This window comes from Aquisphaera insulae (genome assembly GCF_011064615.1).
Lineage (GTDB): Bacteria > Planctomycetota > Planctomycetia > Isosphaerales > Isosphaeraceae > Aquisphaera > Aquisphaera insulae.
Genome location: NZ_JAALJH010000049.1, coordinates 1 through 57,479 on the forward strand (window position 1 = coordinate 1; position 57,479 = coordinate 57,479).

Genomic DNA, 57,479 nt, shown 5'->3' on the forward strand with positions numbered 1-57,479 from the left:
GGCCCTGCCAGTACGGCTGCGTCATGAAGTGCAACTTCTGCGACGTGCCCAACGTCAAGTTCCGCGGAAACGCCAGCTTCCACGACCTGAAGGCCCAACTCTATAACGCCCTGAGCCTTTTCCCCGGTGTTCATTACACGGAGCGTCTGAACCTGCACTTCGCTCGAATGGGCGATCCCATTTTCAACGAGAGCGTGCTGGAGTTTTCCCGGTGGGCGATCCGCAACAAGCGGCAGATCCACACTGACACGGGCGTTCGGATCGAGGTTCTGCACCCGGTGCTGACCACATCGCTTCCCCGGAAGTTCGCTCCGCTTGAGGAGCGGCTTCAGGAATGGTGCCGGATCAAGAACGAGGACTACAACGGCCAGGCCGGGCTCCAATTCAGCATCAACTCGACGGACGAGGCCCAGCGCGAGCAGATGTTCGGCGGTATGTCGCTGACGCTGGAGGAGTTTGCAAGGATCGCCGAGCGTCTTCCCGACCCGGTGAGCCGGAAATACTGCTTGAACTTCGCCTACTCGACGGACTTCGTGATCGACGCGAAGAAGGTCGCGGTCCTCTTCGACACTGACAAGTTCATGGTCAAGATCACGCCGATCCACAACAACACGGCCTGCCGGGAGAATGGTATCGAGACGGTGGGCGGCTACGACTCCTACCTTCCGTACCGGAAGCCGGAGGACGACCTCAAGGCCGCAGGGTTCGACGTCCTGGTCTTCGTCCCTTCCATCGACGAGGAGGACGGCCTCGTGACCTGCGGGAACGCCGTCCTCGGTGGCAGCCAGCTCAAAACGGACGAGAGCGTCATCAAGATTCGCGGTATCGCAGCATGACCAGTCTTTGCGGGAGATACACCAAGACCTTCTCTGATGCGTCGCACGCCCTGCCAGATGGCATGCACATGAACGCCGACTACCCCTTCATGCTCCCTCGAATCGTGAAGCTGGAAGGCAACGAAGTAGTGCTGGAAGGCCGGGACGGTGAGGGGCGGTTCAAGATCACCAGGGGCAAGGATGGGCGGGAGTATTGCGTCATCGCCCAAAGCAGCAGCTTCGAGAAGATGTTCAGAAGGCCGCCTACCAAGTTCAAGGCGTACCCCTTCAAAGACGAGCACACTCCGGCGTTATCCGAGAGGGGAGTAGCATGAAAACCCTCTCCGTCCGCCAGCCATGGGCATGGCTCATCGCCCATGGGTTCAAGCCGGTCGAGAATCGCACCTGGGACACGAAGGTTCGCGGCCCGATCCTGATCCACGCAGGCAAGTCGTTCGACCGTGAGGGATACGAATGGATACGCTACACCTTCCCGGAGATTGACCTTCCGCATCCTGCCCAGTTCGAGCGGGGCGGCATCGTCGGTGTTGCCGACCTCTACGCGGTGGCGACCGTCAGCACCTCGCCGTGGTTCTGCGGGCCGGTTGGATTCTGCTTTCGGGACGCCAAGCCGCTGCCGTTCGTCCCAACGCCGGGGCGTCTCGGGTTCTTCGAGGCGGAGCATCCGGAGGTGTCGGCATGAGCCGCGTCCGCTTCAAGTCATGGGACTGCCTCGTCCAGAAACGCCAGTACGGCAATGGCCGCCCGGCGCTCCAACTGATTGACGCCGATGACGGCTCGCCGATCGCCACCGCCACCGTGAACCTGCCGGACGTTCCGCTGGGCAAGAACCAGGTCGCCATCAAGGACTACGGGGAAAATGCGGGAATGTTGAAGGCTCTGGCCGAGGCGGGCATCGTGAAGCCGACCGGGCAGACGATCCCCTCCGGCTACGTCGAGGTTCCGATCTGCGAGCTCCAGCCGCCGTTCCGGGATGCGACCCAGGTCGATAAGCTGGCCGAGCGGTGTTCAGGCCGGGGCAAAGGACGCGCGAGGTAGACATGGCTGTCGGTTCAGGCATCCAGACCATCATCGGCCTCATCCGAAGCGCGAAGATCGACCTGTCCAGCGAGAAACGGGCACAGGCCGACGTCGAGCAGGTCCTGACTCAGACCGGGATCGCCTTCGAGCGCGAGCTTCCTCTGACGGACTCGGACATCATCGACTTCATGGTCGAAGACATCGGGATCGAGCTGAAGCTCAAGGGCGCCCGGAAGAAGGAGGTCTACCGGCAGCTCTGCCGCTACGCCCGCCATCCCCGCGTCGGTTCCCTGATCCTGGCTTCCAATCTCAGCATGGGCCTCCCCGCCCAGATCGAGGGCAAGGACGCCTATTTCGTCCGGCTGGGGGAGGCGTGGCTATGAGCAGAACCTACGGCAGCCTTTCGCTCTCCCCCGACCAGTCTCAGTGGATCATCGGCCGCGCCGAGCCGCACGTCTCGATCCGCCTCAAGCAGATCTTCCCCAGCATCCCCAAAGCCGCTGTGCCCCCGTACCGGTTGCCCCACAACCTCGTGACGGACACCGACCTCGACTGGTTCATGCAGCGTTACCCGCTGGACGTGTCCGAGGTCGACCGGGCCGCCCTCTCCAGCGGTCACCAGGAGTTCCTCCAGCGTCAGGCCGAGATGGAACGCATCCTGATGCCGGACTATGCCCCCAACGGCGGAGCCCAGCTCCGCGAGGGGCAGCAGCTCAGGCTCTACCAGTGGCAGGCCATCGAGGTTCTGCGCCGGAGACACCGGCTCCTGCTCGGCGACGAGGGCGGGCTCGGGAAGACCTACACGGCCGCCGGCTTCATGGTGGCCGAGCCGGGCGCATTGCCCGCCGCCGTGGTCTGCGACGCCCACATGCAGCGGCAATGGAAGGAGAAGATCGAGGCGTTCACCCATCTCCGCGTCCACCTGATCAAAAAGGGCAGCCCCTACGCCTTGCCTCCGGCGGATGTCTACGTCTACCGCATCAGCCAGGTCGCCGGGTGGTCGGACATCTTCGCCACGGGGTTCTTCAAGTCCGTCACCTACGACGAGCCGCAATCGCTCCGGACGGGGGCGAGCACGGCCAAGGGGGCGGCCTGCAAGGTGCTCTCGGCAAACACGACCTACCACCTCGGGCTGACCGCCACGCCGATCTACAACTACGGCGACGAGATGTGGCACATCATGCAGTTCATCGACGACGCGGCGCTCGGCCAGTGGCCGGAGTTCGAGCGGGAATGGTGCGACGCCATCGGGAACGGGAAATACCGGATCAAGGACCCGAAGGCGCTCGGCACCTACCTCCGCGAGCAGTACGTCATGCTCCGTCGCCTCAAGTCGGACGTCGGGCAGCAGTTGCCGAAGGTCTCCCGCATCGTCGAGCACATCGACTACGACGAGAAGACGGTCTCGGCCGTCGAGGATCTGGCACGAGCCCTCGCCATCAAGGCGACCACGGCCAGCTTCGTCGAGCGCGGGAACGCCGCCCGCGAGCTGGACATCATGATGCGGCAGACGACCGGCGTGGCCAAGGCTAGGACGGTGGCCGCGTTCGCCCGGATGATGGTCGAGGCGGGCGAGTCCGTCGTGCTCTGGGGCTGGCACCGGGAGGTCTACGAGATCTGGAATCGGGAGTTGGCCGACCTGAAGCCCGCGATGTACACGGGCAGCGAGACCGCCGGGAAGAAGGAGGCGGCGAAGTCCCGGTTCCTGAACGGCGAGACGGACATCCTCATCATGTCGCTCAGGAGCGGGGCGGGCGTCGACGGCCTCCAGCACCGCTGCTGCACCGGCATCTTCGGGGAGCTCGACTGGTCGCCGGGCATCCACCAGCAGTGCATCTGGAGGCTTGACCGCGAGGGTCAGACCAGCCCGGTGACGGCGTTCTTCCTCGTGACGGACGACGGCAGCGACCCGCCGATCATGGACGTCCTGGGCATCAAGGCGTCCGAGGCCCAGAGCATCGTCGACCCGTATCTCGGCGTCGAGGTCAAGGAGAACGACACCAGCCACCTGCGGAGGCTCGTCGAGCGGTATCTCGACCGGAAAAAGGGGGCCGCCTGATGCTTCCCGGCAAACCGCCAACCCCTCTGGCTCGCTCCACCTCCTGAACGTAAAATCACTACATTCAACCCGATACCACCGGAGCCATCGCCATGGCCTCGATCCGCAAGCAGAGCCGGGACAAGGGCCAGAAGAACAAGCCCTACTACATCCAGTACGTCGATCATGAGGGCAAGCGGGTCACGGTCAAGGGGTTCACCGACAAGGCCCTGACCGAGCAGCTCGCCGCGAAGCTGGAGCACGAGGTCATGCTCCGCAAGCGGGGGATGATCGACCCGGCGCAGGAGCGGCTCCTGGCGATCAAGAAGTCGCCGATCGAGGACCACCTTGCCGCCTTCGACCGGTCGATGGCCAATAACACCCAGAAGCACCGCAAGCTGACCATGACGCGCGTCCGGCGGGTGGTTGAGGGCTGCGGATTCAAGACCCTCGCGGAGATGGACGGCGAGAAGGTCGTCGAGTGGCTGAACGAGGCCCGGGAGGAGGACGACCTCGGTGCCCGCACTTACAACCACTACCTGCAGGCGGCCGACGCGTTCGGCAAGTGGCTGGTCGCCACGAAGCGGCTACCCGTCAACCCGCTGGCCGGGATGGAGAGGCTCAACGCCGAGACCGACGTCCGGCACAAGCGGCGGGCGCTCTCCAACGACGAGGTCCGCCGGCTGATCGAGGCGGCCCGAGGGTCGGGGGTGGAGGTGCAGGGCTACGACGGCGAGACCCGGGCCCGCATCTACCAGATCAGCTACCTCACCGGGCTCAGGAGGGGAGAGCTGGCGAGCCTGACCCCGGCCTCCTTCATGCTGGACGCTGCCCAGCCGACGCTGACGGTCGAGGCCAGGTCGTCCAAGCACCGGCGGAAGGACACGCTGCCGATGCACCCGGAACTGGTTGAATTGGTGCGTGAATGGACGGATGGTCTTGGTCTGGATGAGCCGCTCTTCCCGAAGCTCGCCCGGCGGAAGACGTACACCATGGTCCAGAAGGATCTGGAGCGGGCAGGCATCCCCTATGAGACACACGAGGGGCTGGCCGACTTCCACGCGGCGGGGCGGCACTCCCACATCACCGGGCTCGTCCGGTCGGGGGCGTCGATCATGGAGGCGAAGGAACTCGCCCGCCATGCCGACATTCGGCAGACGGCCAGGTACACCCACATCGGCATCGAAGACCAGGCGGAGGCGCTGGCCAGCCTGCCTCGCACCAATGCATCGGCGAACGTCGATAGACTGCACATTGCCTGCATTCGGGGCGACGTCGGGAGTCGCGAGGCGTCGCCGGATGGCAGCGAGCCCGTGGGCGAGGCCGGGCCGGAAAACGAAAAAACCCCTTCCGGGGAAGGGGTTTCGTCGTCTGGTGTCACTGACTTTCAGGAGTTGTCAGTTGACGTAAGTAGTGGAGGCGGCGGGAATTGCACCCGCGTCCCGAGAAGCGTTAGTGAGGGCCTCTACGTGCGTAGCCGATGATTTGATTGTCGGCCGCGGGGCTCCCATCGGCAGGATCCCTTTTGGCTTATCTCATCATGAGTTTAACCCTGGCCGCAACGAGAGGTTAGGCCCGGGCGATCCCGAATTGGCGTCCCCGGCCGTGCCTCTCGGGAGAAGGCTCGGCGCGAGGCCGTCGCTGTTTTTCAGGCAGCGAGACGGAGACCAACAGTGTTGTTGGCAGTTAAGTTTTAGTCGGCTTTTTACGAGGCCTGCTGACCAACCTCGGCACGCCACCGCACACCTCTGACATCCGGTCGATCCTGGTTCGCCCCCTGGGTGAAGGTCGCGACGAACGGCCCTGATACCGCCCTCGCAAAAGGCATTATGACCCGACCTCCGCCGGAATCAAGCGGATTTGAAATCCGTTTCCTCACCTCACCTCCTCACTCACCAAGGCCCGCTCACCAGGCCTCGCCCGCTCATCGACGCCGGAGTGCCCGATCCATGTCGCGCTTGGCGTCCTGCTTCTTGATCGCCTCGCGCTTGTCGTAGGACTTCCGGCCCTTGGCGATGAATAGCTCCACCTTGGCCATCCCCTTCTTGAAATAGATCGCCAGGGGGATGATCGTCAGCCCCCGCTCGCTCGTCCGGGCGCCGAGCTTGTCGATCTCGCGGCGATGGAGGAGCAGCTTCCGCTTCCGCTTGGGGACGTGGTTCATCCGGTTGGCCTGGAGGTACTCCGGGATGTCGCAGCCGAGGAGCCAGACCTCGTCGCGGTCAACCTCGGCGTACGCATCCTCGAGGTTCGCCTTGCCGTTGCGAAGGCTCTTCACCTCGGTCCCCGTGAGGACGATGCCCGCCTCGATCTTCTCGATCAGGTCGTACTCGTGCCTCGCCCTGCGATTCCGGGCGACGACCTTGATCCCGTCGTCGGCGGCGGGGGGCTTCCCCTTCGCCGCCGACTTCCCGCCCTCTTTCTTGGCCATGACGCGACCACCGTCCGTCTGACTGGGACCCGATCGGCCTAGCCGATCTCGACCTCATCCTCTCCACGGTATCTTAACACGGGGTAAACCCCGGGCGGATCGATGTTCGGCGCGTCCATTCGCGTGGCCTTGCAGGCGTCGATCATCGTCTCCGCCAGCGCCTCGGCCCGTTCCGACGCCAGCAGGAGCGTCGGGACGCCGCCGTTCCCGATCCCCGGCTGTCCCGGCGAGCTCGCGGAGGTCGGCGGCCGGCGGACGACGATCGTGGGGCGGACGCTCGCGCGGTCGCCGGCCGTCCGCCTCCAGGACGGCCAGCCCGTCACGTCCGTCTCCGAATCGTCGGCGAACTCGTCGGGCGCGAAGTCGGCGACGATCCAGCGATCGCCGTGGGGCTTCCGGGAGTCCATCAGCCGGGCGAGCTTCCGCCAGTCGATCTCCGGGCCCCGGCTGGCGGACCTGGAGGCGGAGACGTCCTCGAGCCGGAGGGCGTGAGCGTGCAGGGTCCGGACCACGGACTCGAACGCGGCGGTCCAGGAGGGGAGGCGGTCCCGCCAGCAACCTCGCAGGCAGAGGACGCTCGGCCGGCGGTCGAGGTGGTTCAGCAGGTCGCGGATCGAGGTCTCGGTGACCGGGTCCACGCCATCCGGGGCGATCTCGGCGAGCGGCGCCAGGACGAAGCGGCGGACGGCCATCCAGGGGTGGGGGATGGAGAGCGTCGGGGTATCGAGGATCATCGATCCGAAGAGGAGCAGGTCCAGGTCCAGGGTCCGCTCGCCCCAGCGCTCGACCCGGATCCGGCCGGCGTTCGCCTCGATCGCCTGGAGGCCGGCCAGGAGCGGGATGGGGTCGAGCGTGGTCTCGACCGCGGCGGCGGCGTTGAGGAACCGGCCCTGGCCCGAGGGCCCGCCCACGGGCGTGGTCTCATGATAGCGGCTGAGGGACGCCAGCCGGGTGCCGGGGAGCTGAGCCAGCGACTGGGCCGCCGCGTCGAGGATCGCGCGGCGGTCGCCCAGGTTCGATCCCAGACCGATGTAGGCGAGAGTGGCCATTCGGGCCTCGGAATCGGCCGTTCAACCGGTGAGAAGGCAGGCTCAGAGCGAGAGCTTGCCGATCCGGTCCACGGCCTCGAGCAGCCGGGGCGTCTCCACCGTGAGTGCGGCCCGGATGTAGCCGTCGGCGGTGCGGCCGAAGCCGAGGCCGGGGGTCGTGACCACGTTGGCCTCATCCAGCAGGCGGCTGCAGAGCTCGGTGGAGGTGTAGCCGGCGGGGCAGGGGATCCAGACGTAGAACGTGGCCTCGGGCGTCGGCACGTCCCAGCCGAGCTTCTTGAACGCCCCGACGAAGGCGTCCCGACGCTCCTTGTAGAGGGCCCGGATGGGCGGGGTGAGCGTCGCGTACTCGTCGAGCGCGGTCTTGGCGGCGAACTGGATCGCGGTGAAGATGCCGGAGTCGGTGTTGGCCTTCACCTGCCCGAGGGCGGCGATCAGGGGAGCCCCGCCGATGGCGAAGCCGACCCGCCAGCCGGTCATGTTGAAGGTCTTGGAGAGGCTGTGGAACTCGATCGCGACGTCCTTCGCCCCGGGCACCTGGAGGATGCTCGGCGCGGGGGTGTCGAAGTACATCTCGTTGTAGGCGGCGTCCTGCGCGATGACGAAGTTGTGGGCCCGCGCCAGGTCCACGACGGATTCGAAGTACGGCAGGTCGGCGGTGCCGCCGGTCGGATTGTTGGGGAAGTTGAGGAACATCAACCGGGCCAGCCGCAGGACGTCGGCGGGGATGGCCGCCAGGTCGGGGCGGAAGCCGTGGGAGCGCTCCAGGGGCATCGTGTAAACGTCGGCGCCCGCGAACATGCTGCTGGACCGATAGACCGGATAGCACGGGTCGGGGACCAGGCTGATTTCCTGGGGGTTCAGCACCGCCAGGGGGAGGTGGGCGATCCCCTCCTTGGACCCGATCAGGGGGAGGATCTCCGAGGCCGGATCGAGGTCGATGCCGTACCGCGACTTGCAGAAGGCGGCGATCGATTCCCGGAGCTCCGGCGCCCCCTGGTCGAGGGCGTACTGGTGGAAGGCCGGGTTCTCGACGTGCTGCTGGAGGCTCCGGATGATGGGCGTCGGGGTGGGCCGGTCCGGGTCGCCGACGCCGAGGTTGATCACGTCGCGGCCGGCGGCGATGGCGGCCTTCTTCTTGCGGTCGATCTCCGCGAAGAGGTAGGGAGGCAGCTTCTGGAGTCGTTCCGATTTCACGAAGGGAGTAGTCGACATCGAGCCGTTCGTCCTTCCACCGGGCCAATGCTTGCAGGTCGGGTCGTGGAGCCGATCGAGGCCGGGCGGCGATCAGCCGGCCATGACCTCCTCGGGGAGGTTGTCGTTCGCGTAGACGTTCTGGATGTCGTCGTTCTCGTCGAGGACGTCGCGGAGCTTGAGCATCTTCTTCCCGGCCTCGACGTCCAGGTCCACGTAGGTGGTCGGGATGTAGCTGGTCTCCGCGCTCTCGGTCGGGATCTTGGCGTCCTCGAGGGCCTTGCGGACGGCCTCGACCTGCTTCGGGTCGCAGGTGACCTCGAACAGGCCCTCGACCAGCTCGATGTTGTCGGCGCCGGCCTCGAGGGCGACCTCCATCAACTGGTCCTCGGTGGTGTGCTTCGGGTCGACGACGAACAGGCCCTTGAAGTTGAACAGGTAGCTCACGCAGCCGCTGCCGCCGAGGTTGCCGCCGGCCAGCTCGAAGGCGCGGCGGAGCTCGCCGGCGGTCCGGTTGCGGTTGTCGGTCAGGGCCTCGCAGAGGACGGCGACGCCGCCGGGGCCGTAGCCCTCGTAGAGGACCTCCTCGAAGTTCTCCGCGCCGAGCTCGCCGGTGGCCTTCTTGATGGACCGCTCGATATTGTCCTTGGGGCAACTGAAGGATCGGGCCTTGTCGATCGCATAGCGGAGGCGAATATTCGCGGCCGGGTCGCCGCCGCCCACGCGTGCCGCCACATAGATCGCGCGACAGAGCTTGCTGAAGAGCTTGCCGCGCTTGGCGTCGACGAGCCCCTTGCGGTGGGCGATGTTGGCCGAATGGGAATGTCCTGCCATCTCGAACGGAACTCCTCGTGGACCCTCGATCGTTTCGGTGAATGCCAGGAGCCCGGAGGGGCCCGGCGAGGCCCCTCGCGCCCTGGGATCGGCTCCCGCATCAGGGGGTGTGAGTGCTGGAGGCCTTGGGGGCGGAACCGAGCTGCTTGAGCGAGGCCAGCTTCTTGCGGATCTCGGGGAGCCGCTTGTCGGGGGGGATGGCCTTGTTGGCGATGGTCTCGGCGTCGCGCCAGACTTCCGCCGCCTTCTCGACCTGGTTGAGGCGGAGGAAGACGTCGCCGAGATGCTCGCGGATGGTGGCGTCGGGCGGGGCCAGGCCGGACTTCTCCTTGGCCTTCTGGATCTCGACGGCCTTCGTCATCGGCTCGAGCGCCTCGCCGGCCTTCCCCCGCTTGAAGAGGACCCATCCCAGGCTGTCCAGGTAGGCCGAGTTGTCGGGCTCTTCCTGCACGGCCTTGCGGATCATGGACTCCGCCTTGTCCAGGTTCTTCCCCTGCTCGGCATACAGGTAGCCGAGGTCGTTGTTCACCCCCGCGTCGTCGGGCGTCTTCTGGTAGAGGATCTCGAGCTCCGCCTCGCCCTTCGCGTAATCGCCCTGGTTCACGTAGATGATCGAGAGGTTGGAGTGGGCGATCCGGACGACGACGTCGTTCGAGGGGAACCGCTTGAGCATGTCGTGGAAGACGCCGATGGCTTCCTCGTTGCGTCCGAACTTGGTGAGGATGTTGCCGAGCGTGAAGACGTACTTGGGATTGTCCAGGTCCACCTTCACGACCTTGCGGAGGATGTCGAGCGACTCGTCCAGCTTGCCGGCCTCGCTGAGGACCTCGGCCAGGACGGTCTGGACGTCGAGGTCATTCGGCTCCGCCTGGGCGGCGGCCCGGGCCGTGGTCAGGGCGGCCTGACTCTGGCCGGCGGCGCGCTGCATCTCGGCGAGCTGGCCGAGGCTCCGGCCGTTCTTCTCGGCCGGGAACTTGTCGAACATCGTCTTGAGGGTCTCGGCGGCCTCGGAGTTCCTGTCCAGGCGATGGAGCGTGTCCGCGATCTCCCGGTAAAGTAGAGGCGACGGGTTCTGGGCGAGGATGATCCGCTGGATCTTCACGAGCCGCTCGAGCCGGGCGGCCTTGTCGATCCCCCGCTCGGGGTTGGCGATGATCCCCAGGACCAGGATCGCGGGCCTCTGCGGGAGCGTCGGGGGCTTGGCCTCGATCTGCTTGATCCCCTCGTCGAGCATCTCGAGGGCGAGCTTGTCGTCCGAGGCGACGGCCTGGAGCTGGGCGGAGATGGCTTCCAGGCCGTTGGGGCGGGGGATCGCCTCGCACATCACCTTGAGGAGGTCCGGCACCTTGTGCCGCTTGAGCAGCGAGGCGGCCAGGGCCCGGTAGATCTGAGGCGTGGGTTGCGTCTTCAGGAGCGATTGATAGAGCGCCTCGGCCTTGTCCACCTGGCCGATCTCGCGGTAGCGGTCGGCCAGGACGTACTGCAACGGCACGTTCTTGGAGTCGCGCCGCGCCGCCTCCTCCAGCCGAGGGGTGATCTCGGCCTCCCGCTTGAGGGACGTGAGGACCTTCGTCAGCAGGTCGTACGCCTCGAGCGCCTGGGGCTGGCGCTTGATGTAGCGGTCGACCAGCGTGAGCGCCTGGGCCCCTTTGCCCTGCTTGAGGAGTGTCTCCGCCAGGAGCAGGGGGATCTGGGGGTTCTCGTCGTCGTAGACGAGCCCCCGCTCGAAGGCCCGGATGGCCAGGTCGTTCTGGTTCGCCGCCAGCAGGACCGTCCCGAAGCCCAGGTAGGCGGTGGCCGGCTCGTTGGTCAGGATCCGGGCCAGCTCGATCGGGGAGAGCCGGTTGGCGGCCTTCTCGTCGAGCCCCTTGACGACCTCGCCGAACTCGTGGGCGGCCTTGTCGAGCTGGTTGAGGCGGAGCGCATAGAGCTTGCCCAGCTCGTTATGCATGATCAGCCTGGTGGGCGAATCGGGGGCGAGCTTCGGGCTGGCGAGCGTCGATTTGAGCAGCGACTCGATGGACGCGGTGTCGCCCTTCCGCCCGTAGAACTCGACGAGGCGGATCAGGGTGTCGGTGTCATCCGGGGCGGCCTCGAGGACCTTCTTGCCGGACTCGAGCGCGAGTTCCGGCTTCCCCAGGGCTCCGACGTAGATCCGGGTGAGGCGGCGAAGGATGGCGAGCGATTCCGGGTCGAGCTTCAGGGCCTGCTGGAGCAGTCCCACGGCCTCGTCGTAGGCCCCGCGATCCTCGCAGGCGCGGGCCGCGGCATACAGGCGGACAGCCTCGGCCTCCTGCCGATCCTCCACGGTGCTCGCGTGCATCGGGACGAAGGGACGCGGCGGGTCCTCGCCGCGCTGGCCGAACAGCGCGGAGACATCGGGCTTCTCGGACCGCCTGGGGCTGGCCGGCTCCTGGGCGTTTGCCGCGCCGGAGAGGGTCTCCGTCGCCGCCCCGGCTCCGAGGAGTAGGACCGCCATCGTCAGGCAGACCGCGGCCCATCCTGGCCTTCGCATGTTGTCGACCATGCTCGAATCTCCACCCTCTTCGACTGTCGATCTGTCCCGAGCCGCCATCTTCCATCGACCTCGCCTCGCGGGGGACGGCGAGGGCCGAAGGCGCCCTCCTTTTCCCTCGACGCGTTCGCGGTCCCGCGCGACCTACGGGCGACGGCCTGGCGAGAGTCTTAGGGCCGATGCGCCACGACGTTGCGACCGGCAATCGTAGCACGGTCGGAAGGACCCTGCCAAGCCCGGGTATGCCCCCCGGAAGCGCAAACCGCCCCCCTCGGCTCGCGGGCCTCCGCCCCCCCCACTCATCCCGCCCCGAGCGAGCCAACGGGAGGCTTTGGAGGAGCGGGGCGGTCCCACGGGAGGCAGGCCGCCGCTCCCCTGGCGTGGCTGGCGTTTTTCCGGCTGACGGTGCTGCTCCGCTGCTTCCTGCACGGCTGACCGAACATCCGCAGTCGGGGCAAGCTCAGCGAGTCGTTCCGTGAGCGGTCGGCGAAGGTCTGGGAGGCATACGGCGTTGCTCACGAGTGGCGTCGGCCCCTCGCGTTCGACCGCCTGCGACGAATCCCCGGAGTTCGCCGATTTCAGCGGAGACAATCTCTGGGAAAACTCGTTGGCGATGAACGAAAAACGCGAAACATGGCGCACTCTCCAATAGAGGCCTTGCATTGCGGGGCCTTGGGGACGCGCCGGCCGAGGGGGCCGATTGCGTGCCTACGGTGGAGGTTTCACGATCCGGTGGGGGCCAAAAGAGAGGGATCACGAGACGTGGTTCGGGCCTATGAACATGGACAACGTGCCGGCTGTCGCCCGCTCGACATCGGGGTGCCGTACCTCGGCGACGTTTGTCTCCACGCTGATCGCGGAAACGAATGCCGTTGTGGTCGCCCATGCTTGCACGGACGTGCGGGCGGTCAACCACCTGCAACCGTAAGCTCGTTTTGTCGTGACGATGCTATCAAAGCCAATGCCGCCATGGCAGTCAAGTTGTTGTGCCACATGGATTTATGAAACGAATGACGGATCGGTTATGTGACGATCAAAGCCAATTTGCCGGCGGGGCGGTGGTGCGTGAGGACTCGGATGGTCCGGGTAGGGACCTGCCGGATAGGGGGGGCCTGACTAGCAGGCAGGATGGAACGAGCGGCTTCTCCGCGCCCCCGATGTCAGAAACCCTAGCCGGGATTGACCGGCGTCGGCGGGGGAGGCGGCGTGCGATCCTTGGTCCCCGCGGCCTCGCCCTCGGGCAGGGGACCATCGAGTGCGGGTTCCGCGGGCGTCGTCGCTTCGGCGGAGGATCCGGATCGATTCGCCCGTGATGACGGCACCCACGGGGAAAGTCGCGGAACCTCGGAGGTCACCCTTTCTGAGGAAGAGGGGGCCGGACGGACCGACCGGCGGGGGGCATCGTTCACCGCGGTCGCCATCTCCTGCTCCCGGTTCCGAAGTCCCGCCAGGGCCGTGGCCGCGGCTTCGCGGACGTCTTCCTTCTTCTCGTAGACGATGCAGCGCTCGAGGACGGTCGCGGACTCCGGCCCGCCGATCTGGCCGAGGGCCGTCGCCGCCGCGATTCGGACCTCCCTGGAGGAGTCATGCTTGAGCGCGTCGACGAGCGGCGGAACTCCTCGCGGATCACCGAGCCGGCCGAGCGTCTGGGCTCCTTCACGACGGCTCGCGGCGTGGAAGCTCTGGAGCCGCTGGGCCGCCAGGACGACGGGATCGAGAGGGGAGGACTGCGCGGGGGTCGGCTGGGGTTGCGGCACGACGACGGTCCCCGGCTGGGCGACCACCACCGGCGGAGCGACCACCACCGGCGCCGGTGGCCAGAGCGGAGCCGCCACCACGGGGGCGGCCATGAGGCCGAAGGAGAAGAAGCTGGACGAACGAGGACCCGGCGGCGGGGGGGGCGGTCCGAACCATCCTCCCGGCCGCGGCCCGAATCCTCCCACGTAACCGGGCGCCGCGCGCTGAATGGTCACTCCCCGCTCGAGCGTCCCGCCGGGACGCTGGATCTGAAGTTCACGCTGGTAGAATCCCGGGGCTCTTTCGACCTCGACTCGCCGTTCGATCGTCCGACCCCTCGGCCCGGTCACGGTCGCTTCCCGCTCCCGGCGGACCTGCGCCTCGACCGGCGCCGCCAGGACCAGGGCCGCTGATGACACCCCCCACGCCAGCAAACGCCTCCATGCCACCACGCACCTCCCTGTGCCGGATGCCTCGTACCGACGAGCGTCCCGGAGTTGCCCCGGGCCGATTTTCACCCCGATGGCCGTGGTTGGAAAGGCCAAACCTTGTGCTGGCATCGCCACTACGATAGTGTCGCCAGCTAAAGTTCCATGGATGCCTGTTTCGATGATGCTGATCTTGCTAAAAACTGATGCTTCAGGAATGTCCGTTAGCCAATTCGCCCAAGGAATACCCGTCACTGTTGTGGAGAGAGGGGGTATTTAGGCTATGATTAGCCTGGCGTTGATGCGCCCGTACAAAGTGGCCTTGTCCGGCAGCCCAGACGTCCTGCGACTCGGAGGCGGCCGGCCTTCGGAAGGGGGTGCATGACATGGACTCCGGTCGATCCAATCCCGAAGTTCCGCACTCTCTGACGGTCAGCTTGAAGGTCAGGCGTTTAGCTCCGTCCAGGATGGAGGCTCAACTGGTCTGCCCCGAATGCGGGGCGCCGCTCAACCTGAGCCAGCCTGACGAGGAATTCCCGACGGACCTGCTCGCGACGTGTGGACCGTGCCGCCGCTGGTATGTCCTGGGCGAACCGAACGAGTCCGGGGAGGTCCTCCTCCTGGAGCTTCCCGGGATCTCCGAGATCGACGAGATGATGCGGGGGCCGGTCCTCGCCAAGCCACCGCGAAAAGGACGCGCCCGCGATCGCCATTCGAGTTAACCTGAGGATCGCAAGCTCAGGGCGGCTACCTCGGGCGTTTCTTGCCCCCCTTTCGAGGTGTCGGCCGGGCCTTCTTCGCGGCTTTCTTGCCGTTCTTGCCGTTCTTGCCAGGGCTTGAGGCTCTCGAGGAGCCTTCGGCCGGAGCCCTCGATCCGGTGGGACGCGCCTCCCGGCGGCCCCCCGCGGCCTGGGGCAGGGGCCTTCGTTCGCCCGCGCGGCGGGGCGACTCGCCGGCCGGCAAGGGCCGAGAATCCTCGAGGACCAGGTCCAGCACCCGGCGATCGACGTCGACATGAGAGACCACGACGCGGAGCCGATCGCCCAGGCGATGACGCCTCCCGGCAGCCCGGCCGATCAGGGTGTGGGTCTCCCCTTCCAGGTAGTAATAGTCGTCGGCCAGGCTCGTGACGTGGACGAGCCCTTCCACGGGGAACTCGACCAGGCGGCAGAAGAGGCCGAAGTCCTCGACGCCGACGACGATGGCGTGGTAGGCGGTGCCGATCTTCTCGCTGAGATAGGTGAGCAGCTTGACGCGGATGAGCTCCCGCTCCGCGGCCTCGGCGCGGCGGGCGGTCCGGGTGCAGTGTTCGCCGAGCACGAACAGCTCATCGAGGTGGGCCTTCGGCTTCTTGCCGGCGAGGATCGCCAGGACCTGGCGATGCACCTGGAGGTCGGGATAGCGCCGGATTGGGGAGGTGAAGTGGCAGTAGTCCTCGCTGGCGAGGGCGTAATGGCCCTCGTGTTCGGGCGTGTAGACCGCCTGCTTCATGCTCCTCAGGAGCCCGAAATGCACGGCATATTCCTCGGCGGTGCCCCGGGTTTCCCCGAGGATTCGCTGGAGCTCGAAGCGGCTCTGCGGCAGGTCCAGGGAAAGCCCCAGGCTGCGGACGAACTCCGCGAACTGGTCGAGCTTGTGGGGATCCGGCTCGGCGTGGACCCGCCGGAGCGCCGCGGCGTGGTGTTCCTTCAAGAAGGCCGCCACCGCCTCGTTGGCCGCGATCATGAACTCCTCGATGACCTGGTGGCTCTCGTCGTTGACGGCCAGATGGGCCCCCTGGACGCGGCCGTCGGCGGCCAGCTCGATCTCCACCTCGGGCAGGCTCAGATCGAGCGCGCCTCGGGCCGTCCGTCGTCGCCTCAGGATCATGGCCAGCTCGAGCATCGAGCCGAGCATCGCGACCACGGGTGCGGCGACGCCCTCGTGCTCGGCCGCCGGGGCCCGCATCACGGCCATCGCCTGCTCGTAAGAGAACCGCTGGTCGACGCGGATCGCGGTCCGTGCGAAACGTTTGGCGGTGAGGATTCCATCGGCGTTGAACTCGAGCAAAGCGCTCACGGTGTAGCGCACATGCCCGGCCTGGAGGCTGGCGAGGCTGTTCGACAGCACCTCCGGCAGCATCGGGATGACCCGGTCGGGGAGGTACACGCTCGTGCCCCGCTCTCGCGCCGAGCGGTCGAGCTCGGTGGAGGGCTTGACGAAGTGCGAGACGTCGGCGATGTGGACGCCCAGGCTCCAGAATCCCCGCCCGTCGCGGGACAGCGAGATCGCGTCGTCGAAGTCCCGGGCGGTGGCCGGATCGATCGTGACCGTGAGGACCTCGCGGAAGTCCTCCCGCCCCGAGATGTCCTCCTCGGAGTAGCGGCGGGATTGCTCCCGGGCCTCCGCGATCACCGATTCGTCGAAGGAATCCGGGATGTTGAAGGCCCGGATGACGGAGAGCGTATCGACGCCCGGAGCGCCCCGCGGGCCCAGCAACTCCGTGATCACGCCCTCGCCGCCCCGATCCGCGGTGGGATAGCGGACGATCTCGAGGGCGACCTTGTCACCGGGCCTGGCCCCCTTGGCGCCGGGGTCGCCGACGTGGATCGGATCCTTGAAGGTCGTCCCGTCGACGACGACGTAGCCCGACCGGCCCGACTCCTGGTAGGTGCCGACGAAGAGCCCCGAGGCGCGGGCCAGGATCTGGACGATCCTCCCCTCCATGTTCATCCCGGGGTTCTTCGGCCGCTTGACGATCTTGACGACGACCTCGTCCCCGCTGGAGGCGTCCCCCGCGGAATCCGGCGCGATGTAGATCTGCTCCGAGCGCCCCTCGGACGATTGCGGCCGGACGAATCCGAAGCCCCGAGACGACCTCCGGAAGATCCCCACGACGGCGTTCGAATGGTCGGGCTTGGTCAGCGTCTTGTCGCGATGGACGTCCAGCCGGCCCTGCCGGATCAGCTCCTTGAGCTGGCGGCGAAACGACTGGTAATCGTCCGCGGAGACCTCCAGCCGCCGCGACATGGCCTTGAGCGTCAGGGGCCGGTATCCCTGGGAGGCGACGAGCTGGAGGACCTTCTCGCTGTAGTCTGTCATGATGACTCCTTCATACCGCGGACGGCCCTTCCGGCCCCGGGCGGCGCCACTCGTCGATGCTACGAAAGCCGGCCGCTCCTGACCATCCCGGGCGCCGGGCGGACCGGCAGGGCGGGGGCGTCATGCGGCGACGACGTCCAGTTGGAACTCCCGGGCGGCCAGCGCGACCTCGCGCGGGCCCGCGAGCGGCCGGCCCTCGGCGTAGGCGATCAGCAGCGCCATGTCCGCGAGCCGATTCAGCCTTCGAGGCAGGCCGTCGGCGGACCGGTGCAGCGACCGCACGGCCTCGTCGTCGAAGAGCGGCTTGCCGGCCCCCGATGCGACGAGCCGCCCGTGCACGTAGGCCGCGGATTCGTCCTCGTGGAGCGGCCCGAGCAGGCACCGCGCCGTCAGGCGATCGGCCAGGGAATCCGGGATCCGCACCATGAGCTCCCCGGTGCCGACGAGGAGGAACGTCAGGTCGGGGGGGCCGTTGGTCGCGAAGTTGAGCAGCAGCCGGAGGCTCTCGAACGTCTCCGGGTCCCGGATGAGGTGGGCGTCGTCGACGACCAGGAGGGTGCGACGGCCCGCCGTCGCTTCCGCGGCGAGATGGTCCCGGAGTCTCAGCACGAGCGAGCCCGCGGATCCCCGCCCACCGAGGGGGGAGCCCAGCAGCTCCTCGGCGATCAGGGCGATGATCTCGGCGGCGGGAAGGGGGGGGAAGGCCAGGTGGACCGTCCGCATCCCGAGCTCCGACGCGGCGAGGCGGGCGATCAGGGACTTCCCCGCTCCGGGGGGCCCGAAGAGCGCGACCGGGCCCAGTCCGTGTTCGATGCCGTAGCGGATCCGGCGGAGCGCCGAGTCGCGACTGGCAAGCGCCACGTAGGACGACGGAGCCACGGTCTCGCCGAACGGGCGAGCGCTCAGTCCGAAATGCTCCTCGTACACGGGCCCTCCACCCCCCGGGGTACTGGCATCGAAGACTTGCGGTCAGACGAACGTCTCCGCCAGGCCGAGCACGGGGATCCCTCCGGAGTCGAGCACCTCCCGGGCCCGGAGGAGCGATCGCTCCCCCGTCATGCTCGGATTGTAGACCAGCACGGCGGCGTCGACCGATCGGGGAGGGGCGGCCGCGCTCAGGCCCGTGAAGATGGGGCTGCCGTCGATCAGGATCAGGTCGAACTCGCGCCGGAGCCTCGCGACTGTCCGAGTCCAGGTCGGGCCGGCGAGGAACTCGCGAGGGCGGCTGACCGCCGTCCGAAGGGGGAGGACCCAGAGGTGATCGTCGCGCGCGGCGAGGATCGCGTCGGCGAGCGCATGGCCCTCCTCCACGACATCGTCGAGCCCGTTGGCCGGCTGGAACCCCAGCGATCGCGACAGCATCGGCCCGGATACGTCCGCGTCGACCAGCAGGGTCCGGCCGCCGCGTCGGGCGAGGGCCCGGGCGAGGGTCAGGACCAGCGTGGTCCGCCCCTCAGCCCGGTGGCAGCTCGTGAACAGCAGCGCCTTCACGTTCTGGCGATCGCGGGCCTCGATGAGCCGGTCGGCCATCTGTTCGAAGCGCTCGCCCCATCGCTGCTCCAGGAGCTGGACGATGAGCGGCCATCGGAGCTCCACGCCGGGGGCCATCCCCGCCTGGCCGGCCGGGGAGGACTCGACGTGGGACTCGACGGGTCGGTGCCGGACCAGGATGCCACCCTCCACCGCCCGGTGCGGTCGGGGAGGAACCGGGTCGCCCCCCGGCCGCGAACGCTGGGCAAAGGCTCGGGACAGGGCGTCGTCAACTTCCTTCATGACCCGCCTCCTCGCGGCCGTCGTCCGGTAGCAGATATCCGGGGAAGACGACCGTGCCCTGGTCCGTCGGCTCCGATCCCCTTCCGATCGCCTCCACCGACAGGAGCACGGCCGGAGCGGGATGAAGGGCGTTGACGGGCCGGCTGTTCTCGGGCCGCGCGGCCGGAAGCGGAGCCGCGGCGTCGGCACGCTCCGCCCCGACGCGGGGCAGCCGTGCCGCCCGTCCCGCCTCCCAGAAGCTCGCCGCCGTGAGGATCGGGGCGATCGCCAGGATGGCACAGCCCGCGACCCGCAGCTCGCGTCGGAGCCTCCGTCGCACCCGCCGGCCCTGGCTGGCCGGGGCGGTCACGAGACCAGGACTGGAGGGGAGGGCCCCGATGTCGAGCCCATCGGCCCGAGGTATCCGGATGAGGACGGGGATCGGGAGAAGCCCGGACGGCACGTCTCGACGGGCCATCGTCGGATTCAGCAGGAGAGCCTGGGTTCGACTCATGGATGCGACTCCCACCACTGGGGGCTTCCAGGATCCACGGGGTGCGATTCAGACCGCCTCTCGGGGGCAACTCGCCTCGCGCGGGTCTTGCGGCCAGGGGCCGAACGACCGATTCGCGAGGTCCTCGAGCTTCCACCAACTAGATCGACCCGGGGCTGCGGCAAACTTGAACGGCCGTGACGAAAATCCGGAAACCGGAGACTCGTCCGGCCGCGGGACGACCGCAACCTCGGTCGAGCCCTTGCAGTCGATAAGACCCGACGCTTCGGCGACGCCCAGGGTCGCTGCCCGTGAGCCTCGGCGGCGAGCCACGGATCGGCCAACGGAACCGGCCGCCCTCGCGTGGGGATCACGCGAGGGCGGCCGGGTGAGGGGGGCAGGGGCGTCAACCCAGTTGCCGGCCGATCCATCGGCCGGTCGGCTCCGATCAGCGTCCGAAGATGCGGAAGATCCCGCGACGCGAACCCGAGTAGCCGTTGCCGTTGCCGCCGTTGCTATTGGCGATCGAGTTCGAGGCCGGTGCGGAGCGCCGACCCTCGTACTCGAGGACGGACTTGAAGTGGGGCGCGGCGGACGCGAAACGGAACCGGTCGCCGCCGTTGGCGAGGTCGAGGGCCCGGACGTTCGCCTCGGTGACGTACGGATTGTGGCCCTGCCAGGTGGTCTGCACCACCTCGAGGACGTTGAGCGGGGCAAAGAGGGCCTCGCCACCGACCGAGACCCAGTCCGCCGTCGCCGGGTTGGTCTCGTCGACCTGGCCGTCCAGGCCGTAGACGATGTTGTACTCGTAGAAGATCACGCGGTCCTTGTCGTCGGCGCCGTTGAGCATCGAGCCGCTGTTGGTGTGGAGCTCGAGCTTGACGTTGACGGCCCGCTCGCCGCGGCCGGGCATGGCCTTGAACTCGGCGATGTACTTGTAGATGCCCTGGTTCCAGACCTCGTTGACGGTCCCGCGCGGGGGGAAGGCCCGCATGTTGCCGAGGAGGGCCTGCTTCTGGCCCCGGATGTGCGACTCGAACATCGCATGGACCCGCGGGGCCTTCCAGTCGCACTCATCCGGGCCGGGACGGGGCGGGCCGGGGGGGATGTCGGTGGCGTAGTCGCCGATCCGGTGATTGAGGTGGTTCTCGCCCAGCTCGGCCCAGAGGGCCTTCAGCTCATCCTTGGTGAGCCCCGAGCCCGGAGCCGGGACCGGCTCGTTCAGGAGGATCGAGGCCACCGCGCCGCCCAGGCAGTGACCCGGCCAGCGGCTGATGTCCTTGTTCTGGCTGTTGACCGCCTCCCACCAACGCGCCGACGTCCCGAAGAGCTGGTCGTACTTGAGCAGGGGAGAGGGGGTCTGGAAGATCGTGACCTCGTTCCCCTTCTCCTTGTTCGGGCCGGTCCAGGTGATGTCGTCGTAGAGGTTCGGGAACCAGGTCGCGTCGTCGCCGGCCGGCGGGAGGGTCTCGAGCCGACCGTCCGCGCCGGCTCGGACGATGTCCTCGCCCGGGGGAATGTAGCTGCCGGGCTGGCGAATCAGCTCGTCATCGCCGCGGATCATCGTGTAATCGATGTCGACCCGGCCGTTCCCGCCCGCCCAGGGCTCGTGGATCGAATCCGCCTTGGTCGGCCAGTAGTAGAAGTTCCACGCCTTCTTCCCGGCCTGGGCCGTCTGGACGAACTTCGTCGAGACCTGGAACGGCTTGTCGGCACCCTTGACCTTGAACGTGTACCAGCCCTGCTGGTCCAGGCCGAGGTCCTCGCCGTTGGTGCGATCCTTCTGATTGGGACCGCTGGGGCCCTTCAGCTCGACGACCTTCCCGGACGTCGCCGTCGCCGTGAGCGTGCCGCCGAAGCGGGTGGGGACGTAGACACCGTAATGATGCTCGCCGGATTGCTTCTCCAGCGAACCCCCCAGCGGAATCGGAGTGACTCGGTCCGCGGCTTCTACGCCTGCGGTTGCACCAAAGAGGGCTATCGCCGCCCCGATGACCGAGACCCCGAGTCGGTTGCCACTACGCATGCTGCCTCCCAAATGCCCGTGCCGAATGGGTCGCGCCGAACCCTTTGGCCCCGCTCCGCGGAACCTGGGGAACGCCCGTGTTCCCCGCCTGAACCGTGAGTTCCCATGACCAGGGTCAGCGCCTCTCCCTCAGAGTACCCAATCATCGTTCGGCTTCGAACCCACCGAGGGTGGATTCCAAAGTGGGGTGGGCAGCTAGCCATCCTCTTGATACTCGTCAAAGCCCCTAGAGTTCCCCAGCTTGGCAGAGTGTCGATTTTCTCAAGTTGTGTAAATGGAGCACCGGGAGATGCCGATAACCAGCACTGGCCACCCCTGGGGTGGAGAGCAAGAGTCGGCCAAGATGACCGGCTCGAGGCTTCCGCCACCGCAAGAGGCCCTTGTGACCAGCCTTCGAGGGAGACCTCGGAGTCTCGATTCACCGCCCAACCTCGATGGGGAAGGCATGGTGGACGACGATAGGGACGGTGGTGTTGGCGATCGGACGTTGTCCAGCATCGGCCGGGCCGAACCATCAGGGGATTGTCAGCTAACCGACTCGATCGAGACGTCGACCGACAACCTCACTCTACAGAGGACATCGCGATGACCAGTGCGGTTCTTGCTCTCGCCTTGGGCCTGTCAGGACAAAGCCCACAGGCTTATCCTGCTGCCCAGGCTCCGGCGAAGGTCGCCCCGGCCCCCGTGGCCCCGGCGAAGGTCGCCCCGGCTCCTCAGGCCCCGGCGAAGATCGCCCCGGCTCCCCAGGCTCCGGCGAAGATCGCCCCGGCTCCCCAGGCTCCGGCGAAGATCGCCCCGGCTCCTCAGGCTCCGGCGAAGATCGCCCCGGCTCCTCAGGCTCCGGCGAAGATCGCCCCGGCTCCTCAGGCTCCGGCGAAGATCGCCCCGGCTCCTCAGGCCCCGGCGAAGATCGCCCCGGCTCCTCAGGCCCCGGCGAAGATCGCCCCGGCTCCTCAGGCTCCGGCGAAGATCGCCCCGGCTCCTCAGGCTCCGGCCAAGGTCGCCCCGGCCCCCCAGGCGGCTCCCCTGGCTCCGGCCAAGGTCGCCCCGGCTCCTCAGGCGGGTGCACCCTACGCCCCGGCCAAGGTCGCCCCGGCTCCTCAGGCGGGTGCACCCTACGCCCCGGCCAAGGCCGCACCGCAGTCGTGATTTCCGATATGGCGTGAATCCGCTCCGGCCCTTCGAGACTTCTCGACGGGCCGGCTCGTTTTCTTCCATGACGAGTTCAAGGGCGACTTGCTTCTTACGGAAGCGGGCCGCCCTTACCACGTTCGAAGATGACGATCCGGCTGGGAGACGCCCCGATCGAAGGCGTGAGCGGCGGTCCCCCGGGGCGTGCTCACGAGGATCTCGCCTCGTCGGGCCGTCTCCTCGCCGGGGAGTTCCTGGAAAGCCATTGTTGATACTGGGCGTCGAGTTCCGGGGCCGCATCTCGGATCGGGCCGGGCAGGGGGATCAGGCCGTAAGCCCTCGCCAGGGACTGGTAGTTCACGATGCTCCGGCCTCCCACGAAGACGGGCACTTCGGTGATCCCCTTGAGCTCCTGGAACCGCTTCTTGATGTTCCGAGAGAGCGTGAACGAGAGCGCCAGGGCCGACGGGCGGAGATCTCGTATGGCCGTCGTGAACTCGCGAACCGGCAGGTCGGTCCCCAGGTTGAAGACCCGCCAGCCCCGCAATTCCATCACGAGATTGAGGATGAGGCTGCCGCCCTCGTGGCGGTCTCCCTGGACGGTGCCCACGAGGAGGCAGCCTCGCGGGACAGGGGAGTTGTGGCGGACCGAATCGATGAGGACGCTCAGCTTCCGCCTGATGAAGACCGTGATCAGCCGTTCCTTGTAGATCGGGTAGTCGCGACGATACCAACCCTCGCCTGCCTCGACCAGCCCCGGCTCGATCACCTGATCCACGAGGTCGATCGGGGTCCATTGCGCGCAGAGCCGCTCGTATTCTCGCTCGCTTCCCACACCGTCGCCGACCGTGAGCAGGTCGACGAGGGCCTTGATGCTTTCCTCCCGCCCTCCGCCCGATCCGCCGTCGGCCGAGGGATTCGCATCCGGTTCCCCGAGGCTCAATCCGGCGATGAGCTGACCCACGGATTGTCCGGTTGCTCGGCTGAGGCGCTCGACGCTCTTGAGCTGGTGGACCTGGCTGAGGCTATAGCGACGATGGCCCGTGGCCGTTCGCCCGGGGACCGGGTAGCCGTATCGCCGCTCCCAGACGCGCAGGGTGTGGCAACTGATCCCGGTGAACTTGGAGACGGCCGCGATCGAGTAGGTCGGAGATTCCCCGGTGGGGCTGCGGTGGGCCTCGGGCCGCGTCGCTTGATCCGGGGGATCGTCGGCTTCGGCGCCGGTCTCGATCGGGTGTGGCTCGGGCTGAGTATTCACTGGCCATCGTCCCGCATGGACTGTCACGGCGTGACGCGGCCGCGGGGATCAAACCCGTTTCAATTCCTACTATAGCCCCTGGGTGCCCGACGACAAGGGGCTTGAGACGCCCACTCTCGGTCCGGTCGGACGGCTCGCGCGGATCCTCGGTCTACTTATGTTGTTCGAAGGCACCATGACCGCATTCTCCGGGATCGAGACCTACGTTTCTTAAGGATGTCTGGCGAAGCAGGAGGCCTTGCCAGGCAATCGCGGCCCCGCTGAGCCCGTAGAGGCCGGGCGTTTCGGCTGCCGTGGTTGCTGCCTGTCCCTCGACACGTCCTTGAGTCTCTGGAGCCAGATGATGCTCAGTCAGCGATTCACGTCTCGTCTCACCAAACGGGCGGTTCCGCCCAGGCGATGCTCTCGACCCCGGATTGAAGGCCTTGAAGATCGGCTCGTGCTCTACTCGACGCTGGGAGCCCAGTGGGTTTATGCGAGCAGGATCACGTATAGCTTCGTGCCCGATGGGGCCAACATCGGCGGCTACTCGAGCTCGCTCTACGCGACGCTCAATGCCAAGTATCCCACGGCGACCTGGCAGCTCCAGTTCCAGAAGGCCGCCGCCGTCTGGCAGGCCGTGGCGGGGATCAACCTCTGCCAGGTCGGCGATGACGGCAGCACCCTGGGGGCCTACGGCAATCAGCAGGGGGACTCTCGGTTCGGCGACATCCGCATCAGCGCCGTACCACAGTCCTCGGGGACGCTCGCGATCTGCCTGACCCCACCACCGGTTAATGGCGGCAGCGAGGCGGGAGATCTCATCTTCAACTCCACCTCGAACTGGGGGATCAACACCAATTACGACCTGGAGACGGTGGCGATCCACGAATTCGGCCACGCGCTGGGGCTCGACCATTCCGCGATCACCACGGCCTGCATGTACGCGTACTTCAACGGCTTCAAGCAGTCGCTCACGACCGACGACATCAATGGCATCCAGTCCATCTGGGGTTCCGGAAAGACCGACATCTTCAACTCGAATGGGCAGAGCAACGGGGTCTATACGTCGGCTCCGAACATCAGCGGATATCTCAATTCCACCACGGCACAGGCCGCCATCCCGAACCTGTCGATCACCAAGACGGGGCAGTCGGAGTGGTTCGCCGTCACCGTCCCGGCGAACACGACCGGGACATTCGTGACCACGGTGCAGTCCACGAATCTCAGCATCTTCAGCCCGAAGCTCCAGGTGCTCTCGACATCGATGGCCCTCCTCGGGAGCGCGACTTCCTCGGATTACGGCGCGACGGTGAGCGTCTCGCTGAGCGGAGTGAGGGCCGGGACGACGTACTATGTCCGCGTCTCCGGCAACACGGCCGGGAATCCCTTCGGCGGCTACGGCCTGCTGGTCAACTTCGGCTCCCAGGCCCAGTCGCCGATCGCCCCGCCGAACACGACCGTAGCCTGGGCCGCGTCGCAGGGGGGAGGCAGCGAGAGCGAGGGGCATGATCTCGTCAGCATCGGCAACTTCACCTCCTACGGCGACGCCCTGGAGGTTTCCACGGCCGGTGTCAGGATGCGGGCGGTGACACATCCGGCCGCCGTCCCGTCCGCGATTGCCGGCCAGACCGCTGTCTCCACCTCGGCGATCGATCCCGGCTTCTGGACCGCCCATGCCGTCGCAAAGGTGGGACGAACCGACCGGGCATCGACCCCCTCGTTGCCGATCGTCCACTCCGCCGGCCGTCGGGTGTCGCACGCGTTCGACGCCGCGATCGCGGCCTGGAAGGGCCGCGGCCTGATCGATTGGGCCGATGCCTGATCACCGCCCCGCGTTGAGCTCGCCTGAAGTCCTACCGATGGTTGGCCGCCGGGTCGGCACGATCCGGCGGCCATGGCTCGAACGAAGAAATCGCCGCTCCTCTTTCATGGTGCCGCAATGATCCCAGCGCGATCCCGTCGATCCATGAAGGTCCTGTCCGGCATGGCCGCGGAGCGACTCGAATATCGCCATCTCCTCTCGGCGACGTCCATCCTCACCGCCCCATGGCCGGCCCACGCCGCCGGGGCGAGCGGGGCGGACGGCGACGGCTCCGGCGCCGAGGGCGATCTCGAGGCGTCATCCGTCGCCGCCACGTCCCTGATCGCCAGCCCGGCGGACCATTCCCGCCTCACCGCGCCGGCGAGCGAGATCCGGGTCAGCTTCCCGGACACGATCGACTATCTCTGGACCGACGGCGACATCCGGCTCGATGTCGTGGCGCCGGACGGGTCCGCCGCTCCGTACTTCGGGATCGGCGAGATGCCCCCCGCGACCTTCGATCCCAGCGGGACGACGGCGACCATCGCGCTCGATTCTCCCCTCCCGGCGGGCCGTTACAGGATCGTCCTGGCGGGCGGATCGCTGGAGTCCATGATCTTCAGCGGGGGGCTCTGGGACGATTCCTCGGACCAGATCCTCTCCGACTTCACGGTCGCGACGCAGGGGGCCACGCTCGACGATGCGACCGACATGGGGACCATCGGCAGCCAGGTCGTGTCGCTGTCCGACTCGCTCGACCTGACGGCCTTGCCGAACGTCAAGCTCTACAAGGTGACCCTGGCCCCGGGACATTCGTGGCGGCTTGGCGTCCAGGTCGATGCGCAGTCGATCGGCAGCCGGCTCCTCCCCGCGCTCTCGCTCTTCGATTCCGCGGGGAACGTCCTCGCGACTCGGGACATTGGCACGGGACGTCCGATCGCCACCAATGACCCCTATCTCTTCGCGGGCCTCGGAGCCGGGACGTACTACATCGGCATCTCCGGCGCGGGAAACCTGCCGGGGACGGACGGGGGCTACGATCCCATCGAGGGATCCCTCGGCATCAGGGGGATGGCCCAGCCTGGCGGCGATTTCCGCCTGGATGTGGTCGCCGACCCCACGGATTCTCCGACCCGAGTGACCGGGTGGAGCCTCCACTGGGAGGACTCGCTGGACCCCAGCCCGACGACCCTGACGGTTGCCTTCTCGGGTCCCATCGATCCTCACAGCCTGCTGACCGATAGGCCGCTCGTCGTGGTCGACTCCGCGGGGCGGAAGTGGCCCCTGGTCGCGATCGGCTACAACGAGCCGCTCAGCCAGGTCACCTTCGCCTTCGGTGAGCGCCTGCCCGCGGGGTCTTACACCCTCGTCGATCCGGAAGGTGGGCTCGTCGATCTCACGGGGGAGAGGCCGGTCGCCGCGGGCCTTCCCGCGGGGAGCCTGGCAACCTGGACCGTGGCCTCGAGGTCGACTCCGGCCGGGGCGGGCGACCTGGGCGTCGCCTGGCCGTCGGGCCATGGCCTTTCGACCGGCTTGCAGGTTCCGGCCGGCCAGTCGCGGACCCTGAGGGTCGTGATCCCCGTCGCCGATCTCTACTCGATCGCGGCGGTGGTGAATGGCGGCGAGGTCCGGATTACGAAGGGAGGAGAAGGGGGTACCCCGGAGGACGTCGCGATCGATCCGGAGACCGGTATGTCCTTCGTCTTCCTCCGGCCCGGGGTTTATCTCTTCACGTTCCAGGCCGTCGGCGGTGAGGCCGCTTCGATCGACTGGCAGATCAACGGACTTCCTCTGTCCCCGGAATCGCTCGTCAATAACGGGATCGGGCAGACCTCGGCCCTCTCGCTCAGGATCACCGGGACCGCGGACGGTGGGCTCTCGGCCGCCAATCCTCCCACCCTGGCCACCGTGACGCCATGGACCACGGCGCCGACGGCCCCGCAGTCCCTGAACCGGGGAGTCAACACGGTCGAGCCGGACGTGGCGGGGCAGGGGGGCGCCAGTTCGCGAATCCTCCTGGCGTCGAGCGTCCATCAGCAGGACGGGGCCGCGGTCTTCGCGGGCAGTCTCTCCATGAGCCTCGATTCCAACCTCATGGGGCGGCCGGGGATCCCGGGCCAGTCCCAGCCGGGTGTGGGGCTCTCGGCGGCCTCGGGATTCGTCGTCCAGGGGAACCGAGCCGTCACGCGTGAAAACCGTGCGAGCTATCCCTACGACGGGCCGGCCGATCCCGACGATTCGGACGAGTCAGAGGCCTCGGAGGATGGGCCGGTGGCGGACCGAGGGTCGGGCGCCGACCGCGATCCTGCGCCCGCGGATTCGGCCGTGATCCGTGTCACCGCGGACGCCGATGACCGCGCGATCCGTCGCGCAGATCGGCTCGCCGAGATCGCCGATACGCTCCTGAGCTGGGTCTTCCCGAGGTCCTCCGGAGCGGCGGACATCGGAGGCGTGGGGGAGAATCGAGCCGCCGCCCGAGGCGCGGGGGACCTCGGTCATGCGCTGAAGGTTGCCGGTCCGGGGACGCCGAAGGCGGAGCTGCATTCGGGGCGGATCGAGAGCGAACGCGCCGGGCTGGTCGCACCGGTCAGTGGGCTGGTGGCGGCGGCGGCCGCCTACCGTCTCCATCAGCTTTCCGCCAAATGGTGGCGCCGGACCGGCTCGACGCGCCCGATCCCTCAGCCACGAGGGATCAACCACCGGCCGCATTGGCCCAGGAATCGCCCGATGCCCGTCAGGGCGTCCCGTTGAGCCAGCGGCCGGCTTGCGGACGAGGGCGGCCGCGCGATCGGTCCGATCGCTCGCCCGCCCTCCGGTCGTTCAGGCGCACCAGGGCCGCGCGCGGTTCTTCGATCGCTTGAGGGCCTTGACGGCGATCTCCACGTTGCCGGCGAGCTGGAAGTCGAACATGCCCGCGACGACGAAATCGGCGCCGTGCTGGAAGGCATGGTTGATCCCGACCTGGGCGGGGATGGCCCCGGCGGCCATGACCTTGAAGGCGAACCAGGGTTTCTTGACCCCCTTCATGAACGCCTCGGTCTGGTCCGGATGGAGGTCGAAGATGTTGTCGTGATATCGGTCGTGGGCGTCGCTGCTGCCGGTGTACCAGCACCATTCCTCGCGCTTCTCCGCGGGGGTGGCCGACCAGTAGTTGTCCGGGTGGAATGTCTTGACGTAGAACTCGTTGCCGATGCCGTTCTTCTCGCAGGCGATCGGCGTCTGGAGGGAGTGGCTGCCCACGCCGGCCGGGACGCCGGCCGCCTTGATGATCTCGGTCATCCGGCCGATGGCATCGACCTGGTTGTTCATCGTCATGTGGTCGGTCCGCTCGCCGTGCCCATACAGGGCCTCGACGCCCAGATCGACGAGCTGCTTGACCTGTTCCTTGACCTTGGTCGCGTCCAGCGGATCCGCGTTGATGCAGACCAGCATCTGCATCTTCCCGCCCCGCTCCTTGCGATAGCGGACGATGTGCTCGACGCAGGCCGGATCGACCTGGATCATGTTGACGCCGGACTGTTCCGCCTGCTCCAGGGTGTCCAGGATCCGCGTGTCCGTGTTGTATTCTCGCAGCAGGCGTGAGACGTACAGTAAGTCTCGGCTGTGAGCCCAGCCGCCGAAAAGGTTGCCGCCCATCACCAGGCGGCTGACCGACAGCTTGCCGAGCTTGCCGCAGGGGAGCGATTCTCCGCGATAGGGGGCGTGGTGGGCCTGGCCTCGCGGCTCGCCCTCCTGCGCGGCCTGGAGCGATTTCTCCTCGAGGCTGACGAAGGCCCCCGTGGCCGCGGCCCCGAGAACGGCCGAACTCATGAAACGGCGTCGATCGGTTGATTCTGCCATCGTGAAATCCTCTGGCAAGGGGCCTCCCGCATCGAAGGCCAGATCGCGGGCAGGTCGGCGTGGCCCGCATGGCGCGAGTATGCCCCCAAATGGGGGGCGCGGCAAGGGGGACACAGGCCCCTCGCGCCGATTGTGAACCCATGCAGCCCGCCGCTAGAATTGCCCCGAGCGGACGTTCGAGGCCGGTTGCCAGATGTCCTTCACGAAGGAGGCTTCCATGAGGTCTTCTCGCGGTTCCGCGATGATGGCCTTCCTTGCGGGGACCCTCGCCTGCGGGGGATGCGGGGCGCCGCTCCTGGTCCAGGTCGAGACCACGGTCCAGCCCGACGGGAGCTGCACTCGGACGATCTGGCAGCCCGAGGGAGAACTGCTGCCCGCCGCGGCGAAGTCTCCGGACTGGGCGGCGAGGTGGACTGGTATTGAAGCCGTGGTTGTCCCGCCGGCCCTGCGGGATGTCGCCCCCCACCCGGAGAGGAAGTACTTCAGGGCCGTGGGAGTGTTCCCGAGCGTCGCCGCGATTCCCGACCACTATGAACGGTCGGCCCCGGAACTTCCGGGGGGGCCGTCGAGCGTCTTCAAGAGGGCCTATGGCAGGCGCGACCTCGGATTCGTTGTCGAGCACCGGTGGGAGGAGTCGGTCACGAACATCGTGAATCGCGCCGACTTCATCCGGGCGCGCGACGAGCTGCTGGATCGCGGCCTGCCGATGCTCGACGAGTGCATCGATCGCGTCTACGGCGTCGACTTCGATGTCAGCGGCCTGCACGATTACCTTCGCCGCGACGGGCGGCTGCTCCTCGAGAAGGCCGCATTGATCTATTTTGAAATCAACTCTCGCCACCTGGCTGAGAAGGCGGCGACGGTCGAATTTGCCAGGACGGCTCGCGCGGTCGGGCTGGACCTGCTCGACGCCAAGGGATCCGTCGTGGATTCCGACGAGGCGAGCCGGCGCGTCCGGGAATACCAGAGGCACCGGCTCGTCCTGGGCGTCCGCCATCGCGACGGTTCCCGCCTGACCCCGTCGGAGGTCGACGCAATCCTCGCACCGGGACCGGGGTCGCCATACACCGCGCGCGCCGAGGAGTACTTCAAGACCCATCAGGACGACCTGAAAGGGCTCCTCGGCCCGATGGTCCGGATGACGGGCCTCTACCATTCCGTCATCCCCTTCGCACCATCCGGCGCCTCCACCGTCCGATTCGCCTTCCGGATCCAGCTCCCGGGAGAGATCGTCGAGACCAACGGCAAGGCGGACGGCCCGGCGCGGGCCTCCTGGCGATTCTCCGGGGACGACCTGTATCCCTCGGGCCTCTCGATGAGGGCACGGAGCCTGGAGATTGATGAGGCTTCCCAGCGCCTCGTCCTGGGGCGCGTCGCCGTCAAGGGCCGCGCCGAGGCGGAAGCACTGGCCTCCCTGCTCGAGTCCAACGAGTCCCTGAGAGCCCTCGTGATCCGCATCCGGGAGACGCGGAACCCCGGGCTCCTCGGCGAGCATCATCCGGCCAAGGCCGAGGAGAGGGCCTCGTTCGAGAGGCTCCGCCGCCTGCTGGGGGTCGAGAAATGAGTCGCCGGCGCGACACCCTCGAACCGATCAGAGGGGGTCGGACTTGTCGTCGTCGTGTGCGTCCTCGCGTTTCCGCCGCGCCTCGCGGCGGATCGAATCGATCGACTCGTGGACGATCCGGCGGCGATGCCGGCGGGCGTAGTCCCGGGTGGCGGCCAGGTCCACCAGGGCGAGCACCAGCAGGGAGACCATGAGCCCCATGATGACGATCCACACGATCGGGAAGAGCACGCTGGGGCGGCGATGCGGCGTCCACTCCAGGATCGCCCCGACGACGACCAGGACCGCGACCGAGGCGACCAGGCCGATCCCCAGCCCGCGGCGGAGGTCCTGGCGGGCGAAGTGGGCGCGATCCTCTTGCGAGCGGTCCTCCTCGCGGGCCCGGCGCTCATACCACTCGCGCAGGCCCAGGAACAGGGCGATCATGAAGAGCCCGGTCGCCAGGCCGAGGCTCGCGGAGGGGTAGTCCTGGGTCTCGGGCATCGCGGTGCCAATCCGGGTGGTCAATAGGCGTCGAGCCGGGTGAGCTGCTGCTCGATCTGGTCCGACTTGCGGCCGATCTCGAGGATCGCGTCACGAAGCTCGGAGGAACGGACCTGGTCTCTCGAGAAGGTCCGCGACATCACGAACATGGGCGAGCCGAGCACGTGGCGAATCGACAGACTGCCGTATGTCAGCCTGGCATTCAAGGCCAGCGCGGCGCCGTAGTGGCGTGGTTCGGCCGGCCCGCAGACCGAGAAGACCGTCAGGAATCGTTCCCCCCGACTGCCGTCGTTGACCTCGACGAGGACCTCCTGAAGGCGCTCGCCCTGACTCTGCGGGAGGACGATCCGGAAGCTCTCCCGACTCCCCTGCACGAAGCAATCGATGTCCTGCATGCTCTCCCGGATGAGGGCCTCCGTGTCGCGCAGGTGCTGGATCACGCGGCGGAGCTCCTCCGCGAGCTCCTGGGCCGAACCGTGGCGGCTTGCCGGGGACTTCGCCAGGCAGCGCTCGATGACGGCGATCAGCGGCTCCGGCATCCCGGGCACGACCGACCGGAGGTCGGGCACGGGCTGCGTCTGATGGAGACGGATGAGCGAGCGGATGTTCCCGGATGCGAACGGCAGCAGGCCGGAGACCAGGTAATGGAGCATCACGCCGACCGCATAAATGTCCGATTGCCGACTCCCCGTCTCCCCGCGGAAGAGCTCCGGCGCCATGAACGTCGGGGTGCCGGCCACGCGGTCGGTCGCCAGCCCGACGAGGCTCTGCGCCAGGCCGAAGTCCGCGAGCTTGGCCTGCCCATCGGGCGTCAGCAGCACGTTCGCCGGCTTGACGTCGCGGTGGATGATCCCCGACCGATGGGCCGCGTCCAGGGCCAGCGCCACCTGACGGACCAGTCGGGCGGCCCTCACCGGCCGGAACGGTCCGTTATGGATCAGGCACTCCCGGAGGCTGATCGCGCCCTCGATGTACTCCATCTCGATGAAGTAGTAGCCCCGCGCCGTGCCGAGATTGTGGATCATCACCACGTTGGGGTGGATGAGGTTGGCCGCGGCACGCGCCTCGGCCCAGAACTGGCCGCGCTGCGTCGAGTGCCGAGCCATCACCCGCGGGCTCATGATCTTGAGCGCGCTGACCCGCCCCAGGCCGAGGTGCCGGGCCCGATAGACCCGGCCCATGGCCCCTCGCCCGACCTCGGAGAGGATCTGGTAGTTGGCGATCGTCTTGTCCAGCAGCGGAGTCCAGAACTCCTCCGACTCGGCATCCGGCCCCGCGGGCGCGGTCTCCGTCTCCGCCGGCGCGGCAAACTGGCCCGTGCCGTGGATGCTGAGGATATCGAACCCGTCGACCTCCTCGCCGTCGACGGGCCGGCTAACGACGCCTGCCGGAGACTCCGGACGCGCCGAGGGCCGTTCTCCGCCGCCGCGAGCCGGCGGGGCGAGAGGCAACGAATGGAGGGGGACGGATTGAGGGAGCAGGCCCTGCGACATGACCATGGACCTGCGATCTCTTCGCAGGTTCCCGCTTTTCGGTAACGTGGATGAATCCAGCGCGGTCGGGCGACCGCTCGGCAAGGGAGGGAGAGTGGGGTGGGTTCAGCCGACTCATCGACCTTCTCTGCCTTACTATTATAGTCGACAACCCGGCAATGTCGCGTCGCGAACGGCCCGTTGTCCGCGCAAGTCCTTTCCAGTAAGGGAATTAAAAAAGCCACGTCCCTCAAGGGGCGTGGCGGCCTGGACAGGACTCGGATGAGCGACCGGGGCGGACGGGCTCGCATCGGGATCGACGCGGGCTCAGACGTTGTACGACGTCGACGTCACGTCGCCTCCCCGGCCGGTCCAGTTGGTGTGGAAGAACTTACCCCGCGGCTGGTCCACTCGCTCGTAGGTGTGGGCGCCGAAGTAGTCGCGCTGGGCCTGGAGGAGGTTGGCGGGGAGCCGGGCGCTCCGATAGCCGTCGAAATAGCTGAGGGCGGAGGTCATGGCGGGCAGGGGGATGCCGTGGGTGATCGCCGCCGCGCAGACGCGGCGCCAGCCCTCCTGTGCCCGGGTGATCTCGTCGCGGAAGTAGGGATCGAGGAGCAGGTTCGCGAGGTGCGGGTCCTTGTCGAAGGCCTCCTTGATCTTCCCCAGGAACGCGCTCCGGATGATGCAGCCGCCGCGCCACATCAGGGCGACGGCGCCGTTGTTGATCTCCCACTTCGACTCGACGGCCATGGCACGCATCAGGGAGAAGCCCTGGGCGTAGGAGATGATCTTGCTGGCGTAGAGCGCCCGCTCCAGGTCGTCGACCATCGTCTGGAGGTTCCCCTTGAAGGGGGGCGTGTGACTCTTGAGGACCTTGGATGCGGCCACGCGCTCGTCCTTCTGGGCGGACAGGGTGCGGGCGAAGACGGCCTCGGCGATGAGCGTCAGGGGGACGCCCAGGTCGCACGCCGAGATCACGGTCCACTTTCCGGTCCCCTTCTGGCCGGCCGTGTCCAGGATCAGGTCGACCATCGGCTTGCCCGATTCCGGGTCCTTGTAGCCGAGGATGTCCGCGGTGATCTCGATCAGGTAGCTGTCGAGGGGCCCCTTGTTCCACCTCGCGAAGACGTCGTGCATCGCGTCCGGTTCGAGGTTGAGCATCGTCCGCATGACGTCGTACGCCTCGCAGATGAGCTGCATGTCGCCGTATTCGATGCCGTTGTGGACCATCTTCACGAAATGCCCCGCGCCCTCCGGACCGACCCAGTCGCAGCAGGGGGTGCCGTCGGCCACCTTGGCGGCGATGGCCTGGAAGATCGGCTTCACGTAAGGCCACGCCTCGGGGTCGCCGCCGGGCATGATCGACGGGCCCTTGAGCGCGCCTTCCTCTCCGCCGGAGACCCCGGTGCCGATGAACCTGATCCCCTTCTCCTTGAGCGCCCGGGTCCGGCGGGTGGAGTCGGGAAAGTGCGAGTTCCCGCCGTCGATCAGGATGTCGCCAGGCTCCAGCAGCGGGACCAGCTCGTCGATGACCTGGTCGACCGGCGAACCGGCCTTGACCATCATCATGATCTTCCGCGGCTTCTTGAGCGCCGCGACCAGCTCCTTGACGTCGTGAGTCCCGATGATCGTCTTGCCCTTGGCCCGGCCGGCGACGAAGTCGTCCACCTTGGACGTCGTGCGGTTGAACACGGCGACGGTGAAGCCGTGATTGGCCATGTTGAGGACGAGGTTTTCCCCCATCACGGCCAGACCGACCAGGCCAATATCCGCGGTTCCGTTCGTCGTGCTCATGGCGTGTGATCCCTGGGGTTTCCTGAGGTTCATTCAGCTCTTGCGGTAGGTCTGGGGGATGTACGAAGGCAGTTTCCGTTCCGCGAAGACGCGGGAGATCCGCGCGAATCGGGGCAGGCCCGCGACGGTGGGGACGCTGACCCAGTCCTCGCCGATCAGAGGCCGTGCGTAGTCGAGGAACTCGTCGGTGACGTCGATCCGCGAGGGGGCGATCCACTCCTTCGGGAAGTACCTCTCGGAGTTCGCCACGGTGGCCAGCGGGACCTTGTCCAGGTGGACGCTGTAGCCGGCCCGGCCGCGATCGCGGAGGAGCGTCGCCATCCAGCCGTTGCCCTCCTTGAGGGCGATCTCGACCGCATGGCAGCCGACGGCGTGGGCCTCGTCCAGGTCGACCACGCTGGCGTAGGCGATCGCGTTCCGCTGGTCGGTCCCCGGCACCTGGCCGCGTGCCTTGCCCGGGACGGGGAACTTCAGCGTGTTCAGGTAGTTCACGACGATCTGCGCCACGGTCTGCTGGCTGGAGCTGAACTGGACGTGGCCGAAGTTGTCGCGGATGGTCCCGAGCTCGCCGACGTCGAAGCCCTCGCTGACGACCACGATGCAGCGGCCGTCGGTCTCGAGCTGCCGGAGCACGTTCTCGCCGAGCTGGGGGAGCGTCAGGCCGGACTCGGTCAGGTAGATCTGGATGGGCATGGCCCGCTCGGGATCGGCGAGCCGGGCCGCGGCCGGGATGAAGCCGATCTTGCGGCCCATGGCCTGGATCACCAGCACGGGATCGGCCGGAGCGGAGCCGGAGTTCTCCTCGTTGGCCTGGCGGACGTAGTGGGCGTAGTAGCGGGCGACCGAGCCGTACCCGGGGGAGTGATCCAGGAGCTTGAACTCGCCGTCGCCCAGGTCGTTGTCGATGGTCTTGGGGACTCCGGTCGCGACCAGGTCGAGGCCCCGCTCCTGCGCCAGCCGGCTCACCTTGTGGGCGGTGTCCTGTGAATCATTGCCGCCGATGTAGAAGAAGTAGCCGACGTCGTGGGCCCGGAAGACCTCGACGACGCGCTCGAAGTCCTGATCTTGCCCCTGCTTGAGCTTGTAGCGGCAGGTCCCGATCCCGCCCGCGGCCGGCGAGGTACGCAGCAGCGAGATCTCCTCGGCCGGTGTGGCGGAGAGATCCAGCAGCTCCTCCTTGAGGATGCCCTCGATGCCGAAGTGCCCGGCGTAGACGCGGCCGAAGTGGGACGGCCGGCTCCGACAGCTCTCGACGATCCCGCGGAGCGAGTTGTTGATGACGCAGGTGGGGCCGCCCGACTGGGCGACGACGACGTTCCGAGCGGCCATGGTTCTCTCGGTCCTCTTTGGCGTGGGATCCCGGGTCGCACCGTCAACGCGGCTTCCACGGGGGCGTCTCGGGGAGCAGGGACTGGAACCGGGCGACCTGCCTGTCCATGTACGCGCCGGCGTAGTCCTCGTTCAGGAACTTGGGCAGGGCCTCCTCGAAGAACCGCTGCCAGGATTCGTCCTCGAAGCCGGGATCGATCGGGTAGAAGAGGACGCCGTTGGCCGTGGCGGCGCTCATGTCGCCCGGCGCGTCCCCGACCATGAGGATGTGGTGCGGCTCATAGCGGCCGACCGCGGCCAGCGCGAGGTGTTCCTTCTTGCTGCCGAGCTCCTGGCCGGCGATCAGGCCGACGAAGGGCCTCAGGCCGTGCTCGTCCCACTCGCGTTCCAGGGCTTCGCCCGGGGTCGCGGAGACGACCATGACGTCGGCCTTGCCCTTGAGGGTCTCGAGCGACTCGCGGACGAAGGGGAAGGGGGGGACGTCGTGGACGATCTCGCCGATGGTCCGATTGACGGACTCGCTCCAGGCGAGCGCCGCGGCGAGGTCGGCGTCGCCGGTGGCGGCGACCTCGGCCTTGAGGGTCGGGTTGGCGAGCTTCGTCTCCCGGCCGATCCAGTCGCGGACTCCCGCCAGGTCCGGGATCGGATGCCGCCGCCTTAGGACCTCGGGCCGCGACAGCAGCAGGTCGAACGTCATCGTCAGGGCCGGGAAGCGGTTGATCCCCCGCCACCGGGAATACAGGTTCACGAACTCGGCCGCCTCGCGGGCATACTTGGAGACGGCGGCCAGGTTATAGGACCGGATGATATTCGGGATGAAGCACTCCTTGTGCTTCACTTCCATCGTATCGAAGGCACAGCCGTCGCTGTCGATGCCGACGAAGAACTCGTGGTTCTTCGAGAACTGGCGGAGGAGTTGCTGGGGGTCGTGCGGCGTCGCCATCTCTGCGTCCTTTCCGGTCACTTCAGCTCGGCCGATCCGGTCGCTCCGCCGAGGACTCCATCCTGACTTCCAGGTCGCCCCCATCGCAAGGGGATGGCGGTGCTCGATCGCGAGCCGCGGGCGCAACCGCGTTGGGGGGCGACGGATTGGGCACATCCGGACGAATTGAGGTGGGGCGTCACCTTTGCTAGGATGGCCGGTATTCTCTTCTCGGGGACTCGCCGTCGAGAAGCCGGCGTGCCAGGACGCGGGTGGATTCCGGGGCGATCCGCGACGTCGCCGACCGGCGGAGGGGCAATCGATGGCGACATCCGACCGGCCGAAGTCCAGGGAGAGCCCCCCCGCCGACCTCCTCTCGGTCGTCCGCACCTCCGGCGTCCTGCCCGAGCGACTGCTCGACGAGATTCGAACTCGGTTCGTCCGGGGCGAGTATCCGACCGATCCCGTGGCCCTCGCCGACCGGCTGATGAAGGATGGGTATCTGACCCAGTACCAGGCCCGGCGATTCCTCGCCGGCAAGCCTCACGGCCTGCTCGTCGGCCGGTACATCATCCTCGATCGCATCGGCTCGGGATCGATGGGGCGCGTCTACAAGGCGCACCATCAGATGATGGACCGGGTCGTCGCCCTCAAGATCATCGCGCCGGAGATCGCCTCGAATGAGAAGGTGGTCGCCCGGTTCCAGCGCGAGATGAAGCTCGTCGGCCGTCTCGACCACCCCAACGTCGTCCGCGCCTTCGACGCCGATCAGATCAACAAGGTCCTCTACATCGTGATGGAATACGTCCCCGGCCAGAGCCTGGGAGAGCGGCTCCGCCAGGGCCGCATCCCGGCGCCAGAGATGTTCGATTACGCCGCCCAGGCGGCGCTCGGCCTGGCGCACGCCCACGGCCAGGGGATGGTCCACCGCGACATCAAGCCCTCCAACATCCTGGTCACCGAGGATCGCCGCGTGAAGATCCTGGACCTGGGACTCGGCGTCCTGATGGAAGCCGACGACAGCGCGACCTTCGCCACGGCGGACGGGATCGCCGTGGGGACGGTCGACTACATGTCGCCCGAACAGGCCCTGGGTCGCGACGTCGACGGCCGGAGCGACGTCTTCAGCCTCGGCTGCGCGATGTATCACCTCATGACCGGCAAGCTCGCCTTCCCGGGCGATAATCCGATCGACCGCCTGGGCCGGAGGATCAACTCCAAGGCCGTACCCATCAGCGACCATCTGCCCGATTTCCCCTCGAGTGCCACCAAGGTGCTCGACCGGATGCTGGCCCTCAAGCCCCAGGATCGGTTCCCTTCGGCCGCGGATGCCGCCGAGGCCCTCCAGGCCGTGATCCGGCCCCGGAAGCGGAGCGATCCGCCCCAGCCCTCGAAGGGAGCGTCGGCGAGTGCCGTCGCGGAGGCTCCCCGTCGTCAGGCCCCTCCGCCGGCCGAGGCGATTCCGGCGCCTCTCGTGGCGATCGACGTCTCCCCCGTCGGCGTTTCGGTCCCGCTCGGGACGCCATCGCGGAGCCTTCCCGCCTGGTTCGTCCCGATTTCTCGGCTGGCCGAGCGCAGGCCGGCGGTGCTCCTGCTCGGGATCGTGGCGACGCTGGCGGCGGCGTTCGGGGCGGGCGTGGGCGTTGGTCGCCTCCTGAAGTAGCAGGCGGTCCCGTCCGCTCCGCTTCAATGATGTGCATGGGACCTGGAGGCTTCCGGCAGCGGCTTGTGCTCGGCCGTCGTCGCGATCGTGCGCTCCGTCAGGACGTCCTTCAGCGCCTCGGCGAGGTCCGGGTGCTTGTACCGGTATCCCAGCTCCAGTGCCCTCTTCGGGAGCACTTTCTGCCCGGACGCCACGACCGAGGCGACCTCGCCCAGCAGGAGCCGGAGGACGGCGTCGGGGGGGCCGTAGGGGAAGAAGAACCGCCAGGGGGCATATGGCTTCCAGAGCAGGTTTGAAAGCGCCCGCGAGAAGTCAGCATTCCGCACCGGCTCGGGCGCCGTGCCGTTGATCGGGCCCGTCGCCTGCGGATTCTCCACCGCCAGCTTGAACAGGCCGACGATGTCATCCACGTGGATCCAGCTCATCCACTGCTGGCCGGTCGCCGGTCCGAGCTGGCCGGCGCTGCCGATCGGCGTCCCGGGGAGGGCCTTGAAGATCGGCTTCATCACCGCCAGGGCGCCCCCGGAAGCCGCCAGGACGACCCCGATGCGGATGATCGCCCGGCGGACGCCAAGGTCCTCCACCGGGTCCGAGGCGTGCTCCCACTCGCGGCAAACGACCGCGAGGAAGTCGGTGCCCGAGGGAGCTGGCTCGGTCAGCTCCTCGTCGCCTCGCGGGCCGTAATAGCCGATCGCCGAGGCCTGGACGAGCGCCTGCGGTCGGGTCCGGGCGATCCGGATCGCCTCCACGAGGTGGTCGGTCCCCCGCACCCGACTGTCCCGAATTCGTGCCTTCACGGCGGCGTTCCAGCGATCCTGGAACAGGTTATGGCCCGCGAGGTTGACGACCACGTCGCAGCCGTCCACCTCCGATTGCCAGTCACCGGCCGCGCACGGATCTCCCTGGATCACACGATAGGCGCGGTACTCGCGTCGCCGCCGGACCTCGTTGGAATGGCGGGAGAGGATGATTGGCTGATGCCCAGCCTCCAGGAGCTGCGCGGCGAGCCCCCGGCCGATCAGGCCCGAGCCCCCCGTGATGAAGACCTTCATGGTGACCCCTCTCGCTATGTCCCCGAGCCCCTCGACGTCCCTTGGATTCTCATCATTTAGGCCGATTGGCTGCCTCGTCAAGGATCTCGTGAAACTTCGACGAAATCGGCGCAAACAGCCGATGGCCTTACTGCCCGTGAAGTTACGATGAACTCGCGGGACCGGTGGTTGGCCCTTCGACGCCTTCATGGTAATGTCGGGACGCGACGGCCGAGGGGTGCGACGCCCTCTTCCGAATACCGTCCCGGCGACGGCAGAACGCGGCTCGTCCAGTCTACGAAAGGCACGGGGAGCCCCCGCCCATCATGCGCACGAACGTCCGCGATTGGTTCGACCTGGCCCGCCTCCTCGGCAGTTACAAGCGTCGCCCGCCGCTGATCCTGGTCAACGGCCTGGCCGAGCAGCCCGAGAGCTGGTTCGCCAATCGCCGCCATCTGAGCCGGAACTTCGATCTCAAGGTCCCGGAGATCCTCGTCTATGACGGCGAGGCTCTCCATCGCCAGATCGACGCGGGGGGCGAGATCACGGTGGACTACCTGGCCGACCGGCTCGGCGGATTCCTGGACGAGTTCGTCCAGCGGGCTCCCTACCACCTGGTGGGCTCGAGCCTGGGCTGTCAGGTGATCTTGACCTACGCAAGTCGCCACCCCGAGCGGGTGGCGAGGATGGTCCTGATCTGCCCGTCCGGCTTCCACGGGGATGAGAGCCTCCCCACCATGGAGGGCGTGCGGCGGAGCCGGTACGACACGCTGGTCAAGTCGGTCTTCCACAGCGGCCGGTTCGCCTCGGAAGACCTGGTCCGCGCCTTCGAGCGGAAGTTCCAGGACCGGGCCTGGAAGCGGGGAGTCCTTCGGACGCTCCGCGGGACGGTGGGGCACTCGGTCTCCCACCTCTTGCCGACCATCACGCAGCCGACGCTGGTGATCTGGGGCGCGGAGGACCGGGTCCTCTCGGATGTCCCTGGGGCGATTCGCGCGGCCTCCGGAATGCCGCAGGTCCGGCAGGTCGTCATCCCGAGCTGCGGCCATGCCCCGCAGATCGAGAGGGCCGGGCTGGTCAACCAGCTCGTCGATCGCTTCCTCCGGGAGCGGCTGGGGGCGATCCCGCCGGACCTCGACCCGCGTCGATACCTGGCCCGGTCGGATCGGGCGGGGCAGGACGTGGCGTACGCTCGAGCCGGCCTCTCATGAGCGACTTCAGCCTCTTCCTCGGCAAGTTCCTCCGCCATGGGACGGCCATTGCCAGCCTGGCGCCGAGCAGTCGCTGGCTGGCGCGACTGACCGTCGGGAACATCGACTGGGCCGCCGCCCGGGTCGTGGTGGAGCTGGGTGCCGGCACCGGACCGATCACGCGGGTCCTCGCCGAGCGGGCCCCGGAGTCATGCCGCCTGGTCGTCCTGGAGCGCGACCCGGACTTCGCCCGGCTCCTCCGGGAGCGGTTCGCGGATCGCCCCGGCCTGGAGGTGGTCGAGGGGGACGTCCGGGACCTGGCGGCGATCCTCGACGATCGGGGGCTCGCCCGGGTCGATTCGATCGTCTCCGGCTTACCGGTCCCCTCGTTCCCGACCGAGCTGACGAAATCGCTCTTCCGGGTCGTCGGCAAGGTCCTGACGGGCGAGGGCAGCTACAATCAGATCACGGAGATCCCCTGGGCGTATTGGAGATTCTACCGCCGCTACTTCCAGGACGTCCGCTTCGTGCTCGAGCCGCGAAACCTGCCGCCCGCGGGGGCCTACTTCTGCCGCGGCGTCAAACCCGTGAATTGATCGACGATGGCGATTACCTCGACTGCCGACGTCCCGCCGGCACGGCTCTCGTCCTTGATGGGCTCCGGGCCGGTCCGCTGGCTCGTGAATGCCGGCTTCAATCGCCGCTCGCGGCGTCGGGCGGCCGCGGTCGCCTCGCTTCGAGTGGCGCGGGTCCAGGAACGAACGCTCCGCGATCTGGTCCGTGTCGGCCGCGACACCCGCTTCGGCCGCGACCACGAATTCCGCCGAATCGACGGCATCGCCGCCTATCGCGCGGCCGTCCCCTTGCGGACCTATGAGGCGCTCTGGAACGACTATCTCCGGGACCGCTACCCGGTCCTCGAAGACCTGACCTGGCCGGGCCGCATCCCCTATTTCGCCCTCACCAGCGGCACGACGCAGGGAGCGACGAAGTACATCCCGGTCTCGCGCGCGATGGTCGCCTCGAACCGCCGGGCCGCGGAGACGATGCTGGCCTTCCACGTCGCGGCCCGCGGATCCTCGCGACTCTTCCGCGGCCGGATGTTCTTCCTGGGCGGGACGACGAAGCTCGAGGAGCCCGCGCCGGGGGTCCGCCAGGGGGACCTGAGCGGGATCGCCGCGCTCGAGGTCGAGCCGGCCGCGCGGGCCTACACGTACCCGCCGCTCGATCTCGCCCTGGAATCCGACTGGGACCGGAAGCTCTCGCGGCTGGCGGAGCGGAGCGTCCGCGAGCGGATCACTCTCGTCGGCGGCGTGCCGAGCTGGCTGCTCATGCTCTTCCGCCGCGTCCTCAAGATCGGCGGCAAGTCGACGATCGGCGAGATATGGCCCGACCTGGAGCTGGTCGTCCACGGGGGCGTGAAGTTCGACCCGTACGCCGAGTCGTTCCGGCGGATCCTGGGCAGGCCGGATATCCGGCTCCAGGACGCCTACGCCTGCTCCGAGGGCTTCGTGGCCTTCGGCGACCCGGCCACGGGCCACCTCCGCCTGGCCCTCGATCACGGGATCTTCTATGAGTTCGTCCCGGTCGAGGAGCTCGATTCGCCCTCGCCGGTGCGGCACTGGCTGGGCGACGTGCAGCCCGGGGTCAACTACGCAATCGTCGTGACGACCTGTGCGGGGCTGTGGGGCCACGTCATCGGCGACACGCTGCGATTCGAGTCGGTCGATCCACCCCTGATCACCTTCACAGGTCGGACGCGATACACGCTCTCGGCCTTCGGCGAGCACCTCATCAATGAGGAGGTCGAGGGCGCGATCGCCACCGCGTCGCTGGCCTGCAAGACGGCCGTCGGCGACTGGCACGTCGGACCGGTCTTCCGGGGGACCCCCGGTTTCCATCAATACGTGGTCGAGTTCCAGGGGGCCGGGCCCGATCCCGTCGAGTTCCGGCGACGGCTCGACGCGGACCTCTCGAGGCGCAACGCCGACTACCTCGCCCATCGTGCCGAGAAAGTCGGCCTGCCGCTCCCGGCGCTCCTGGTGGCCAGGCCGGGATCCTTCGAATCCTGGATGCGCGATCGAGGGAAGCTCGGCGGGCAGAACAAGGTGCCGCGGATGGATGCCACGGGGAAACTCACGGCCGACCTGGTGGAGTATCTTCACGGTCGGGACTTGGTGGACCGGGAAATCGCCGCGGGCTGAGCCCCGAGCACGCGGCGGCGAGGGGCCCATCGGTCAGGCGGCGCGGGTCTTCTCGGCGACGAGATCGGCGATCTGGCGGATCGAATCGAGATGATCCACGCCGGCCTCGTGGGCCTCGACCGTGATCTTGTAATGATCTTCCAGGAAGGTCACCAGCTTCAGCGTGGTGATCGAATCGAGGATTCCCCCCGTGATGAGCGGGGTCTCGTCGGTGAGCTCGGCGGGATCCTCGCCGGGGAGGAACTCGTCGAGGATGTAGGCGTGCAGGGTCTTCGCGATACCTTCCATGACACCCTCTGGGCCGGAGTCCGGGACATGCGCAGGTCCCTGCGCTTTCGGGGCCGGGCACGTTATACAATCCTGCCGCTTTGGTCAATCTCGGGTTTCGCTGATGTTCTCCTCCTGCTTTGCCGATTCCGTAAGGTAAGCAAGGCGGCCCGTACGCCCTTTCCCGGCACGTTGCGCACTCGGGACGAGCCATGGAGGCCGGACCAGTCCCCTACATCGAGGTGCCCGGCTCATGATCGCAGGGATGCCCCAAGCCCTCCTCCGGCGGTCGCTCACCGGCCTCGTCGGGATGGCCTTTACCCTTGGCCTGGCAACGGGATGCGCCGATCATGCCCGCCGCCGCGAGGTCGATCGGATCCCGACGCGGGGGATGGTCGATCCGGCCCAACCACGTGAGCTCGACAAGACGACCATGCCCCGCTACGTGATCGAGCCGCCGGACGAGCTCGACGTCACGATCCGCCCGGCGCCGACCGACTGGGTGCAGAACACCATCGTGGTCCAGCAGGACGGGATGATCGACCTGGGTTTTGCCGGCGAAATCTACGTCACGGGGCTGACCGTGGGCGAGGCGGAATACCGGATCGCCCAGGAAGTGAATGCGGCGGCCGTGAAGCAGGGACAGAAGCCCGAGCAGCCGTACAAGGTCTCGGTCCGGGTGACGAATCCGCAGAGCAAGTTCTATTACGTGATGGGCACCGTCAATTCCCAGGGCCGTTTCCCGATCAAGGGGAACGAGACCGTGCTGGACGCGATCCTGCTGGCCGGCCTCAAATCGAATAGCCTGCCGGAGAAGAGCTACCTGGTCCGACCCCATCCCCCGGGCGAGCCCGACACCGTCCTCCGGATCGACTGGTGCGCCATCCGCGAGCGGGGTGACACCATGACGAACTATCAGCTCCTCCCCGGGGACCGCATCGTCGTCCCCGGGACGAAGCCGCCGAGCCTGATCTCCACTCTGCTAGCCCAGTGATCGATTCGCCGCTCAGGCGTCGATCCGGTTGGGCATGGGGACGACCGGGGAGAGCAGGCCGATCTTGGCCGTCGCAAAGTAGACGACGAAGCCGACGATGAACGCGGAGACCGGCGCGATGGGAACATCCGGGATCGCGGCGTTCCATGCGTGCAGGTTGGGCATCACGCCGACGAGGAACCCGAGCGCCCAGGCGATCCAGCCGGCCGGGTTGAAGCCGGCCCGCGGGCCGCTCCAGCGCTTGCCCGCCAGCAGGTAATCCGCGACCATCGCACCGCAGATTGGGCCGAACGAGGCCCCGATGATCCCGAACACCCCGGGCAAGTTCTTCGCGATACCCGTGATCGCCAGCGTCATGCTGACGATGGCTCCAATCCCGACCGAGATAAACGGATTGACCTTCGGCATGACCGTCTTGAAGCTGTTCGCCGCGATGAAAGACGAGAAGCACGCACCGGGGAACGAGGCGAGCGTGAGGCCGAGCATGATGGCCCTATAGAACGCCGATGGCAGCTTTGCTTCCAGGCCGTCGGTGACGTTCATTCCCTTACCTGCAAGCGCATCCGGCTGAACCGCGCCACTCGCCCAGGCACCAGCCAAGGCGATCGCTGCGATGCCCATCGTGAGGATGATCGCCCCGATGATCCCCACATAGCCGCCCTTCTGGACGTCCTCGGCGTCACGGCTGTTGGTGCCGAAGTCGACGCCGGCCGCTCCGGCTGTGGCGAAGAAACCGACGATGATGGTGACCGTCAAGAGTATCGCTCCCAGGGCCCCGGGAGAGCCCTCCGTCGCGGGAGGTTTGTAGCTGAAGGCGGAGCCGGCGAAGAGTACAAGGGCGATGATCAGTACGGCAAGCGGAATGAGCGGGAGGTAGGTCGCGACCTTCGCGACATACTGAATCCCCTTGAGCCCTACGAATGCCGCAAGCGCAGCCCAGATGACGCACAACGCGTAGAACAAGCTGGGGCCGCCGCCGAATGCGGTGTTGAGGGCCTCGGCCGAGAAGTAGGTGTTCACTCCCAGCCATCCGAATTGGAGTAGACCCATGAGGAATCCGGGCATGAGCAGGCCGCCCAATGTCCCGAAGGTTGAAGTCCCTACTACATAAAGTGGCAATCCCGTCTTCAAGCCCAGCAGCCCGGGCACCACGTAGAACAGGAAGTGGCAGATGAGCGCCGCGAGGACGATTCCGAGCAGCGTCGGGAGCAAGCCACCGGCCAGCAGGCCGGCCGCAGCATTCGAGTTCCAGAAGGCGAACCAGAGGAAGATCCCCGCGTACGTCGGCGCGGTGTTCTTGAACCAGGGCGCCCGATTCGACGGCGGGTTGGGCGTCGCGCTGGCGATGTAATCCGGGAGGGGGCCGGGGGCGGTCGTGGTCGGTGTGCTCATGGTGTCTGTCTATGCGGAAAACAGGGAGAGGCAGGGGTTTCGGCCGGTACGCTGGGAGCATCAGACAACGCGCCGGGACCAGTGTCAAGGGGGGACCCGTGGGGGCCGGACGAGCCTTCAGATGGACTCGCCGGCCGCCCGTCGTGCGTCCTGTTCGAACCAGTTGTCTCGGTAGTAGTGGCCCCCTCGGCGATGGGCCATATAGCTGGCCACGAGATAGGCGGGGATGAACGCCGGCCCCCATCGCTCCGCCTGGCGGACGTGGGCCTGCTCGTGATCCCTCAGGTCGTCCAGGACGGAGGCCGACCGACCCAGGATGACGTGACCGAGAGTCATCGCGTTGAAGCCGATCCGGTCACCGAACCAGCGGGCGAATCCGCCGTGGAACTCGAGCGCGCCGCGACGGACGCGACCGCCGCCGCCAGAACCCAGGGTCAGCACGCCGGCAATCAGGCCCAGCAACGTGGTTGGGCTGGCCCAGGCATAGCATGCAATCCGCCCCGGAATGCTCCGCCCACGGTCGGCCTGCTGATCGGCACGCCCGCGATCCCCGACGCTCCGCGCCCTCGGGATCGCCGCCTGGGTGGGGTCGCGACGAACGTGGCGACGATGCGGGCCCTTTTCCCGCTGCCGCGTCGGGCGTCGCCTTCGATTACGCCCCATCGCCTGAATCCTCCCCGCACGTGTGGTAGGTTTGGCATGCGAGATTGCCGCGTGCCGACCGCACGATCCTTCCAGGAACCCGTGATCCCGTGAGCGACCTGCCGCCACCCGCCGGCGAGCCAGCCGGCCACCTTCCTCCCATCCTCCGCGCCGAGCTCTCCCAGCCCTTTCCGACACGGAGCGGCTGGGCCTGGACGATCGCACCGGCCTATGCCGGGCTCTTCATCTGGATCCCGCTGCTCGACCTCGTCGGATTACTCGTCGCCGGCGGACTCGACGTGAGGCTCGTCTTCCTCGGCTCGATCCTCGCGCTCCTCGCCTGCTCCCTGCTCCTTTATTATCCCGCCGCCATCCTCGGGTGCCAGTCGGGACAGGGACTTGGCGTCGTCGCCTCGACGACCCTCGGGACGATCGGCGCGGAGTGGATCGTCGGGATCCTCGGCGGGTTGGGGGGACTTCTGGTCTACGCCATCTCGATCGATTCCTCGGTACGACTCACGATGCTGGGACTCACACTTTGCGGCCTGGTCGGTCCGGCGAGCCTGGAGAGATCCTCGATCGGTGCCGCGCAGTTCCCCGCGCCGATTACCCTGATCACCGCGGCCTTCTGGATCTACGTGACGGGGACCGCGATCCTCCTCCGCCTCGCGAGCGTCGTCCGGGCGATGATGCAGGTCTACACCCCCGTGGCTCTCGCGCTCCTGGTCGTCGCGGCGATCCTGGCCGCTCGCGGGCCGGGAGTGGCGGTCGCTCGCGAACCTGTCACGGTCCTCCCTGCGTTCGCGCTGCTGATCCAGATCGTCTGTTCCGCCTTTGCCTTCTCCGGGCTCCTCGGGGCGGACTGGGGCCGTATGGCCCGAGACCGCCTCGATGTGATGCGAGGCGGCGCCGTTGGCATCAACCTGGCCGGAATGCTCGGCCTGGTGATGACCGCCTGCACCGTCTCGCTGGCGTTCCGGACCGACGCGTCGGGCATGCCTCCGGACGGCGGTTCGCCGCCGCTCCTGATCCGCGGAAGCTTCCATTCCGCGATCTATCAAGGCATCGGCGGCCAGGTCGGCGGCATCCTGCTGATGCTCCTGGGACTGGCGACCCTGGCGCCGGCCTGCTACGCGATCTGGCTTTTCGGGCGACGCTTCGCCGACCACTGGGGCGTCCTTCGAGTCTCCTCATGGACCTGGCTGGGGGGCGGACTCGCCCTGGCGATGATCGCATCGGGCGTCGCTCGTGACTCGATGCTCCTGATCCAGATCCTGGGCGCTCTCTTCGCACCCGTGGCCGGGACGTTCCTCGTCGAGCTGACCCGCACGGAGGGACACGTCCGGGGGATCCGGGATGGGGTGAATCCGCCCGGCGTGATCGCCTGGGGCCTCGGGCTGACCATCGGCCTGATCCCGATTGTGGGGGCGGTCATTCCGGCGGGGGAACCCCTCCGGAGGCTGCAGCCGGCATCGCTCTATGCCTTCGCGGTATCGGCCGCGACCTATGCCATCCTCGCCCGGCTGGGGTGGGAGCGGCCGATCATCCCGATCCGGACCGAAACCCCCACGGAGCCTGGCGCGGTGGGCCGAGGTTGAACAGCCGGCCGGCTCAGGGCACGACGTCGGTCGATGGGCCGCCCTTGATGGACGCTGGTGCGATCAGGCCCAGGACGCCGTTCACGCCGGACATCACGGACTCCTCGACCCGGTCCGACCAGGGGCAGGGGAGGCCGTAGTAGACCATGCTGTCTCCGCCTTCGTAACCGCCTTCCTTCAGGACCCGCTGCGATGGGATGTACGCCATGACGTCGTTGCAGTAGGCCGAGACCCAGGTCGGCGACGATCCCGCTTCCTTCTTGATCCGGAGCGCGTAGTCGACGGTGACCTCGCCACCGAGGAAGACCCATCGCAGCTCGTCGAGGCCCCATGCCTGGACCGGATAAGGATAGTCCGGCGGGAGCTGGCCGAGCTCCTCGATCTGCCCCAGGAGCTTGCGGGCCCGCGACGCGGCGAATCGATTGTCGGATTTTGCGTCGGACTCGATTTGTGACCTCGTCGGCAGGGAACCGAAGGCGAGGTTGACCTCCCGGTATGCGCTCCGGAGCGGGCCCTCGATCCGCTTCATCGGCCGTTCGAGGACCGCGGCGACCGAGGCGGCCATCGCCTGGCCGTGCGTCTCGGCGAGCGCCTCGGAACGCCGGGGGATCGGGTTCTGGTCGCCACCGCAGCCCGCCACGTACATCGCCTGGGCACCCGGGAATCGCTTCTCGAGCGCGGCGGCGGCGTGCCCGGCCCAGTCGCCGCTCACCTTGTAGCCGTCCAGGACGGTGCAATGGCAGGCATAGACGAAGACCACGGCCCTTGGCCTGCCATCGACGTCCCTGCCCACGAGCACCGGGACGTCGTGGTCATCCGGCCCCTTGAGGTGACCTTTCTCCCGCAGCGCCGGCACCTCGCCCTCCGGGTTGTTCCGCCGGTTGACGGCGAAGTCGCAACGGCCGTTGCCCCAGTCCAGCCGCGCGACGGAGAGCGTCTCGAAGGCCTGACTGACCACGTCCGCGACGACCGACTCGAAGAGCCGCGTGTAATCGCCGACCTTCTGCTTCTGCGCGTCATCGAGCGTGTACATCGTGAGCAGATTCCTGCCGAGCACCGGCGCGCTATGGGTGTGCGAGCACGCGAGGACGATCCGGTCTCGCTCCAGTCCATGCTTCCTGCCGATGGCCTCCCGGATCCGTGCCGAGAGGTCCCGGCTGATCCCGCAGACATCCATCGTGACCAGGACGGCTCGCTTGCCGAGCGGATCCTCGAGTGCCAGGGCCTTGACCCAGATATCCTGATCGACCCCGTCGGACGGGTGGTTCCTCGCGGCGTATCCGGACAGCCAGATCGGCTCCTTGGGCGTGATCGCGACCCGACCCACGCCGAGCTTCCAGCCGTCGCCAAGGCTCACTCGCGGCGACCCGGCGAGGATCAGCACGAATCCGATCACGACGCGCAACCCAGCCCTCGGATCGACCCCGATGCGGTTCATGTCAAGAGTCTCCTGGTCGCACTTGCCGCCCGTCCTCACGACCGTTCCGCGCCCACCTGCGGGCGCCCGGCGGCGGTCAATCGCCTCCGAAGATCTCCCAGACGGACGAAGAAAGGGGGCGGATCATGGGGGATTCGTCCCGACGGATCTTCGAAGAACCAGCGGACGGTTCGGGAGATCGCCTCCTCGTAGGTTAACGAAGGCGACCATCCGAGTCTGCGGCGGGCCTTCTCCGTGCTGTACGAGAGATACCGGCCGAGGAGCCAGGCCCCATAGCGAGTGACCCTGGGAGGCCTGGCCCGTCGGCGAAGCCGGTCGCGTAACTCCAGTGACAAGCCGCCATAGTAGGCGTAAAGGAACGGGTAATGCCAGGTGACGCGGGGAGCGCCGGTGGCATCGGCCAGCATGTCCAGGAACTGCCTCTGGGTGATCGGGCCGTGGCTGGTGACGTTGTACGCCTCTCCTGCGGAGCCCTGGTCACGGGCCGCGAGGATCGCGGCGTCGGCGACGACCCCGGCGTAGACGGCGCTCAGCGGGTTATCCCCGGGGCCGACCACGGAGACGCGATGCCATCGGAACTCCTGGATCAGCCGGGGGATCGTGGTCCGGTCGCGCTCGCCGAAGAGCCAGCTCGGTCGGATCACGGTCAGGGCAAGTCGTCCGGCGTGCGACATCGCCCAGAGTAGCTGCTCGGACTCCACCTTGCTGCGGGTGTAGGGATCCATCAGCCAGACGTTCTGGCCCAGGGGCGAGGACTCGTCGATCGGTTCCGTCTGGTCCGGTGGGTGGCCATAGGCGCTCGTGGAGCTGAAGTGGACGAACCGCTCGACTCTCTCGGCGGCCGCGGCTGCGGAAAGCGTCCGGGTGGCGTCGATGCAGCCGAGCTGGAACTCGCGCCAGGGCCCCCAGTCTCCGACCTTCGCCGCCGCGTGGAAGATCCACCTGGCCCCCGCCACGGCCGCCGCGCAGGAAGCCGAGTCGGTCAGGTCGCCGCGATGGATCTCGACGCCCAGGGACTCCAGGAAGCCGGTCCGGCTCGACGGCCGGACCAGGGCCCGTACGCGATGCCCCTGGCCCACGAGCTTTTCCGCCACATGGCTCCCCAGCAGCCCCGTCGCCCCGGTCACCAGGACGAGGCCGGCATCGGCCGAAGATTCCGGACTCATGGATGCCCCGCGCCCCAGTTCGTGCCGCAGAAGTGACCGCAACGCCCCAGGTTGAGAGTGCATCACGGATTCACCGGGGTCAAGCGGGGACGACCGAGGAAATGGGATGGAGAGCCGCCACAACCTCTTCCGATCGTGACCTACAGTTCCTTCCGGGCATCATAACGGCCAGCCCCGGCGAGGGACGACCGGTCGACACCTTGTCTCGGGCCGACTCGTTTTGGTATGAAGGAATGCCTTCGGAACCCGGCCCGGGACCGAAGACCTACCTCAAATCCTGATGCGAACGCCATTCCATTGAGGGGCGCTGCGACGGTACGCCGGGGCGTACCTGCCAGGCTCGATGGGGCGGATCCAACAGAACTGCAACGGCGCCCTTTCATCGTTAGAGGAGACCTTGAACGTGACCGCCGCCGTCGCTGAAAAGCCTGTTGCCACCAAGGATTATCACGTCGCCGACATCTCGCTCGCCCCGTGGGGCCGGCGCGAGATCGCCATCGCCGAGACCGAGATGCCCGGCCTCATGGCCATCCGCGAGGAATACGCGGCCCGCCAGCCGCTGAAGGGCGCCCGGATCACCGGCTCGCTCCACATGACCATCCAGACGGCCGTCCTGATCGAGACCCTCAAGGCCCTGGGCGCCGAGATCCGCTGGGCGTCCTGCAATATCTTCTCGACCCAGGACCACGCCGCCGCGGCCATCGCCGCCGAGGGGATCCCGGTCTTCGCCTACAAGGGCGAGTCGCTCGAGGAGTACTGGGAGTACACCCACAGGATCTTCGAGTGGGCCGACGACGGCTACTCGAACATGATCCTCGACGATGGCGGCGACGCCACCCTGCTGCTCCACCTGGGCGCCCGCGCCGAGGCCGACGCCTCGGTCCTGGACAAGCCCGGCAGCGAGGAGGAGCGCGTCCTCTTTGCCGCCATCAAGAAGCGGCTCAAGTCCCAGCCCGGCTGGTATTCCGAGCGGCTGGCGGCGGTCAAGGGCGTGACCGAAGAGACCACCACCGGCGTCCATCGCCTCTACCAGATGCACAAGCGCGGCGAGCTGAAGTTCCCCGCCATCAATGTCAATGATTCGGTCACCAAGTCCAAGTTCGACAACCTCTACGGCTGCCGCGAATCGCTGGTCGACGGCATCAAGCGGGCCACCGACGTGATGGTCGCCGGCAAGATCGCCGTCGTCTGCGGCTACGGCGACGTCGGCAAGGGCTCCGCCCAGGCCCTCCGCGCCCTCTCGGCCCAGGTCTGGGTCACCGAGATCGACCCGATCTGTGCCCTCCAGGCCGCCATGGAAGGCTATCGCGTCGTCACCATGGAGTATGCCGCCGACAAGGCCGACATCTTCGTCACGACGACCGGCAACTACCGGGTCATCACCCATGACCACATGGTCCGGATGAAGGACCAGGCCATCGTCTGCAACATCGGCCACTTCGACAACGAGATCGACGTGGCGTCGCTCGAGAAGTACAAGTGGGAGGAGATCAAGCCGCAGGTCGACCACATCATCTTCCCCGACGGGAAGCGGATCATCCTGCTGGCCAAGGGCCGCCTGGTCAATCTCGGCTGCGGCACCGGCCACCCCTCCTATGTCATGAGCTCCTCGTTCGCCAACCAGACGCTCGCCCAGATCGAGCTCTGGCAGCACAACGACAAGTACGAGGTCGGCGTCTACGTCCTGCCCAAGAAGCTCGACGAGCACGTCGCCCGGCTCCAGCTCAAGAAGCTGAACGTGATGCTGACCGAGCTGACCGCGGAGCAGGCCGCCTACATCCACGTCCCGAAGGAAGGCCCGTACAAGTCGGACCATTACCGCTATTGATCGCTCCCCGAGGGCGGCGAGGGAATCGTCCCCCGCCGCCCCCTGATCGATCCCGCCACGACGAGGCTGCGGGAGCACAAGTCGAAGCCGCGGTTTCCCCTCCCGTTCAATCTCCCTCGTGAACACCTTCCTTCGTAGAACCCTCTTCGGCCTGCTCTTCGCGCTGGGCCTCGCCAGGGCGGTGTTCTATCTCGCCTATGCGGTCGAGACCTTGCCGTCGCCGTTCGAGAGCTTCCACCTCGAAGCGAAGATGGTGCTGCTCGCGGATCGGGTCGTCCTCGGGAAGACGCTCTACCCGGCCTGGCGGGACTATCCGCACGTCGCCAACTTCTTCGGGCCGGTCTATTTCGGATCGGTCGGCCTGGTCGGCAGGCTGGCCGGGGCCGACATACCCGGACTCTTCCGGATCGGTCGATCGATCGCATTCGCGTCCGGGCTGCTCGCCTCGGCCATCGTCGCCGTGGTGGCCTGGAAGCGGTATGGTCGGGCGCCCGGTGTGCTCGCGGGCATCGCGACGCTCGGGGCGATCCCGATGGCCGGATTCTCGGTGATGGTCCGGCCGGACATGACCGCGGAGCTGTTCGGGATCGCGGGTTTCTTCCTGGCGCGGAGGAAGTCCACCGTCGGGCTGGTCGCGGCGGCGATCCTGCTGGCCTGCGCCGTGCTGACCAAGCAGACCACCCTGATCTTCCTGTTCGCCGCATGCCTGGGGCTGGTCGCCGAGCGGGAATGGCGCCGGGCTCTCGCTCTGTTCGGGGCCACGGCGGGTATCCTCGCGGTGGTCGTCGGGCTCGTCACGCTCTTGATCGAGCCTCGTTTCGTCTCGAGCCTGATGGGCGAGTCTCGGACGCCCTGGGATGCCGCCACCCTGGTCAAGACGTTCTCTCAGGTCTGGAGTCAGTCGCCCGACCTCCTGATCTTCGGGGTCGCCGGGCTGGTCGCGTGGATCGTCGGCGCGACAGGGCGTCGGGATCCCGCGCTGGCGGTCCTGGCAGCGGTCCTGCTCGCCTCGAGCGTCGGCCTGGCGGCCAAGCAAGGGGCCGCGGTCAACTACTACCTCAGCCTTCGACTCTTGGAAGGCCTGGCCGTCGCGGCCCTCTGGCAGTCAGCAAGGCAGTCCGGCACGCGACTCCGGTCGGCCGGCCTGGCGGCGCTCCTGATCATCGGGGCATGTTCGGTGGTCCCGAGCCTGATGATCATGCTCCAGTACTATCGGCGCTCCGTGGAGGTCACCGCGTTCCTCAAGGCGCCTCCCGGCTCGCGGATGCTCGGGGCCTATCGTGACCTCTGCCGCATGGCCGCCGATCCCCGGTCGCGCTTGCTCACCGATGCGGGGCTCATCGACCTCTATCAGGGGGATCGCGCTGTGTTCGGCGACCCCTGGCTGTTCCGCATGCTCGCCGAGACCAACCAGCTCGACCTGACCGTCCTCCAGGATCGGATCGACTCGCAGTATTTCGACCTGGTCGTGACGCTCTCGCCGCTCGAGGAACCGACGTATGAAACGTACGACTTCGGCCTGCCGATGCTCCTGGTGGAACGGCTGAGGGCCCGGTATACCCGTGTGGGGGCCCATGATACACTCTTCTTCTATCAGCGCCGCCGGCCGTCGGGGTAGCGGCGCGGCGGGGAGCATGCCGCCTTGGGCCAGTTCAGGTACGACGTCTGCGTGGTCGGCGGTTGCGGGCACGTCGGGCTGCCGCTGGCCCTGGCGTTCGCCCGGTCGGGCCTGGACGTCGCGGTCCACGACATCGACGATCGGGCCGTCGATCTCGTCCGGTCGGGCAGGATGCCGTTCCTGGAGCGGGGCGCCGAGCCGATCCTCCGCCAGGTGATCGGCAGAAACCTCATCGTCGCCGACGACCCCGGGCTGGTGACGCAGTCGCGACACCTCGTCGTCATCATCGGCACGCCCGTCGATGAGCACCTGAACCCGAAATTCCACGCGATGCGGCGGTTCTTCCTGGACCTTCGGCCGCACCTGACCGACGGCCAGTGCGTGATCCTCCGGAGCACCGTGGCCCCGGGGACGACCGAGAAGATCCACTCGCTCCTGGCGAGGACCGGGCTGGACCTCCACGTCGCGTTCTGCCCGGAGCGTGTCGCCGAGGGTTATGCCCTGGAGGAGTTCGCCACCCTGCCGCAGATCGTCTCCGGCTGCGGCGAACGTGCCGTGGAGATGGCGTCCGAGCTGTTCGCGAAGGTCGCCCCGTCCTTGATCCGACTCTCTCCGCTCGAGGCAGAGCTGACCAAGATCTTCACCAACGCGTGGCGATACATCCAGTTCGCGACCGCCAACCAGTTCCTGATGATCGCGGCCGACCGGGGCGTGGACTTCTACCGGGTCTTCGACGCGATGACCCGCGACTATCCGAGGATGGCCGGACTGCCGAAGGGGGGTTTCGCCGCCGGCCCTTGCCTGTTCAAGGACACGATGCAGCTCGCCGCCTCGAGCGACAACAACCTGCCGCTGGGCCACGCGGCGATGCTGATCAACGAGGGCCTGCCCAGCTTCATCGCCCGCCGGCTCCGGGCCCGCTATCCGCTCGAGTCGATGTGCATCGGGATCCTCGGCATGGCCTTCAAGGCGGAGAGCGACGACCACCGCGAGTCGCTCTCCTACAAGCTCCGAAAGGTCATCGAGGCCGAGGCCGCAGAGGTCCTCTGCACCGACGCCTACATCGCCGACCCGACGTTTCGCCCGCTCGCCGAGGTCGTCGAGCGATCGGACCTGTTGATCATCGGTGCTCCGCACCGCGAGTATCGGGCGATCGCCGTCCCGATCTCGACACCGGTCGTCGACCTCTGGAACTTCCTGGGCAAGGGGACGGGCCTGGCATGAAGACCCTCGTGACCGGATCCTCGGGCTTCATCGCCGGCTATCTGATCGAGGAGCTGCTGGCCCACGGCCATGAGGTCGTCGGGCTGGACAACCTGTCGAAGTATGGACCGGTCGGGCGGACGTTCGACTCCGACCCCCGCTACCGGGCCGTGACCGGCGACGCCAAGGATCCGGCCCTGGTCGGCGAGCTGCTGGAAGGCTGCGACCACTTCGTCGCCGGCGCCGCGATCATCGGCGGGATCTCACTCTTCCACGAGCTGGCGTACGACCTGCTCGCCGAGAACGAGCGGATCACCGCCGCGGCCTTCGACGCGGCGATCAGGGCCCACCGGGGAGGCTCGCTCAAGAAGATCACGGTCGTTTCCTCGTCGATGGTGTTCGAGAACGCCGGGACCTTCCCGACCCCGGAAGGGGAGCAGGAGCGCTGTCCGCCGCCGTCGTCGACCTACGGCTTCCAGAAGCTGGCCACCGAGTACTTCGCCAGGGGAGCCCATCAGCAGTACGGATTGCCCTTCACGATCGTCCGCCCGTTCAATTGCATCGGCATCGGCGAACGTCGGGCGAAGTACGACCGCGAGGTCCGCTCCGGCAATGTCCGGCTGGCCCTCAGCCACGTCGTGCCCGACCTCGTCCAGAAGGTGCTCAAGGGGCAGGACCCGCTGAGGATCCTCGGAGATGGCAGTCAGGTTCGGCATTACACCTACGGCGGCGACCTCGCCCGGGGGATCCGCCTGGCCGTCGAGTCGCCCGCGGCGTTGAACGAGGACTTCAACCTCTCGACCGCCAGCTCGACCACGGTGCTCGAGCTGGCCGGGACGATCTGGCGGATGATCCGGGGCGGCGACCCATTGCGGATCGAGCACGACCCGCCGTATCCCCACGACGTCCGCCGCCGCGTCCCCTCGGTCGACAAGGCCCGTCGCGTTCTCGACTTCGAGGCGAAAACCCCCCTCGAAGAGGCCCTGGCCGAGATCATCCCCTGGGTCCGCGACCAGATCGCCGCCGGCGGGATCTGATTCGATCGGATGGAGGCGAGCCGCTTGGAACCGGAACCTGTCGTCGACCTGATCATGCCTGTTTACAACGAGGGGGCGAACATCGCTCGAGCCCTGGACGAGATCGAGGCCAAGGTCCCGCTACCGAAGCGGATCCTCGTCGTCTACGACTTCGACGAGGACGACACGCTCCCCGTCGTCCGGGAGCGAATCCCGCGGATGCCTGGGCTGGAGCTGGTCCGCAACACCCTGGGCCGCGGCGTGCTGAACGCGATCCGCTCCGGGATCGCGGCGGCCCGGGCCGAGGTCGTGGTGGTCACGATGGCCGACCTCTCCGATGACGTCGCCATCATCCCCCGGATGGTGGAGCTGATTCGCGACGAGGGTTACGACATCGTCGTCGGCTCGCGGTACATGAAGGGAGGGCGCCAGGTCGGCGGACCTCGCCTCAAGAAGTTCCTGTCCAGGTCCGCCGGGCTGTCGCTCCACTGGCTAGCCGGCCTGCCCACCCACGACGCCACCAACGCCTTCCGCGCCTACCGGCGAGACGTGCTCCAGGGGTTGCCGATCGAGAGCGAGGGGGGCTTCGCCTACTCGCTTGAGCTGACGGCCAAGGCCCACGCCGCCGGCCGGAGGATCACCGAGATCCCCTCGACCTGGCACGACCGCTCCGCCGGAACGTCGCGGTTCCGGCTGAGGGCCTGGCTCCCCCACTACCTCAAGTGGTACGGCTACGCGCTCACACACCGGCCGCGACGTTGAGTCGAAACGTGAATCAAGGCCCCTTTTCGTGGCTGTTCACGATACATGGTTCTTCAGTGCCGTCCGTACCCGGAACGGCGACGAGTCCCAGCGCCAGCCTGTTGACCCCAGCCGCCTCATGGTCCGGGTGCGGGGCGGAGATCGCCCGTCGTCCCCGATCGCGCGACTCCCCGACGACCTCCCATGAGTTGTGATCCAGGACTCATCCGGCCAGGTCGGACGCCGTCGCGTCGGACTCGATGTCGTCCCCCGGCGCGATGCTCTCAGCATGCCCGGGCCCGCGCCGGAAATCCAGCACGCGGGCCGTTCCGGGACCTGGGGCCGGCACGCGCGACCGGCTCGACGATCACGGAGTACGGACAAGAATACTGTAAACAGCTATATATGGTAAGTTAATCGAGTCATGCTTGACTTGATTCGCGCGATCTCCTTAAGATCGAGCCCGACCTGAAACGAC

General features: G+C 67.5%; 46 protein-coding genes, 1 other RNA gene, 1 pseudogene and 1 riboswitch. Of the genes and pseudogenes, 23 read left to right on the forward strand and 25 right to left on the reverse strand.

The window, feature by feature from the left end; genetic code table 11:
* The 7 genes and pseudogenes from G6O54_RS22870 to G6O54_RS38920 form a co-directional block, all read left to right on the forward strand.
* The coding region (locus tag G6O54_RS22870; RefSeq protein ID WP_165228419.1) for a Fe-S-oxidoreductase at positions 1–836 on the forward strand (836 nt) is incomplete at its 5' end.
* A 68-nt stretch (positions 837–904) separates the two neighbouring features.
* Complete coding sequence (locus tag G6O54_RS22875) at positions 905–1,150, forward strand: hypothetical protein (protein WP_165228421.1); 246 nt, start codon at positions 905–907, stop codon at positions 1,148–1,150.
* Positions 1,147–1,518 carry an ASCH domain-containing protein gene (locus G6O54_RS22880; RefSeq protein ID WP_165228423.1) on the forward strand — a complete coding sequence of 124 codons (372 nt, stop codon included), beginning with the start codon at positions 1,147–1,149 and terminating at the stop codon, positions 1,516–1,518. Before G6O54_RS22875 ends, G6O54_RS22880 begins: the two co-directional genes overlap by 4 nt.
* The gene (locus G6O54_RS22885) at positions 1,515–1,874 is read left to right on the forward strand and encodes a hypothetical protein (RefSeq protein ID WP_205679000.1); all 360 of its coding nucleotides are present in this window, start codon (positions 1,515–1,517) and stop codon (positions 1,872–1,874) included. The genes G6O54_RS22880 and G6O54_RS22885 overlap by 4 nt, the downstream gene beginning before the upstream one ends.
* 2 nt (positions 1,875–1,876) lie before the next feature.
* The gene (locus G6O54_RS22890) at positions 1,877–2,239 is read left to right on the forward strand and encodes a hypothetical protein (protein ID WP_165228425.1); all 363 of its coding nucleotides are present in this window, start codon (positions 1,877–1,879) and stop codon (positions 2,237–2,239) included.
* Positions 2,236–3,915, forward strand: a complete 1,680-nt coding sequence (locus tag G6O54_RS22895) for an SNF2-related protein (protein ID WP_165228427.1) — start codon at positions 2,236–2,238, stop codon at positions 3,913–3,915. Before G6O54_RS22890 ends, G6O54_RS22895 begins: the two co-directional genes overlap by 4 nt.
* A gap of 590 nt (positions 3,916–4,505) precedes the next feature.
* Positions 4,506–5,060, forward strand: a pseudogene (locus G6O54_RS38920) (tyrosine-type recombinase/integrase); the annotation flags it as partial.
* Between the two features lie 245 nt (positions 5,061–5,305).
* Here the strand turns inward: G6O54_RS38920 and ssrA are convergent.
* The 12 genes from ssrA to G6O54_RS22960 all read right to left on the reverse strand — a co-directional run bounded on the left by ssrA (position 5,306) and on the right by G6O54_RS22960 (position 21,434).
* Positions 5,306–5,672: a transfer-messenger RNA gene (ssrA, locus tag G6O54_RS22905) on the reverse strand.
* Positions 5,673–5,818: 146 nt separating this feature from the next.
* Complete coding sequence (gene smpB / locus G6O54_RS22910) at positions 5,819–6,325, reverse strand: SsrA-binding protein SmpB (RefSeq protein WP_165228429.1); 507 nt, start codon at positions 6,323–6,325, stop codon at positions 5,819–5,821.
* Between the two features lie 38 nt (positions 6,326–6,363).
* Complete coding sequence (folK, locus tag G6O54_RS22915; protein WP_165228431.1) at positions 6,364–7,374, reverse strand: 2-amino-4-hydroxy-6-hydroxymethyldihydropteridine diphosphokinase; 1,011 nt, start codon at positions 7,372–7,374, stop codon at positions 6,364–6,366.
* Between the two features lie 42 nt (positions 7,375–7,416).
* Positions 7,417–8,589, reverse strand: a complete 1,173-nt coding sequence (locus G6O54_RS22920; protein ID WP_165228433.1) for an LL-diaminopimelate aminotransferase — start codon at positions 8,587–8,589, stop codon at positions 7,417–7,419.
* A gap of 72 nt (positions 8,590–8,661) precedes the next feature.
* Positions 8,662–9,402, reverse strand: coding sequence for a YebC/PmpR family DNA-binding transcriptional regulator (locus tag G6O54_RS22925; RefSeq protein ID WP_165228435.1), 741 nt, complete (start codon positions 9,400–9,402; stop codon positions 8,662–8,664).
* Between the two features lie 100 nt (positions 9,403–9,502).
* On the reverse strand, positions 9,503–11,929 hold the full coding sequence (locus tag G6O54_RS22930) for a tetratricopeptide repeat protein (RefSeq protein WP_165228437.1): 2,427 nt from the start codon (positions 11,927–11,929) through the stop codon (positions 9,503–9,505).
* A 1,157-nt stretch (positions 11,930–13,086) separates the two neighbouring features.
* Positions 13,087–14,103, reverse strand: a complete 1,017-nt coding sequence (locus tag G6O54_RS22935) for a HEAT repeat domain-containing protein (protein ID WP_165228439.1) — start codon at positions 14,101–14,103, stop codon at positions 13,087–13,089.
* 726 nt (positions 14,104–14,829) lie between these two features.
* A complete protein-coding gene (gene rnr / locus G6O54_RS22940; RefSeq protein ID WP_165228441.1) occupies positions 14,830–17,163 on the reverse strand; it encodes a ribonuclease R in 2,334 nt (777 codons plus the stop codon).
* A 120-nt stretch (positions 17,164–17,283) separates the two neighbouring features.
* Positions 17,284–18,090 (reverse strand): ExeA family protein, encoded by an 807-nt coding sequence (locus tag G6O54_RS22945; protein WP_165228443.1) that lies wholly within the window; start codon positions 18,088–18,090, stop codon positions 17,284–17,286.
* Between the two features lie 42 nt (positions 18,091–18,132).
* Positions 18,133–18,936, reverse strand: coding sequence for a CpsD/CapB family tyrosine-protein kinase (locus G6O54_RS22950; protein ID WP_165228445.1), 804 nt, complete (start codon positions 18,934–18,936; stop codon positions 18,133–18,135).
* The gene (locus tag G6O54_RS22955; protein WP_165228447.1) at positions 18,923–19,429 is read right to left on the reverse strand and encodes a hypothetical protein; all 507 of its coding nucleotides are present in this window, start codon (positions 19,427–19,429) and stop codon (positions 18,923–18,925) included. Before G6O54_RS22955 ends, G6O54_RS22950 begins: the two co-directional genes overlap by 14 nt.
* A 427-nt stretch (positions 19,430–19,856) precedes the next feature.
* Complete coding sequence (locus G6O54_RS22960) at positions 19,857–21,434, reverse strand: hypothetical protein (protein WP_165228449.1); 1,578 nt, start codon at positions 21,432–21,434, stop codon at positions 19,857–19,859.
* A 585-nt stretch (positions 21,435–22,019) separates the two neighbouring features.
* Between G6O54_RS22960 and G6O54_RS22965 the strand changes: the two genes are divergently transcribed.
* The gene (locus G6O54_RS22965) at positions 22,020–22,583 is read left to right on the forward strand and encodes a hypothetical protein (protein ID WP_205679002.1); all 564 of its coding nucleotides are present in this window, start codon (positions 22,020–22,022) and stop codon (positions 22,581–22,583) included.
* A 190-nt stretch (positions 22,584–22,773) separates the two neighbouring features.
* Here G6O54_RS22965 and G6O54_RS22970 read toward each other — a convergent pair whose 3' ends face one another.
* Positions 22,774–23,823 carry a MerR family transcriptional regulator gene (locus tag G6O54_RS22970; protein WP_165228451.1) on the reverse strand — a complete coding sequence of 350 codons (1,050 nt, stop codon included), beginning with the start codon at positions 23,821–23,823 and terminating at the stop codon, positions 22,774–22,776.
* Between the two features lie 439 nt (positions 23,824–24,262).
* Between G6O54_RS22970 and G6O54_RS22975 the strand changes: the two genes are divergently transcribed.
* Together G6O54_RS22975 and G6O54_RS22980 are read left to right on the forward strand one after the other, a co-directional pair.
* On the forward strand, positions 24,263–25,627 hold the full coding sequence (locus G6O54_RS22975; RefSeq protein ID WP_165228453.1) for a matrixin family metalloprotease: 1,365 nt from the start codon (positions 24,263–24,265) through the stop codon (positions 25,625–25,627).
* Positions 25,628–25,771: 144 nt separating this feature from the next.
* A complete protein-coding gene (locus tag G6O54_RS22980) occupies positions 25,772–28,357 on the forward strand; it encodes a copper resistance protein CopC (RefSeq protein WP_165228455.1) in 2,586 nt (861 codons plus the stop codon).
* Between the two features lie 69 nt (positions 28,358–28,426).
* On the opposite strand, the gene G6O54_RS22985 is transcribed toward G6O54_RS22980, so the two are convergent.
* Positions 28,427–29,416, reverse strand: coding sequence for a hypothetical protein (locus G6O54_RS22985; RefSeq protein WP_165228457.1), 990 nt, complete (start codon positions 29,414–29,416; stop codon positions 28,427–28,429).
* A gap of 247 nt (positions 29,417–29,663) precedes the next feature.
* On the opposite strand from G6O54_RS22985, the gene G6O54_RS22990 reads away from it, so the two are divergent.
* Positions 29,664–31,010 carry a hypothetical protein gene (locus G6O54_RS22990; protein ID WP_165228459.1) on the forward strand — a complete coding sequence of 449 codons (1,347 nt, stop codon included), beginning with the start codon at positions 29,664–29,666 and terminating at the stop codon, positions 31,008–31,010.
* Between the two features lie 27 nt (positions 31,011–31,037).
* On the opposite strand, the gene G6O54_RS22995 is transcribed toward G6O54_RS22990, so the two are convergent.
* The 5 genes from G6O54_RS22995 to G6O54_RS23015 all read right to left on the reverse strand — a co-directional run bounded on the left by G6O54_RS22995 (position 31,038) and on the right by G6O54_RS23015 (position 37,031).
* The gene (locus G6O54_RS22995) at positions 31,038–31,493 is read right to left on the reverse strand and encodes a hypothetical protein (protein WP_165228461.1); all 456 of its coding nucleotides are present in this window, start codon (positions 31,491–31,493) and stop codon (positions 31,038–31,040) included.
* Positions 31,494–31,513: 20 nt separating this feature from the next.
* A complete protein-coding gene (locus tag G6O54_RS23000) occupies positions 31,514–32,992 on the reverse strand; it encodes a serine/threonine-protein kinase (RefSeq protein WP_165228463.1) in 1,479 nt (492 codons plus the stop codon).
* Positions 32,993–33,292: 300 nt separating this feature from the next.
* Positions 33,293–34,759, reverse strand: coding sequence for a decarboxylating NADP(+)-dependent phosphogluconate dehydrogenase (gnd, locus tag G6O54_RS23005; RefSeq protein ID WP_165228465.1), 1,467 nt, complete (start codon positions 34,757–34,759; stop codon positions 33,293–33,295).
* A gap of 33 nt (positions 34,760–34,792) precedes the next feature.
* A complete protein-coding gene (locus G6O54_RS23010; RefSeq protein WP_165228467.1) occupies positions 34,793–36,088 on the reverse strand; it encodes a diphosphate--fructose-6-phosphate 1-phosphotransferase in 1,296 nt (431 codons plus the stop codon).
* Positions 36,089–36,131: 43 nt separating this feature from the next.
* A complete protein-coding gene (locus G6O54_RS23015; RefSeq protein ID WP_165228469.1) occupies positions 36,132–37,031 on the reverse strand; it encodes an HAD family hydrolase in 900 nt (299 codons plus the stop codon).
* 301 nt (positions 37,032–37,332) lie between these two features.
* Here G6O54_RS23015 and G6O54_RS23020 point away from each other — a divergent pair, with 301 nt between their 5' ends.
* Positions 37,333–38,673 carry a serine/threonine-protein kinase gene (locus G6O54_RS23020; RefSeq protein WP_165228471.1) on the forward strand — a complete coding sequence of 447 codons (1,341 nt, stop codon included), beginning with the start codon at positions 37,333–37,335 and terminating at the stop codon, positions 38,671–38,673.
* A gap of 23 nt (positions 38,674–38,696) precedes the next feature.
* On the opposite strand, the gene G6O54_RS23025 is transcribed toward G6O54_RS23020, so the two are convergent.
* Positions 38,697–39,725 (reverse strand): TIGR01777 family oxidoreductase, encoded by a 1,029-nt coding sequence (locus tag G6O54_RS23025; protein WP_165228473.1) that lies wholly within the window; start codon positions 39,723–39,725, stop codon positions 38,697–38,699.
* 305 nt (positions 39,726–40,030) lie between these two features.
* On the opposite strand from G6O54_RS23025, the gene olsI reads away from it, so the two are divergent.
* From olsI to olsH, 3 genes are read left to right on the forward strand one after another with little or no spacing between them, the layout of a single operon-like run.
* The gene (olsI, locus tag G6O54_RS23030; RefSeq protein WP_165228475.1) at positions 40,031–40,915 is read left to right on the forward strand and encodes an ornithine lipid biosynthesis O-acyltransferase OlsI; all 885 of its coding nucleotides are present in this window, start codon (positions 40,031–40,033) and stop codon (positions 40,913–40,915) included.
* Positions 40,912–41,490 carry an ornithine lipid N-methyltransferase gene (olsG, locus tag G6O54_RS23035; protein ID WP_165228477.1) on the forward strand — a complete coding sequence of 193 codons (579 nt, stop codon included), beginning with the start codon at positions 40,912–40,914 and terminating at the stop codon, positions 41,488–41,490. Before olsI ends, olsG begins: the two co-directional genes overlap by 4 nt.
* Before the next feature lie 6 nt (positions 41,491–41,496).
* Entirely contained in the window at positions 41,497–43,098 is a 1,602-nt protein-coding gene (olsH, locus tag G6O54_RS23040; protein WP_165228479.1) for a lyso-ornithine lipid synthetase OlsH, read from the forward strand.
* Positions 43,099–43,131: 33 nt separating this feature from the next.
* Here olsH and G6O54_RS23045 read toward each other — a convergent pair whose 3' ends face one another.
* On the reverse strand, positions 43,132–43,386 hold the full coding sequence (locus tag G6O54_RS23045; protein WP_165228481.1) for an ornithine lipid biosynthesis acyl carrier protein: 255 nt from the start codon (positions 43,384–43,386) through the stop codon (positions 43,132–43,134).
* 244 nt (positions 43,387–43,630) lie between these two features.
* Here G6O54_RS23045 and G6O54_RS23050 point away from each other — a divergent pair, with 244 nt between their 5' ends.
* Complete coding sequence (locus tag G6O54_RS23050) at positions 43,631–44,359, forward strand: polysaccharide biosynthesis/export family protein (RefSeq protein ID WP_250847029.1); 729 nt, start codon at positions 43,631–43,633, stop codon at positions 44,357–44,359.
* 12 nt (positions 44,360–44,371) lie between these two features.
* Here the strand turns inward: G6O54_RS23050 and G6O54_RS23055 are convergent, their stop codons facing one another.
* Complete coding sequence (locus tag G6O54_RS23055) at positions 44,372–45,379, reverse strand: purine-cytosine permease family protein (protein ID WP_205679004.1); 1,008 nt, start codon at positions 45,377–45,379, stop codon at positions 44,372–44,374.
* A gap of 151 nt (positions 45,380–45,530) precedes the next feature.
* Here G6O54_RS23055 and G6O54_RS37395 point away from each other — a divergent pair, with 151 nt between their 5' ends.
* Entirely contained in the window at positions 45,531–45,710 is a 180-nt protein-coding gene (locus tag G6O54_RS37395) for a hypothetical protein (protein WP_205679005.1), read from the forward strand.
* A 158-nt stretch (positions 45,711–45,868) separates the two neighbouring features.
* On the opposite strand, the gene G6O54_RS23060 is transcribed toward G6O54_RS37395, so the two are convergent.
* Complete coding sequence (locus tag G6O54_RS23060) at positions 45,869–46,414, reverse strand: hypothetical protein (RefSeq protein ID WP_250847030.1); 546 nt, start codon at positions 46,412–46,414, stop codon at positions 45,869–45,871.
* Between the two features lie 89 nt (positions 46,415–46,503).
* Between G6O54_RS23060 and G6O54_RS23065 the strand changes: the two genes are divergently transcribed.
* A complete protein-coding gene (locus G6O54_RS23065) occupies positions 46,504–47,991 on the forward strand; it encodes a purine-cytosine permease family protein (RefSeq protein WP_165228485.1) in 1,488 nt (495 codons plus the stop codon).
* 13 nt (positions 47,992–48,004) lie between these two features.
* Here the strand turns inward: G6O54_RS23065 and G6O54_RS23070 are convergent, their stop codons facing one another.
* Both G6O54_RS23070 and G6O54_RS23075 read right to left on the reverse strand, forming a co-directional pair.
* Entirely contained in the window at positions 48,005–49,429 is a 1,425-nt protein-coding gene (locus G6O54_RS23070; RefSeq protein WP_165228487.1) for a neutral/alkaline non-lysosomal ceramidase N-terminal domain-containing protein, read from the reverse strand.
* Between the two features lie 35 nt (positions 49,430–49,464).
* Positions 49,465–50,595, reverse strand: coding sequence for an NAD-dependent epimerase/dehydratase family protein (locus G6O54_RS23075; protein ID WP_165228489.1), 1,131 nt, complete (start codon positions 50,593–50,595; stop codon positions 49,465–49,467).
* Between the two features lie 293 nt (positions 50,596–50,888).
* A riboswitch (S-adenosyl-L-homocysteine riboswitch) is annotated at positions 50,889–50,979 on the forward strand.
* A 19-nt stretch (positions 50,980–50,998) separates the two neighbouring features.
* Between G6O54_RS23075 and ahcY the strand changes: the two genes are divergently transcribed.
* The 5 genes from ahcY to G6O54_RS23100 all read left to right on the forward strand — a co-directional run bounded on the left by ahcY (position 50,999) and on the right by G6O54_RS23100 (position 57,022).
* Positions 50,999–52,423, forward strand: a complete 1,425-nt coding sequence (gene ahcY / locus G6O54_RS23080) for an adenosylhomocysteinase (protein WP_165228491.1) — start codon at positions 50,999–51,001, stop codon at positions 52,421–52,423.
* Between the two features lie 118 nt (positions 52,424–52,541).
* Positions 52,542–54,041 (forward strand): ArnT family glycosyltransferase, encoded by a 1,500-nt coding sequence (locus G6O54_RS23085; RefSeq protein ID WP_165228493.1) that lies wholly within the window; start codon positions 52,542–52,544, stop codon positions 54,039–54,041.
* A gap of 24 nt (positions 54,042–54,065) precedes the next feature.
* Positions 54,066–55,265, forward strand: a complete 1,200-nt coding sequence (locus G6O54_RS23090; RefSeq protein WP_165228506.1) for a nucleotide sugar dehydrogenase — start codon at positions 54,066–54,068, stop codon at positions 55,263–55,265.
* Positions 55,262–56,281: an NAD-dependent epimerase/dehydratase family protein gene (locus G6O54_RS23095; protein WP_165228508.1), complete on the forward strand. Its 1,020-nt coding sequence runs from the start codon at positions 55,262–55,264 to the stop codon at positions 56,279–56,281. Before G6O54_RS23090 ends, G6O54_RS23095 begins: the two co-directional genes overlap by 4 nt.
* 24 nt (positions 56,282–56,305) lie before the next feature.
* Positions 56,306–57,022, forward strand: coding sequence for a glycosyltransferase (locus G6O54_RS23100; protein WP_205679007.1), 717 nt, complete (start codon positions 56,306–56,308; stop codon positions 57,020–57,022).
* The last annotated feature ends 457 nt before the right edge of the window (positions 57,023–57,479 follow it).

Excerpts from the sequence above, each read along its gene's own strand:
- G6O54_RS22875 (WP_165228421.1), top strand. The coding sequence starts at position 905 with ATGAACGCCGACTACCCCTTCATGCTCCCTCGAATCGTGAAGCTGGAA.
- G6O54_RS22880 (WP_165228423.1), top strand. The coding sequence starts at position 1,147 with ATGAAAACCCTCTCCGTCCGCCAGCCATGGGCATGGCTCATCGCCCAT.
- G6O54_RS22885 (WP_205679000.1), top strand. The coding sequence starts at position 1,515 with ATGAGCCGCGTCCGCTTCAAGTCATGGGACTGCCTCGTCCAGAAACGC.
- G6O54_RS22890 (WP_165228425.1), top strand. The coding sequence starts at position 1,877 with ATGGCTGTCGGTTCAGGCATCCAGACCATCATCGGCCTCATCCGAAGC.
- G6O54_RS22895 (WP_165228427.1), top strand. The coding sequence starts at position 2,236 with ATGAGCAGAACCTACGGCAGCCTTTCGCTCTCCCCCGACCAGTCTCAG.
- smpB (WP_165228429.1), bottom strand. The coding sequence starts at position 6,325 with ATGGCCAAGAAAGAGGGCGGGAAGTCGGCGGCGAAGGGGAAGCCCCCC.
- folK (WP_165228431.1), bottom strand. The coding sequence starts at position 7,374 with ATGGCCACTCTCGCCTACATCGGTCTGGGATCGAACCTGGGCGACCGC.
- G6O54_RS22920 (WP_165228433.1), bottom strand. The coding sequence starts at position 8,589 with ATGTCGACTACTCCCTTCGTGAAATCGGAACGACTCCAGAAGCTGCCT.
- G6O54_RS22925 (WP_165228435.1), bottom strand. The coding sequence starts at position 9,402 with ATGGCAGGACATTCCCATTCGGCCAACATCGCCCACCGCAAGGGGCTC.
- G6O54_RS22930 (WP_165228437.1), bottom strand. The coding sequence starts at position 11,929 with ATGGTCGACAACATGCGAAGGCCAGGATGGGCCGCGGTCTGCCTGACG.
- rnr (WP_165228441.1), bottom strand. The coding sequence starts at position 17,163 with ATGACAGACTACAGCGAGAAGGTCCTCCAGCTCGTCGCCTCCCAGGGA.
- G6O54_RS22950 (WP_165228445.1), bottom strand. The coding sequence starts at position 18,936 with ATGAAGGAAGTTGACGACGCCCTGTCCCGAGCCTTTGCCCAGCGTTCG.
- G6O54_RS22955 (WP_165228447.1), bottom strand. The coding sequence starts at position 19,429 with ATGAGTCGAACCCAGGCTCTCCTGCTGAATCCGACGATGGCCCGTCGA.
- G6O54_RS22960 (WP_165228449.1), bottom strand. The coding sequence starts at position 21,434 with ATGCGTAGTGGCAACCGACTCGGGGTCTCGGTCATCGGGGCGGCGATA.
- G6O54_RS22965 (WP_205679002.1), top strand. The coding sequence starts at position 22,020 with ATGACCAGTGCGGTTCTTGCTCTCGCCTTGGGCCTGTCAGGACAAAGC.
- G6O54_RS22980 (WP_165228455.1), top strand. The coding sequence starts at position 25,772 with ATGAAGGTCCTGTCCGGCATGGCCGCGGAGCGACTCGAATATCGCCAT.
- G6O54_RS22985 (WP_165228457.1), bottom strand. The coding sequence starts at position 29,416 with ATGAGTTCGGCCGTTCTCGGGGCCGCGGCCACGGGGGCCTTCGTCAGC.
- G6O54_RS22990 (WP_165228459.1), top strand. The coding sequence starts at position 29,664 with ATGAGGTCTTCTCGCGGTTCCGCGATGATGGCCTTCCTTGCGGGGACC.
- G6O54_RS22995 (WP_165228461.1), bottom strand. The coding sequence starts at position 31,493 with ATGCCCGAGACCCAGGACTACCCCTCCGCGAGCCTCGGCCTGGCGACC.
- G6O54_RS23000 (WP_165228463.1), bottom strand. The coding sequence starts at position 32,992 with ATGGTCATGTCGCAGGGCCTGCTCCCTCAATCCGTCCCCCTCCATTCG.
- gnd (WP_165228465.1), bottom strand. The coding sequence starts at position 34,759 with ATGAGCACGACGAACGGAACCGCGGATATTGGCCTGGTCGGTCTGGCC.
- G6O54_RS23010 (WP_165228467.1), bottom strand. The coding sequence starts at position 36,088 with ATGGCCGCTCGGAACGTCGTCGTCGCCCAGTCGGGCGGCCCCACCTGC.
- G6O54_RS23015 (WP_165228469.1), bottom strand. The coding sequence starts at position 37,031 with ATGGCGACGCCGCACGACCCCCAGCAACTCCTCCGCCAGTTCTCGAAG.
- G6O54_RS23020 (WP_165228471.1), top strand. The coding sequence starts at position 37,333 with ATGGCGACATCCGACCGGCCGAAGTCCAGGGAGAGCCCCCCCGCCGAC.
- G6O54_RS23025 (WP_165228473.1), bottom strand. The coding sequence starts at position 39,725 with ATGAAGGTCTTCATCACGGGGGGCTCGGGCCTGATCGGCCGGGGGCTC.
- olsI (WP_165228475.1), top strand. The coding sequence starts at position 40,031 with ATGCGCACGAACGTCCGCGATTGGTTCGACCTGGCCCGCCTCCTCGGC.
- olsG (WP_165228477.1), top strand. The coding sequence starts at position 40,912 with ATGAGCGACTTCAGCCTCTTCCTCGGCAAGTTCCTCCGCCATGGGACG.
- olsH (WP_165228479.1), top strand. The coding sequence starts at position 41,497 with ATGGCGATTACCTCGACTGCCGACGTCCCGCCGGCACGGCTCTCGTCC.
- G6O54_RS23045 (WP_165228481.1), bottom strand. The coding sequence starts at position 43,386 with ATGGAAGGTATCGCGAAGACCCTGCACGCCTACATCCTCGACGAGTTC.
- G6O54_RS23050 (WP_250847029.1), top strand. The coding sequence starts at position 43,631 with ATGCCCCAAGCCCTCCTCCGGCGGTCGCTCACCGGCCTCGTCGGGATG.
- G6O54_RS37395 (WP_205679005.1), top strand. The coding sequence starts at position 45,531 with ATGAGCGCCGCGAGGACGATTCCGAGCAGCGTCGGGAGCAAGCCACCG.
- G6O54_RS23060 (WP_250847030.1), bottom strand. The coding sequence starts at position 46,414 with ATGGGGCGTAATCGAAGGCGACGCCCGACGCGGCAGCGGGAAAAGGGC.
- G6O54_RS23070 (WP_165228487.1), bottom strand. The coding sequence starts at position 49,429 with ATGAACCGCATCGGGGTCGATCCGAGGGCTGGGTTGCGCGTCGTGATC.
- G6O54_RS23075 (WP_165228489.1), bottom strand. The coding sequence starts at position 50,595 with ATGAGTCCGGAATCTTCGGCCGATGCCGGCCTCGTCCTGGTGACCGGG.
- G6O54_RS23095 (WP_165228508.1), top strand. The coding sequence starts at position 55,262 with ATGAAGACCCTCGTGACCGGATCCTCGGGCTTCATCGCCGGCTATCTG.